A 57,671-nucleotide genomic window follows, 5' to 3' on the forward strand; every position below is an offset into this window, starting at 1 on the left:
GATCAGATCGCCGCCTTGCTCCGCCCGGCCATCAAGGCCCTCGCGGAACCGCCGGGGTGAACAGGGGGAACGGGTGAACGGTCCGGTCTCTCTCGCGCGGCGGCGGAGCGCCTGGGCGGGGCGGTGTCCAGCATCAAGCAGACCAGGCCGGGTGCATGCCGACCTCGTCACGGAGCGGCCGGACGCATCGAGGACCTGTCCGCCGCACTGCCGTCTCACTCCTTCTCACTCCTTCTCTCTCCTTCCGCTTGATCCGCAGCACTCTTGCTCACCGGGTGTGAGACGCTCCCTGAGCGCGACGAGGTGGGCAAGAGGCCGTAACGGGCCCGGAGTTGCACTGGCACGGACACGGCGGAGAGGTCGATGGAGCTGTTGGGGGAGTCGGACCGGCCGGTGGTCGGGCCGTATCGGCTGGTGGCCGAGCTGGGGCGGGGCGGCATGGGGCGGGTGCTGCTCGGTGTGGCGCCGGACGGGCGTCTGGTCGCGGTCAAGGTGGTGCGCTCGCAGTTCGTGGAGGACGACGGATTCCGTACGCGTTTTCGCCGTGAGGTTCAGGCATCGCGCAGGGTGTCGGGCGCGTATACGGCGGCCGTGGTCGATGCGGACGCGGACGCGCCGCTGCCGTGGCTGGCTTCGGTGTTCGTACCCGGCCCGCCGCTGAGCGAAGTGGTGGAAACCGTCGGCCCGTTGCCGCCGGAGGCAGCGGTGCGCCTGGCCGCGGGGCTGGCGGCGGCCCTGGCCGAGGTCCACCGGGCCGGGCTGATCCACCGTGACCTCAAGCCGTCCAATGTGCTGCTCGCCGCCGACGGGCCCCGGGTCATCGACTTCGGGATCGCTCGGGCCACCGACAGCGAGGGCGGCACTGAGATCACTCACACGGGCTGGCTGGTCGGTTCGCCCGCCTTCATGTCTCCGGAACAGGCGGAGAGCCGTGAACTCACCCCGGCCAGCGACGTGTTCTCGCTCGGCGTGGTGCTGGTCCAGGCATGCACGGGCAGGAGCCCGTTCGCCGGCCCCTCAGCGCCGCAGACGCTCTACAACGTCGTACACACCGAACCCGACCTCGCACCGCTCCCGGACGAACTGCGCGGACTCGTCGCGCGGTGCCTGGCGAAGGATCCGTCCCGTCGGCCCGCGCCGGCCGAGATCCTGGAGCATCTGGGGCGGCTCGCTCCGGCCACACGGCCCTGGCCGGCCGCCGTACACGCCCTCATCGATGGGCAGCAGGCCGAGATCATCGGCCTCCTGGGGCTGCCCGAGGACGGTGGCGTACGCGTGGACTCCGGAACCGTAACGGTCCTCGGCACCGCGCCGGGAGGAAGCAGCACCCCGCAGCCTCCCGAGGACCCGCCCCCGCCCCCTCAGGGGCCCGGACCCCGGCCGGACGCCGCTGCAGCGGACCTGCCGACCGAGACCGCTTCGCCGCCGGCCGAACCGCCCTCCGGCCCCGTTGTGCCGGACGGCACGCCAGAGCCTCGGCGCCCGAGCCGCCGCACCCTCCTGCTCGGCGCACTGGGTGCCGGTGCCGCAGTGGCGATCCCGCTCACCGTGAACCAGCTCTCGGGCTCCTCGGCCAAGAACGCCACCGGTGGTTCCCCCTCGCCGAAGCCATCGCCGTCGGGGACGGCGAGCCCGAGCACGTCGCCCACCCCCGAGCGGCCGTCGAGATTCACCATGTCCGACCGGTTGAGCACCATGATCACGGCTGTGGAGTTCAGCCGGGACGGCAGGCTGATCGCCGTCGGGGATCTGGACGGCGGCGTAGAGCTGCGGCACAGCACCACTCTGAAGACCGCGGTCGTCCTCGATCACCCCGGCGACACGGGAGTCGACAACAACACCGGTGACCTGGCGTTCAGCCCGGACGGCAGGCTCCTCGCCAGCGTCGACGACTTCGCGACGATCACGCTGTGGGACGTCCCCTCCGGCAAGAAGGCGGCCACGCTCCACGGCGACAAGAACCAGAAGGACGACGAGATGTCGTCCCTGGCGTTCAGCCCGGACGGGCGGACGCTGGCGTACGCCGGGAACTTCACGATCACGTTGTGGGATGTGAAGTCCCACGACAGGGTTGCCACCTTCGTCGAGCACCCGGACCACCAGGAGTACCCCATCGATGGGGCGGTGTCGGGTGTGGAGTTCATCCAGGGCGGCCGCACCCTCGTCGCCGCCACGACCGGTGGGAAGCTGCGTTTCTGGGACATCCGCCGACAAAGCCTTATCGCCACTGTCCAGGGCCCCAGGAGGGGCCTGTTGAACCTCACGGTCAGTCCCAACGGCAAGGTCCTCGCCGCCAGCGCGGACGCCGAGATCAACGAGGTCAGGCTGTGGCACTCCGACAGCCGCAAAGAAGTGGAAACCCTGACCTTCACCGACAAGCCGATCGGAGCCGTGGCCTTCAGCCCGGACGGCAAGTCGCTGGCCGCCAGCGAGAAGGGCGGCGCGGTCCAACTCTGGTCCACCAGCACCTGGAACCCCACCCGGGTGCTCGACAAACGGATCGAGGAGGCGGGGAAGGCCATGGCGGGCGCCGACGTGTGGCAGGCCAGCTGCAGTGCCCTCTCCTTCAGCCCCGATGGCAAGTTGCTGGTCGAAGCCCTGGACTACTACCTGGCCCTGTGGAAACTCAGCTGATTCCTTTTGACTCAACGGTCCCCAGTTCCTTGCGAGTTGCCCGGGTGAACGGATCCGATGGTGGCGGACATCGGTAGGACGGGGAGCCACGGTGCTGAGTGGGCGCGAACCGAATGATGGATCCAAGGTGCTGAGCGGGCGCGAACCGAGTGATGGCTTCACCGTGCTGCCGTCTGTGCACGTAGCCGAACGACGGGTCGCACATCTGGTTGAAGACGGGCATGTGCCGGAAGCAGTACGCACCGACCCTCTGCAATGTGCGCTCGCCTTTCAGGAGGAAGGCGCCGAATGGCTGCACCTGGTGATGACCGAAGAACACGGCGGGTTCGATATGGACAGCGCCAGCCGGATCATCGACGCACTCGACATCAACGTCCAGAGGTGCTGGCTGCCCTGGACGGCGCCGGCTGCGCCCGCTACGTCGTCACCGACGTCAGTCGGGAAGGCAGCCTGACCGGCGCCAACCTGTCATTGCTCCAGGAAGTGTGCGTACGCACGCCGGCCGCCGTCCTTGCCGCCGGAGGCATCACGACCCTGGCCGACCTCAAGACCATCGCCACTCTTCAGCCGATGGGCGTCGAAGGTGCACTGATCGGCCGCACTCTCCGCAGCGCTGACGGACCGGTCCGGCATCGGATCGTTCCACCAGCGCGATCGCGGCCAGGGTGGCCACCCCCCACAGGAGTCACCCCGGCCGTGATCACCTACGCGCGCGATCACGCGCCCGTATGCAGTTCTGCGCCGCAGGAGGCTCCCGTGTTACCCGACCAGGCCATACGTCCGATATGGGCGTCCATATGCGCCCTTTCAGCCCTGCCTGCCCTGCGGGTGTGACAACTGATCAACCGGTGACGCAGAAGGAGTAGCCGATTGGTCATCGGCGTACGCGGATCCGACGGTTCCCCCCGTGCCAGCGGATCCGCCCCTATGGCGCGGGCGGCGCTGCCTTCCCCCCGGCGGCCCGCCCGCGTCCGACCTCACCCCACCTCCGCTCGGCCACTCCGACCGCGCACCCCGAACCCCGGTGCTCCGACGCACGACGAGCGGTGCGCACGAGGAGCGGTCCGCGTCCGCACGAGGAGCGGTCCGTACGAAGAGCGGTCCGTACGAATACCACGCACGGACCGCTCGCGGCCGGATCGGTGTCGGTCAGCGGTCGCTGGTGACGGTGACCGGGGCGTCGTTCTTCAGCTCGTCCACGAGCTGCTTGACCTTCGGCCTGTCCCACTGGAGGTTGCCGCCGACGCTGCCGGAGACCGGCATGTTCATGGACTTGCCCTCGCCGCTGTTGACGTCCATCATGGCGAAGAACATCTTGGCGAGCAGGTAGGGGTTCATGTCCTTGTCGACGACGAGGGTGTCCAGGCCCGCGCTCATGACCGGGTAGAGCGTGAACGGGTTGAGGAGGGTACCGGGCGTGGCCACCTGGCTCGCGAGCGCGGAGAGGAACTTCTGCTGGTTCTTGGTGCGGTCCAGATCACTGCCGGCGAAGGCATGCCTGGTACGGACGTACGCGAGCGCCTGGGTGCCGTTGAGGGTCTGCTTGCCGGCCTTGAAGTCGGCACCGGACCACTTGTCGGTGAAGCCCTTGTCGAGGTCCATCTCGACGCCGCCCATGGCGTCGACGATGTCGGCGAAACCGGTGAAACCGATCTCGGCGTAGTGGTCGATGTGCAGCCCGGTGTTGTACTCGACCGTGCGGACCAGCAGTTGTGGGCCGTCGAAGGCGTAGGAGGCATTGAGCTTGTTCGCGCCCATCGCGGGCCTGATCCTGCCGGACTCGGAACCGCGGAACTCCGGGATCGTGACGTTCGAGTCGCGCGGCAGGGAGATCAGCGTCGGGCCGTTGGAACCGACGTGCAGGATCATCATCGAGTCGGTCCGCTGGCCCGCCTCCGCGCTGCCACCGGTGTGCAGGCTCTTGCGCCGGGCCGCCGACATGCCCTTGCGGCTGTCCGAGCCGACGATCAGGTAGTTGGTGCCCTCACCCGCGGCCGGCCGGTCGATGACCTTGCTGAGATCGACCTCCTTGCGCAGCTTGGAGTCCGCCCAGAAATAGGTGCTGGCCGCCACCACGAGCAGGAGGACGAGGACGGATATCAGAATCCGCTTGCCCTTGCCGCGCCGACGTGGGGCCGGCTCGAAGTCATACGGGCCGCGGTCTTCGGAACGGGGCGGCGCCGCGGGCCGCTGGGTGGGTATGAAAGGGGCAGAATTCGGGGGACGCGCCGCATGTGCGGGCTCATACGGTTCCTGGAAGTCGGCATACCTGCCGCGGGGCCTCTGATGCATGCTCAGCAGTGTGCTTTCTCCCGTTGTCTCGCACACAACTCAGGGAGCGATTCAGGGAAGACTGTTTCCGACCTGATGCACAGCGACCGAGGGATCCGGCCGCAATGTCCTGCCAAATACCCAAGGGAGCGACCGAACAGGCAGTCATGGCCGATTACGAGAATTCGGGCAAGTCGCACCCGATGCCTTCGATCCTCGGCTCAGCGCATCACTGGGCCCGCTCACCACGTTCACTGCACAACCACAGAACGACTATGCGGCATTGCCCGGCAGCCGGAACACGTATCACGATTTCCGGGAAATTCGCCACGTAGGGAGAGGGGGCGCCGGTCTGGAGAGGCATCCGCCTCGATGCTCAGGGGACACGGTCGTCCGCGACCCCTGAGCTCGGCGCAAGCGTAGTCAGAGGCGTCGCAGCCAGGCGGCTGCGCCATGGCCGACCGCGAGGTAAATCAGCGCGGGAAGGGCGTAGTTGAAGAAAACGCGCAGCCCTTCCGTCTCCATGACGAAGATGTCCTGCGACCAGCCGGCGAGCCAGTCGGCCATACCGTGCACGAATCCGACGAAGACATTCACCTGATTCGCGTCAAGCAGGTACAGCAGGATCCACAGCCCGAGAAATCCCGCGGCGACATCCGCGAGACTGTGAATGATCAAGGCGAGTCGATCCGCTCCGACACCTCGCCGGTTTCCTTGCCAACTTCTCCTGGTGTGGGAGGTTGTGTTCGGAACGGAGGGGTACGGGGCCGCGGGGGCGGGGTCGTACGGTGAGGGTGAATTTCTGGGGTGCGGGACGTGCGCCCCGGAAATCGGCAGCGGAGCCGTATCGCCGCCATCCAGCGAGTTTGATCCGCGGGGGTACGGGGAGTTTGACCTGGAGTCGTATGGGTGATTTTGCGGTACACCATCATTGGGGTAAGTCACGGTGCGCGCATTTCCCGTTGGGCGATTCCGAAACTCCCTTCACCGCTATTTCACATCGCTGTCCGCGGACCGGCCACTTCACCATCGACGGACCGATGACCATCGGCACCACCCTCTGCGGCGCGCCGGTCGAAAGTGTCACACCCGCCTGCGGCTGCCCCCGCTCCGCGTGCCTCGATGACTCCGATCCGCAAGACGGCGATGTGGTCCAAGGCGACATCGGCAACCGACGGATCTACGGGGTCGGCATCCCGAAGAAGAGGACGGTCACCAGTCGTTCGTCGATGCCCCGAGGCCCGCACGATGGCGAACACCTTGGGCAAATGCCCCCCTAGTGGGACTGCTCGTGCCGGGTGAACGCGGCGATCAGGTCGTGGGCCGTGTGGGTGGTCCGGGCCGTGCTGTTGTCGGAGTCGGGCCCGTGGGCCTCGCCGCCGTCAAAGGTGGCGGCCTCGGCGCTGCGGGGGAACATGGCCTGCTCGTATGCGGTGAGCGCGGTCTCGATGTCGTCGGGGTGCGCCGCGATGGCATTGCCGAGTTCGGCGCCGTCGAGCATGGCCAGGTTGGCGCCTTCGCCGTTCGGGGCCGAGAGGTGGGCGGCGTCGCCGAGCAGGGTCACTCCGGGCACCCGGTCCCACCGGTGCCCGGTCGGCAGAGCGTAGAGGGGTCGCAGGACCGGCGCGGTGTCGGCGTCGGTGATCAGGGCGGTGAGCTCCGGCGCCCAGCCGTTGAACTCCTCCGCGATCCGCGCGGTGGCCACGGCGGCATCGGTGAAATCGATGGCGGCGAACCAGTCCTGCGGCTCGGTGAGTCCCACGTAGGCGTGCAGAGTGTCGTCCTTTTCCCGGTGAGCGAAGATCTCCCTGCCCGGCGTGGGCACGATCATCGACCCGCCGCCGACCGCTTTTGCGGCGGCTGGGTGCCGGGTTTCGGCGTTGAACAGGTAGGTCTCGACGACCGACTTGCCCGTGTACTCGGGTGTGGCGGTGGAGAGCAGCGGCCGGACCCGTGACCACGCGCCGTCCGCGCCGATCAGCAGGCTGGTGACGACGGTGCTGCCGTCGGCGAACCTCACCTCGTGGCGACCTTCGCCGAGGGAGCGGGTGCTGCTGGCCTTCTGGCCCCACCGGACGGTGCCGGCCGGGAGCGAGTCGAGCAGGATCTGTCGCAGCTCGCCGCGCTGCACCTCGGGGCGCCCACCCGTGCCGTCGTCGGCTTTGTCGAACAGGACGGTCCCGTCCGGGTCGAGGACCCGCATTGCCTGGCGGCCCTCCAGGATGAGGCCGCGGAACTCGTCCATCAAGTCAGCTGCTTCGAGGGCGAGTTGGCCGTTGTAGTCGTGGATGTCGAGCATCCCGCCCTGCGAACGCGCAGTTGGCGAGGGCTCCGCCTCGTAGACCGTGGCCGGTATTCCGTGGACGTGCAGGACGCGGGCGAGCGTGAGGCCGCCGAGCCCGGCGCCGATGATGGTGATGTCAGTGGTCATGGGGCTTCCTTGCTGACCGTGGACCGCTGGGCGGACACCCGGCAGGTCATGCCGGGAGCGTCGTTCCAGAGAGTCGGGACGATGCGATGCTGGGGGCCGGCGCCGTTGATGCCGGCGCCAACCAGTTCCAATGTCCCGGCAGCCAACGACACATCACCGACAGACCACCGACCACCACCGACATCCGCTGAGATCCGCCGACAACCAACCGACGCCGGCCCCGGACCCGACGCCGGCCCCCTGCCCCAGACCCGGCCCCGGACCCGGCCCGGTCGTCCGAGGAGCCTTGCCAGGCACGCGACCCACTGTGCCGCTTTCGACGCCTGGACCTCAGTCGGGTTGCTTGGCCATGACGACCACACCCGGCCCGGTGTGCTCATCCGCAGGGAGTCGAAGCTCGGCGACCGGGCGCAGTCCCGCCTGCTCGATCAGGTCCACGAGTTGTTCCGGCCGCCATTTGTGTGTCGTCCAGCGAACGGGCACACCGCCGTAGGCCTCGGTGCGCACGAAGTCTTCGTCGCCGACGTGTGTTGCGGTGATGAAGTGTCCGCCTGGCTTCAACGCCCGCGCGAACATGGCGAGAACCTGAGGAAGGACCTCACGGGGGAGGTTGAACAGTGACCACCACCCGAGCACGCCGCCAAGGGTCGCTTCACCCAGGTCGAGATCGGTGGCGGAGGCGACGCTGAAGCGGCATTGCGGATGAAGACGGCGCGCGTTCTCGATCATGCGGGGAGAGAGATCGACCCCGGACACGTCGAGTCCACGTTCGGCAAGGTAGGCGGTCACCGTTCCGGGGCCGCAGCCGACGTCGAGGACAGGCCCGAGATCGCTCACGGTGTCAGCGAAGGCATCGATCGATGCCTTGAGCCATGGATGGCAACGGATGTCGCCGACTCCCGTCGTCACCACCATGTGGGCGTAGTTGTCGGCCACGCGGTCATAGGACTCACGTACCACGTCGAGATCGGCCGGTCGGTCGATGGGGCTGTCGATTGGGTTGTCAATGGGGTGGTCAACTGGGCGTTGAATATGGTGTGGGCGCACCCGCCAACCATAGGACTGTGCAACGGCGTTGGGACTGGTAGGGGTGGGACCAGGGTCCGCCGGACACCAGCCGTAGTGACCGGTAAGCAGTGGTCGGCCGGCGGCCGGCCCGGCATCGTCGTTGCCGACCGGATCACTCCGTTACGGGCAGGCACTCGGCAAGCAGCTCGACGACGTCGCGCCAGGCTCGCTGCGCGTGCTGCGGGTGGTAGCCGACGCCGGGGCGCACGGTGTGGTCGACCGGCGGGTGGTGGAAGGCGTGCAGGGCTCCGCCGTAGACCACGAGGCGCCAGTCGACGCCTGCGGCCTGCATCTCGGCGGTGAACGCGTCCCGTTGGGCGGGCGGCATGATCGGGTCTTCCGACCCGACCCCGGCCCACACCGGGCAGCGAATGCGCGCAGCCTCGCCCGGTCGGCCCGTGATGAGTCCGTTGACTGTCGCGATTGCGCGCAGGTCGACGCCGTCGCGCCCGAGTTCCAGCGCGATGGCGCCCCCGGTGCCGTAGCCGATGGCGGCGATCCGGTCGGGGTCGGTCCGCGGTTCGGCGCGCAACACGTCGAGCGCCGCGTGTCCGATGTCCCGCATCCGGTCGGGGTCGGCGAGCAGCGGGGTCGTGTGCGCCAGCATCTCCTCCGGGTCGGAGAACCAGCGCCCGCCGTTGATGTCGAAGGCCAACGCCACGTACCCCAGCTCGGCGAGGGCGTCGGCCCGACGGCGCTGGAAGTCGTTCAACCCCGGTCCCTCGGGCCCGACCAGGACCGCGGGCCGGCGGTCGGCGCCGGCCGGGAGCGCGAGGTGCCCGATCATCGTCAAGCCGTCGGCCGGGTACTCGACCGTGCGCGTGGTAATCGTCGTCATGAGACGGACTGTAATGATCGTCGAGCCAGGTCGGGCCGGTGTTCACCGCCGGCGGAACAGCGCGGGTGTGCCTCTGGAATGCGGTGATGGCTTGTACGAAATGCGGCGCGGCGACGCTTACACGAAATGCGGCGCGGCGATGGCTTATCCGGCTCGTCAGCGACTCTGCCGAAGCTGCGCACTGCTGCGCACCGGCTGCGGACGCGCTGGAGGACCGCTCAGCCCGCCATGGGAAAGTGCGAGGCCAGAGCATCGAAGCGGTGCTGGTTGTAGGAGAGCATCTGGAGGAGGCGGTCGGCGGCTCCTCCGGGTTCGTCCGGAGGCGCCTGCACGTCCAGGGGCATGCTGCCCCTGGACGCCCACCGGAGGGAGCCGTTGCTGCCGATCGAGGTTCGCGTGTGGTTTTTGTTGTCCTGGTGGAGGCAGTAAGGGACGTCGAGGAGGCCGAGGCGGAAGGCCTCGTGGAGGGAATCACCCACCGTGGTCTTGAGGGCGAGCGTGGTGTTGATGAGGGCCGAGGCCTCGTGAAGAACGTCGCTTCTTGGGAGGGGTGCGGAGCGGGGGACACCGTGCGCGGCGTTCGCGGCGATGCGGAGGGCTGCGACGTTCTCCGCGATGGTGGGGATCCGTTGGGACTCGACGGTTGTCTTGACGATGAGACGTTCGCAGCCGGAGGCCGCGGCAAGTTCGGCGCTCTCGCGCAGAAGCGCGGTGGCGCCGTCCGTGGACTTCGGGTAGACACCCATGAAGGTGTAGAGGACCACGTGCCAGTCGATATCGGGAAGGTGCTCTTCGGCTAAGGTGCGCAGAGCCAGGATCGCGTCGAGGTCTTGCTGCTGATTTGTCTGCTGGGCGTAGCTGAGGGAAACGCTGCGGATGCCGTTCTCGACGAAGAAGAGGCATTCGAGGACGCTGAGGGCGACCAGAAGACCTGGTGGACACAGCTGCCCCAGCATGCAGCCACCGAAGGTCTCCAGATGTGCGGCACCCTGCCCGCCTTCCGCAAGAATCTGGCATCCCTCTGCCCAGGCGTCGATGGATTCCCGCAGGGGCACCCTGCTGTAGGGCAGGCAATAGGAGACCGGGCCTCCCTCGGAAACAGTGAGACCGAACCTGAGCATGGTTCGGAAGATTTCCTGGGGTTTGGGCGATCCGTGCCTGACTTGAACGGGGAAGGCGTCGAGGTCCATGCCGCGCAGGAGCAGGGCATTGTTCGCGTCGCTGTGTGACACGAGCGGGTAGCCGTTGAGCGATTCACCTGAAGCGATGGCTCGGCCGGCCCGCAGAAACTGTCCGGTGCGCGTGAAACTGTCCAGGGTGATGGTGCCGACGGTGCGAGGGCCGGCGTCCCGGACGGCGTCAAGACCGGCCCGCATGAGTTCCGGGTTCGCGAAGCCCATGCGGGATTGAACAACCAGTTCATTCCGGTTCCTCGCCTCGGCGACGTACGCGCCGAGACTGGATATCTGCGACATGCCGATCGCCGATCCTTAAGCCGCGGTCGCCGTTGAACTTACCGAAAAGCCGGACAGGTACGAGCGGAAAGCATCGACGGCCGTCTCTCTGACGAACACCTCGGCAAAGCCCATATCGCGCAATCGCTGCACTTCATCATCGTGGATCTCTCCGTGGGTGTGGAGCTTGCCACCGAGGACGACGGGCGGACGGACTCGCTCCGGCACTCGAAGGACGGCGTCGAGCAGGGCGGGCACCTCCAGGAGGCCATGACCGTTGACGGTGCTGACCACGAGGAGATCGACATCCGACTCGGTGAGGGACTCGACCACGAGTCCGACCGGGGTGCAGGGGCCGAGGTTGATCACCTGCCACCCGCACTCTTCGAGAACGAGCTGCAGATAGACCAAATTCCACGTGTGGGCGTCAGAGCTGATGGTGGTGACAACCGCCACGGGGGGACGAGAACTCACGAGCGGGCTATCTCCTTATCGCAAGGGTTGGCCGATGACGCTCCGCCGGCGATGCGCAGCACCGGGGTCATCGCGATCCCGGCGAGCGCGAAGGTCGCACCGAGACAGACCCAGCCGATCGTTCCGTTCTCGATGACCAGGGTCGAAATGACGAAGGGGGCGACCATCTGGGAGAACGCGAATCCGGTGGTGAAGAGTCCCTGGTACTGGCCGTTCTGACCGGCCGGAGCGAGGTCGATGCTGATGACCCAGCCGGCTGCCGACTGGATGATTTCTCCATAGAGATGCAGGCCTGCCGCGACGAGCAGGAGGACACAGGCGCCGAGTGCGGAAGCGCCGTCCGCCAGGCCGGTGAGAACGCAGGTGCCGAGGAACAGGAAGCCGGCCAAGCGCCATGACCGCCGCGCCGAGTCGAGCGTTCCGATCCTGCGTGAGGCGGATATCTGAAACAGGACGCAGCCCGCAGTGTTGAAGAGAATCAGCACCGCCGTCATCCAGTGCGGGGCATTGGTGTGCTGGGCGATCCACAAGGGGAATCCGATGTCGAGCATGGCGAAATGGATCACCATGATCATGTTCACCATGGTGGCGGCCGTGTACCGGCGGTCCCGCAGGACCGGCAGCCTGGAGGCGCCGGGCTTCACGGGCACGGCCGCGATGCGAGGTAGCGCGAAGAAGACGAGGCCGCAGATGAGATAGGACGCCGCGTTGAAGCCGATCACGCCCAGGTAGGCCTCTTGGGTGTCGGCCCAGATCGCCAGGCCGGCGATACCGCTGCCGATCGCGACGCCCAGATTGCCGATCGTGCGGATCTGGGCCCTCGCCAGGGTCGCGTCTTCACCGGCGGTCAGGGTCGAGAGGACCGCCTGCCGCGCCGCGTAGGCGCCCCTCTCGATGAACGTGAACACGACGGCGACCGCCGTGAATTGGACGAATCCGTCGACCACCAGGAAGAACACGGCGGCCAGCGCGCTGAGGATCAGGAGCACGGCGGCCACGTCACGCTGGCCCCGCCGATCAGCGAGGTGCCCGAACGGGACACCGGAGACGAGGCCGGTGGCGCCGGCGACCGCGAGTCCCACGCCGAGCTGGCCGGGCGTCACCCCCGCGAACCTGGTGAAATACAGCGCCGAGGAGGCCATGAAGGCGCCCCGGCCCAGCAGGTTGAAGAAGACGGCTATGCCCAGTAATCGGACGTTGGTCGACATGGATCGCAGGATCACTGGCGGCGTCCCGGTTCGTCCTTGAGGTCAAAGGTGAGCGACTCCACTGCCGCCAAAGCTCGCTCGGCGGCCTCCTCCGGCGTCGCGCCGAGTGCCCAGGCGAACGCGAGTCGCGCGAGCGAACCGGTGAGTTCGCCGATGTGCTCACCGACACCGGCAACCGTGGCGACCTCCGCCACGCCGGGCATCCGCTCGGCGTCCTCGATGCCGTGGACTGCGGTGAGCACGCCCCGGCGGTCGGCGCACCGGTACCGGATGGCTGCGAATTCCGCGCGCTCACCGCTCACGTGACGCCTCATCGCCCCCTCGACCTCCGCGGTGATCGAGTGGCCGACCGCCTGACGGGCCCAGGCCTTCTGGATATCGATCCCCGTCGCGGCCGCGAGCATGTTGGGGATCCGGTCGCCGCCGTAGCGTAGGTGGGTCTCGATGATCCGGACACCGTTCTCGGTGAGGATCACCTCGGTGTGGGTCGCGCCGTCCCGGATCTCCAGCGCGTCCAGCATCCGGCGAACGGTGTCGGAGATCGCCGCCGCCTCCGCTTCGGGAAGCGGAGCCGGCACCAGGTGCCCGACTTCGACGAAGCTGTCCTGATCGATGGACTTCTGGGTGATCCCGGCCACGAAGTGCCGGCCCCCCTCGCTGATGCACTCGACGCTGAACTCCCGGCCCTGGTGGAAGGGCTCGGCAATGAGCTCTACCGCGTCCAGGCCTGAGGTTCCCTCCGCACTCCATGTGAAGGCCCGAGGGACGTCCGCGGGGGACGCCAGTCTGCTGATGCCCCGGCTTCCGATACCTCCGGCGGGCTTGCAAATGACGGGGTAGCCGAGCTCCCCGGCGGCCTTGGCCAGCCCGTCCGGACCGACGACTATTTTCGCGAGAGTGTCATCGACGCCCGTCTCGTTCAGGCGGGCGCGCATGAGGTACTTGTCGGTGACCCACTGAGCGGTGTGCCCGGAGTAGCACCTCAGCCCCAGCTTCTCTGCGAGGTAAGCGGTCTTGTCCGCATCCGACTCGGTGAAATTGACGATCGCGTCGATGCGGTCGTGCTCATGGATGGCCTGGGCGATGCTCAGCCATTCCTCCCGGCCGGTCTCACGATCGAGGATCAGCAGCCGGTGCAGGTCCTTCCTGTCCCAGACCTTGCTTTCGACCTCCTGCCGGCAGATCACGCTGATCCGGAGTCCGGGAGCGGCCTGGAAGCAGTTCCTCGGGATCTCGCGTGCTCCGCCGATCATGAGGAGGTGTTCGGCAAGCGCCGCGCGCTCCTCACTCATCCGACCACTCCGTATTCGCGTAGAACCAGTCAACACATGCGCGCAGGCGCTCTTCGACCTGGTCACTGGTCTCGCCGGAAACGAGGAAGGTCGCGATCTCGCCGTTGGTGTGCCGCATGGCCTGGTAGCGGCGTCCGGCAGGGGCGTACGTGTAGTCCAGCACCCAGTCGAACGGAGCCGCCTGCGGAACCTTGGTCATGACCCCGGCTCGGGGAGAGATCGTCGTCTGGCCCGCGATTTGCTCCTGCAGGGCTTCCGTTTGCGGCCAGTCATGCGGTTCGAACCCGCAGAACGCGCGGACCGCGGCCATCTTGAAATCGACCCCGAAACTGGCGCGGTTCTCCTCGAAGATCGAGCCGCCTCCGAGCCGCTGCGCGGCCTCGCCGAGGACGAGCTCGCCGTCCGGACGCTGCCAGAGCTCCACATGGAAGAGCCCGTCGGGTCCGAAGGGAAGCACCTTCTCCAAGAGATTCCTGGTGAATCCGATGACTTCCCGGGAAAGGTCACTGCGGGCGTCGAGCATGGTGCTGCCCATGAATCCGCCGTGCAGGAAATCGATATGACTGCCGATATACCGGGCTGCGCTCATGAAGCGGCAGACGCCCTGGGAGTAGTAGCCATCGACGCGTAGCTGCGTCCCGTCGACGAAGGCCTCGGCGAGCATGTCCGGCTCGCGGTCGATGCCGGCGAAGATTCCCGCACTCAGCAGGGAGTCCAGCTCCGCCTCCGAGTCCAGGATGAAGGTCTCGGCCGATCCCTTGCCCGAGATCGGCTTCAGCACGACCGGGAAGCCGACCGCGTCCGCGAAGTCGAGCAGCTCGAAGGCGTTGCGGACCTTCCTGAACTCGGCCACCGGAATGCCTGCCGCAGAGGCGCACTGCTTCATGAGGAACTTGTCGCGCAGGTAGACCGCGTCCTCAGAGCGGATACCGGTCAACCCGTGGCGTTCGCGCAGCCATGCCGCTCGCAGGACGTCGGCCTCCGCCATGGGGATGATCCGCTTGAACCCGCCGTTCGCGAGCAGGCGGTCGGCCCGCTTTCCGACCAGGTCGTTCATCGCGTAATTCTGGAAGCATTCAATTTCCGGGAATGCCTCCCCGTAGTGATCCTTGATCCATTCCGGCGGATGATCGTGGTCTGTTCCCGTCAACAGGTGGGCGGTGTTCTGGGTGGCCTCGGACCATTCCTGTGGTGTATTGCGGAGCAACACCTTGAGCGGCGTCATGATTAAGTTTTCCACGGTGCCTCATCCTGCTCGACTGAGTATATGCTTGGCTATTTCGTCCGCATCATTGAAGAACTCGTTCCAGGGGCCGGGCCGGCCGCTTCCGACGAAGGTGAACCAGCGGGTGTTCTCCGTCGGAATGCCGATCACGTACAGGCCCTCGGGCGATGAGCCGTCTCGCCCTACGGGATGGAAAGGCGCGCCTGTCGTCGCCACACCGCCGGTTCTGAAGACGTCTTCTCCGTTGCGGTTGACGTATTCCGTCAACGTCCCCCGGTCGCGAAGGTTGGCCATGAGGCGAGAGGTTTCCAAGGACAGATCCACGCCGGGAATCCTGGCGTCGATGAGGGCGTCGAGTTCCGTGTCGGAGCCGGCGACTTCCGGCGATCCGACGGTGAACCGGCCGGTGGATTCACGCACACCGAAACGGGTCCCCGGGCCGGCGATGCGCACGATTCCGGCTTCGAGCAGCGCGAGCAAGTGGTACACGCGTTTTCTCGGCGGTCCCGAAGACAACATGGAACTGCGAGGGCTGAACCATCCGAGGAAATCGTTCGCGTGCGACTGCGCGGTGAGCCCCGAAAAGTCCACCAATTTACGTATCTCGCTGCGTGTATCTCTCAGGGCGTCCAGCGCGGCCTTGAGCGGATCGAGCCGGTTCCCGGCCTCGGCGTGCCGGAGGTCCCTGCGTAAGAACGCCATCACCTGTTGCGTGAAGTTCTGCGGCGATGCATAGGAGAGCCCGTCGAACGGACGCGCCAGGGCAAAGAAGTCGACGGGTTCGGCGTGGACCCCGAAGGCCTCGGCGACGTCCCTGATCACCAGGGGATCACTGGTGCCGCGTTCCCTGACCTTCTTGACGAACGCAGACTCCGAGGATGCGCCGGCCAGACCGCGCACAAGCGTCGAGAAGTACACCAGGTGCATTTCGGCCAAGACCCACGGGGCGACATCCGACCGGAAATCCAGGGGGCGACCGGAAGACCTTGCAAGGATCTCATCGGCCTTGAACAGAGTGGGCCGGTAGGAATGGTCGGGGGCCTTCTGATTCCTCCCCCGGGCGAGCAGCGGCAACCCGCTACGGGAGCCCGCGATGATCAGAGGCTCGTGACCGCTCGGCTGGTAGCTGTACTCGTTCTCCGCGACCTCGAGGAACTTTCCTTGGCGCCCCTCGGTCAAGGAAAAGACCACGTCATAGAACGAAAGACCGAGTCCGATGACCCCGGTCGGTGCGCCCGCGGAAATTCCTTCGTGGTTCATCTCCGCGGGAGAGTCGCTCCGGATGTACTGGATTCCGGGTGTGCGGGCGGCGAAGTCCGCAAAAGCGAGCTCGTTGTCCTTGAGGCGAGGAAGGCCATGCCCGGTTGCCAGGACGACGCTGTCGGCTTGGAGTGTGCGTCCGCCATCGAGGCACACGTGGAAGACTTCGGCTTCCCGGCGTACGTCGATGACCCGGTCATGAATCCCCGCTAAGGAAACCGCCGGCGGCAGGGTCTTCTTCGTTATGTCCAGGACGAACCGCATGTACCGGCCGTAAAGGTTTCTGGGAGCGTATTCATTGCTGCCCACTCGTGCATCGCAAGACCGCCACCATTCGGCGAGCGACGGACCCGCGCCGGGACGGATCGGCCCGTCGTCCGCGGGACCGGAGAACATGGTCACCTCGTCGGCGACGGTGTTCATCCGGTAGAAATCGTCCTGGTCGGTGCGCCAGATGCGACCGCACCCGACTTCGGTCGAGTCAATCAGGTGGATGTCGATCCTGGAACGATGGGAGAGGCCCTGGAGTCGCGCCGCGATGCGCTCAAGAACCGCGAGCCCTCTTGGTCCTGATCCGACGATAGCGATCCGGTAGACGTGGGGGGAGCCGTTGACGTCGCTCACAGGGTCCCTCGCTGGGGGTGGGGGAAAGTGTGGAACGTCAGGCGTTCCGTCCGAGCCGTACCGGACTTTATGCCGGAGTGATCATCCGGTAAATGGATTTACGAAGGCACTGAATACCGGAGTGATCCACGGAGCGTGACCAAAACAAGGGCATTCCGGCGGGGCGGACGGCGCGGAACATGCCATAAGGGACCGGGGAATGCGGACATTCGGCCCTATGCATGCACACTGCGTGCGAACATCGCCCTGGCGTGATCTACGTCTCACCGGTCCCATGCCGCTACTCGGAAGAAATTGCTCGGAGCGCGTTCGGCGCCGAGGCCTACAGGCAACGGAACGCCGCCGAACGGTGCATCAACCGCTGCGAACGGTAGCGCGGCCTGGCCAGGCGCACCGGCAAACTCGCCTCGCCTACCAGGCCGCACTCCACCTCGCCGCATCCTCATCTGGGCGCGGCGTTGACCAATGAGGCAGGAGCTAGCGACGCAAGGCTTCCGCGCCTGCGTACTGGGCACTGCCGCCCAACTGCTCCTCGATGCGGATGAGTTGGTTGTACTTGGCGGTGCGGTCGGAGCGGGACAGTGATCCGGTCTTGATCTGGCCGCAGCCCGTGGCCACCGCCAGGTCCGCGATCGTGGTGTCCTCCGTCTCTCCCGAGCGGTGCGACATGACGACGGTGTAGCCCGCCCGGTGGGCGGCGTTGACGGTGGCCAGGGACTCCGTCAGGGTGCCGATCTGATTGACCTTCACCAGGACCGAGTTGGCGACGCCGGAGCCGATGCCCTCGCGCAGGAGGGTCTCGTTCGTGCAGAACACGTCGTCACCGGTGAGCTGGCAGCGCGCACCGACCCGTGCGGTGAGGTCCCGCCACCCCGTCAAGTCATCCTCGGCCATCGGGTCCTCGATCGACACGATGGGGTAGGCGTCGATCAACTTGACCAGGTAGTCGGCGTGTTCGGCGGGGGTGCGCCGTACTCCTTCGCCGGTGTAGTCGTAGACGCCTTCACGGAAGAACTCGGACGACGCCGGGTCCATGACCAGGCCGATGTCCGTGCCCGGCCGGTAACCCGTGCGCTCGACGGCGGTCACCACGAAGTCGAGGGCCTCTTCGGCGGTGCGCAGGGCGGGCGCGAAGCCGCCCTCGTCGCCGACGCCGGTGGAGTGCCCGGCGGCGAGGAGGTCGCGGCGCAGGGTGTGGAAGATCTCGGACCCCATCCGCACGGCCTCGGCGAAGGTCTCCGCGCCGATCGGGGCAATCATGAACTCCTGGAAGTCCAGGGGATTGTCGGCGTGCGCGCCCCCGTTGACGATGTTCATCATCGGTACGGGCAGCAGCCGGGCGTCGGAGCCGCCGAGGTAGCGGTAGAGCGGCAGGCGGTGGGCGGCGGCCGCGGCCTTGGCGGTGGCCAGGGAGACCCCGAGGATCGCGTTGGCGCCGAGCCTGGACTTGGTGGGGGTGCCGTCCGTGGCGACGAGGACGGCGTCGAGGCCGGCCTGGTCCTCGGCCTCGCGACCGGTGACGGCGGCTGCGAGCTCGGTGTTGACGTGGCGTACGGCTTGGTCGACGCCCTTGCCGTGCCAGCGGGCCGGGTCGCCGTCGCGGAGTTCGACGGCCTCGCGGGCGCCGGTCGAAGCGCCGGAGGGGACCGCGGCCCGGCCGATGGATCCGTCCGCCAGTTCCACGTCCACTTCGACGGTGGGGTTGCCCCTGCTGTCGAGGACGCGGCGGCCGGTGACGGAGGTGATGGCGGTCATGGGAGCCCTTCCCGTTGTCGCATGCGTGCCGGGTTCGGCCGCGGCGACGGTGGCGCTGGACCCGGCGCAGAAGACTCTACAGCAATGCTGTGCAGTTGTGCTGTTTAGTTTGGCTGTGCAGTTCTGCTGTTCAGGCCTGCTGCGCAGTTCGGCTGTGCAGCAGTGCTGCGTTAAAATTCGATATGCCCATTCCGGAATCCGCCGCCGTCGCGGCCGAACTGCGCACCGCGATGGGAAAGCTCACGCGGCGCGTGAAGCTCGAAGATCAGATGCCGCACGGTCAGGTGGCCGTCCTCGGTGCGCTGGACCGCAGCGGCGCGATGACGACCAGCGAACTGGCGGCGGATCAGCGGGTGCGCCCGCAGTCCATGGCCCGAGCCGTGGGACTGCTCATGGAGCAGGGGCTGATCACGCGCCGGGCGCATCCGACCGACGGTCGCAAGAGCCTGGTCGAGCTCTCGTCTGCAGGGCAGGCGCTGCTGGAGGAGGAGCGGGGGCGCCGGGCGGATTGGCTCGCGCGGGCGATCGAGGCGGAATTGACGGGGGAGGAGCGGGAGTTGCTGGCGCGGGGGATCGGGCTGGTGGAGCGACTCGCGGCGCACTAGGTGTGCTGCGCCGGGACGTTGGTGACAGGCGACGACGCGCCTTGAGCGGTCCTTGAATCTTGAATGAGATGAGGGCCTTCTGGTGTCGGGTTGTTCCGCCGTCACCCAAGGGCTTGCGCTGGGAGGGGGAAGTCCGCATCGCCCGCAGGGCGGTACTCCAGCAGAAGGCTCTCCCCGTCGCTGGACACGCGGCGAAAGCCCGCCTTCTCCCAGGCGCGTACAGCCCGGACGTTCGTCGCGGCGGGATCGACCGTCACCCGCTCCCACCTGAGAGTTCCGCACACATGGCTCACGAGGGCACGAGCCGCGTCCGGTCCCCAACCGCGGCCCCGCGCCCAGGAGACCAGCACCATGTCGAGACCGCCTTCCACAGCGCCCGCGTACCAGTACTGCGCATAGCCCACCGGCACTCCCTGGGCGAGCACCAGGAATGACTCGACCTCCGGCCGGCGGCGCCCCACATACTTGGCGGCCACTTCCTCACGCGATAACGGAACCCGGCCCCAGTGCTCCACGAAGTCGGGATCGGCGAACCAACCCGCCAGCAGGTCCACGTCCCCCTCGGACGTGGGAACGAGGCGCGTCATCGTCCCTCTGATGGCAGGTCCCATAGGCATCAGCTTTCCCTCGGTGGATGCCGTCCAACTCCTCACGCCCGTGTTAGCCGGGCGTTAGCGGAGCGGCAGCCCGGCGATAGTGGCCCCGATCAGAGTGGGTGACGTACCGAGGAGACCACGACACCGACCGCCCGGGGGACCCCACATGAGCTCCACCACCACTGTCCGCACCGCTCGCCGCCGCACCCTGCGCATTGCCGCCGCGGCCCTGACCGCGGCCGCCGGCCTCACCCTGACCGCCTGCTCCGGCTCGGACGCCGACGGCGCGAAGGCCGCGAGCCGCTCGGACTCGGGCATGGCGGCCGCCGAGTCCAGCGGCGCGGGCTCCTCCGCCGGAGCGCAGGGTTCCGACGCGCAGACGGGCCCTGGCGCCAAGGCCGACGGCAAGGCGGGAGCCGCGGCGGGCAAGCAGTCGGACAAGCAGTCGGGCCGCGCGCACGCCTCCGGCGGCGGCGGGGCGGCGGGCTCGGGCGTTCAGCGCTGCCACACCTCCGGCCTCAAGGCGGTCTTCGCAACGGGCGAGGACGCGACCCCGGACCCGAACGCGGGCGGCGCGACGACCACCAGCATCGTGCTGACCAACAAGGGCAGCCGCACCTGCGTGATCGGCGGCTTCCCGGGCGTGGACCTCAAGTCTCAGAAGGGCGGCCAGAGTTGGTCGTTGGCCCGTTCCTCGGCCAAGCACGGCTCGATCACCCTGAAGCCCGGAGACAGCACCGACTTCACGATCAACCTCGGCATGGCCGGCAAGAACGAGGAGCACCCCTGGATGCCCGCCTTCGCGTCCGTCACCCCGCCGAACGAGACCACCTCGCTGACCCTGAAGTGGCCCTGGGGCCCGCTCGTCGACCAGACCGGCGCCACCCACCCGGCCACCTTCGTCAACCCCATCGGCTGACCGCCCTCGGCGCTGCCCTGCCTGGACGTTCTGGACGTTCGGACAGGGCAGCGGAAGGGGACGATCCCTCAGTGCGTGACTCCCCAGCAACCCGGCACCGTGCGATGCGCTGCCGGGCAGGCGGCTGACGGAGGCCCGGCGGGCCGCTGCGAGCCGGGCCGGAGTAGGGGCTGCGGGTTGCTGCTCGTTCGGTCAGGGTGGGGTCCGGTCATCGATGTGCCGTGCGATGCCCCCGGTTCCGAAGCGGAACCGGGGGCATCGTTCGTCACCTGCGGAGAGTTCAGCGCGCTCCCGGGGCGCTTTGACCGGACGTCGCCGCGAGGTGGCGTCCCTGGTCGCTCATTGGTTGCCGTATGCCCGCAGGAAGGTGTCCACGGCCGCGTCCGCCAGTTCGCGCAGCTCGGCCGGGGGGACTCGGCGGGTAAATGCACGCACGCCTGCGCGTAGCCGCGCCGCGCGGCAAGCTCATGGCGCTGCACGAGCAGAAGACCACGAAGTACCCGGAATGGGCCGCTCAGCTCGAACCGCTCGTGCACATGCAGGTCGCGTAGAGCGGCTACCTGCGGCACTCCACGCAGTCACCCAAGCAGGCACCCACGCAGGCACCCCGGGACGGCAGCCGGCGGGTTTTCTCGCTCGCTGGAGGGGCACACGCCATGTCAGTCCCCGGCTGGCCACCCCCGTCCAGCCGGGGACTTCGCTCCTTCGACGGCTCTTCTACCGAGCGCCGGGGCGGGGTCGAGGGACCGGCCGGTGAGCCAACCGGAAGCGTTGGCCGACGGAGGTCTCGGGACCCTCGACGCCTGCGGATCAGGCCGTGGCGATGCGCCGGCTTCCGGCTGGGCGGGGGCCGGCGAGGATACGGGCCAGCATGCGTGGGTCGGCCAGGGCCAGGGGTCCCGCGGTCATGTGGAACAGGCTGGAGAAGCTTGTGTACACCTTCGGATCGTGGGGGACTGTGTCGATCAGGCGGTTCATGAACCAGTTGCCGGCCTTGACCGGCCAGGTGGGCCGCGACTGTTCCCAGGCACGGTCAGGGATGGTTGCCATCAGCCATGACCAGGCAGTGAGGCGGGCCAGCCGTCTGGAAGTCCCGCCCGTCGAGCGGCATGCGGCTGCCCCGGCTGCGGAGCATCTGCGCCAGGAGGCGGGCTTCGAGGGCAGCGACGGTCATGCCCTGACCGTAGGCGGGGTTGAAGGCGCACACCGCGTCCCCCAGGGCGATCAACCCGTCGGGCCAGCGGGCCATGCGGTGGTAGGCGATCTGTCGGTTGACCGTACGGGCGTAGCGGCGCACGGCGGAGGTGGGGGTGAGGGAGGCGATGGTGTCGGCGATGGGGCCGCGCAGGCTGTTGGCGAAGGTGAGGAAGTCATCGTCGTCGTACGGGAGTTGGGTCCCGCCGGCTCCGTGCAGGGTGACGTGGAGTGTGTCGTTCTCGATCTGGATCGCGTAGCAGCCCTTGTGGAAGTCGGGGGCCCGCAGGGGTTGCAGCACGCCCATCCAAGAGGGCCGGGACTGTCCGTCCGGGCAGGCGTAGGTACGTGAGGCGTAGCCGACCTGTGCATCGACGGTCAGCGTACGGGGAGTGGGCAGGCCCAAGGCGGCCAGCCATTGCGGCAGGTGGGAGGAACGGCCCGAGGCGTCCACCACGAGGTCCGCGACGATCGCGTCCTCGCCGTCGCTGTCCTTGACGTGCACCCCGCTGACCTTGCCCGGACCGGCCGTGCGCAGGCCGGTCACGGTCAGCCCGTCCCGTAAGGTGACGGGCTCCAACGCCCTCACACGCCGGCGCAGAACGTGTTCCAGGAGAGGGCGGGAGAAGGTCTGGATCGGCATGCCCATCGGAGTGGGCGGCGGGGTGCCATGGGGCAATACGGCACACAGCCCTTCGCCCCAGTCCCACACCGGCGCACCGGCCTGTCCCAACTCGGCGCGCAGGCCTGGGAAATATCCCTCGAACACCTCGGCACCCATGGCCAGGAGGCCGTGGACATGCCGCCCCTGCGGAACCCCGGCCCTGGGCGTGGACGCACTCGGGAGCGTGTCGCGTTCGATGACGGTGACAGCCTCGAAGCTGTCGGCCAGGACACGGGCGGCTGCAAGCCCCGCCAGGCCTGCCCCAATTACCACCGCGTGCCGGAAATCCGTACTCATAGGCCTGCTGCTCCCTCCCTGCCGCGGGCCGAGCCCACCGCTCCGGGGCCCTACCTGCCCCGATCGACACATGGGTATGCCACGGGGAGCTAGATGTTGAACACGTTGCGTAACAGGGCGCGATGAACGACCTCGGGTGGCGGCAACGGCGCGATCAAACGCCCACGCGGCGTCAGAAGTCTTCCCGTCCCTCACAAGCAGACCGACGATCCGGCGATCGGAAAGCGACCTGACCGCCGCCGTCCGGGGCGGACGCCCGGGCCCTGCGGCGGAAGGCGGCCCGGTAGACGCTCGGGCGGTGGCCGGTGTGGCGGGCGAAGAGGGCGGCGAAGGTGCCGGGGTCCTGGTAGCCGACGGCCGCGGCGACGGCGGCGACGGTGCGGTCGGTGGTCTCCAGAAGGTGGCGGGCGCGACGGACCCGGGAGGCCTGCAGGTGGGCCAGCGGGCTGCGTCCGGTCTCTTCGGCGAAGCGGCGCAGCAGCGTACGGGTGCTGACCCGGAAGGCGTCCGCGAGCGCGGCGAGGTCGTACCGTTCCGCGAGGTTCTGGTCGAGCCGCCGCATGACCTGCTGGGAGAACTCCCGGCCGGGCTGGGGGAGGAGCCGCGGGTCGACGTACGGGGTCTGGGAGTTCCGCGCGTCGTCGACGAGCGCCAACCGTGCGGTGGTGCGGGCCACCCGGGCACCGTTGTGCCGGCGGATCAGATCCAGCGCGAAGTCGTACATGGCGCTGAAGGCGGCCGTGGTCGTCACTCCCGTGTCGGTGACGACCAGGTGCTCGGGCCGCACGTCGGCGTCCGGGCAGCGCCTGGCCAGTTCGCCGGCGTGCAGCCAGGAGGTGGTGGCCCGGCGCCGGTCGAGGAGCCCGGCCTCGGCGAGCAGGAACGCGCCGACGCAGAGGGAGATGACGGCGGTGCCGGCAGCTGCCTGCGCGCGGATCGCCGCGATCTCGGGGGCGAGCCGGGCGAGCCGCGCGTCGAGGTCCGTGTCCGGGCGCAGTTCGCAGCCCGGCACCACGAGGACGTCGACCTCGCGCAAGGGGCACACGTCCAGGCTCGCGCCGCCCGAGGCGGTGACCCGGCGGCGGGGCGAGACGACCGACACCCGGTAGCCGGGCGCGTCCGGTCCGGCGACATGCCCGGCCATGGTCAACAGGTCGGGGACACCGAACACTTCGGACGCGAAGCAGTCCGGGTACGCCAGGATTCCGACCCGCAGCGCACCCGCTCCCGCGCCCGGCCCCGCACCGTCCTCCACCTGCCGCGCCGCCTCCGCCATCGCTCCCGCACCCCCTGGCGTCCCCGATCCCGTGCCCGTTCCCGTCCCCGTGTCTCCGCGTCCCCGTGCCCGGATCGCCGACACGCGTACCGCCGGCCTCCCTCGCGTGTGGCGAGATTACCCCTGGCCTTGGCGATCTGGCCCCTCACCCGGCGACCGGCCCTCGGACGAGGCTGGCCCCATGAGCGACGACGACGATCCGATCACCGACTTCACCCGCCGGAGCGTGGCCGTGGAGGGGGTGGAGAAGACGGTGTACGTGGCCGGGGCCGGGCCCGCGGTCGTGGTGCTGCCCGAGATGCCGGGCATCAGCCCCGACGTCCTGCGGCTCGCGCGCTGGGTGCGGGACGCCGGCTTCACCGTCCATGTGCCCTCCCTGTTCGGGACGGACGGCGCCTTCCCCACGGTCGAGGGCGGCCGGGAGGTCGTCCGCCGCGCCTGTGTCAGCGCGGAGTTCCGCGCCTTCGCCGGGGGCGGCACCAGCCCGGTGACCCTCTGGCTGCGCGGCCTGGCACGCCAGGCCCACGCCGCGTGCGGTGGGCCGGGAGTGGGCGCGATCGGCCTGTGCTTCACCGGCAACTTCGCCCTCACCATGGCCCTGGAGCCGGCGGTGATCGCCCCGGTGGTCAACCACCCGTCGCTGCCGCTCGACGACCCCGGCGGACTCGAACTCGACCCGGCGGACGCGCGCGCGGTGCGCGACCGGCTCGACCGCGACGGACTCACCGTCCTCGCCTACCGCTTCGAGGGCGACCGGTGGTGCACGGGGCAGCGCTTCGCCGCCTACCGCGCGCTGCTCGGCGACGCCTTCGACGGGCGCGTCCTCCCGGACAGCGCCGCCAACCCGGCCCCGCCGCCCTTCTTCGCCGACCTGGTCGGCACCCCGCACAGCGTCGTCACCGCCCATCTCGTCGACGAGGCCGGCCACCCCACGGTCCGGGCCCGCGACGAGATCCTCGCCTTCCTCACCGACCGCCTGCACCCGCACGGGAACCGACCGCTCCCCGCCACCTGACCGGGCAACTGGTCCGCCGGCCACCACCACCTCGCCGCCCTCACCCTCGCCGGCACGCCCATCGGCGCGGCCAATGGTCGACAAGGTGGCCCCTCGGGCGTGTCCGATGGGTGGTCGCATGACGTTCCGGCCGGTTGGTGCTCCATGATTGCGCGGGTGGGCCCGTCCGGATCCCGCAGGGGATCCGGACGGGCCAGCCGTTACCCAGGCGGTATCAATTCCACGGGTCGGTGAACGACCGGCCGGGCACCGGCTTGGCGATGAGTGCGACGGCGATGAAGAAATTGACCTGGCCGATCGCGAACATCAGGGTGGCGAGCGCCTTGGCCTCGTAGTGTTCCGCTGCCTGGGCATACAGCTCGTCGGAGACCCGCTCACCGTGCGCGGACGGCTGAAGCACGGCTTCCACAAGGGCCAGTGCGGCACGCTCGGCACCGGTGAAGTACGGCGAGTCCTGCCAGGAGGCCACCGACGTGATGCGCTCCTCCGACTCTCCGGCCTTGCGCAGGAAGCCCGTGTGCAGAACCGTCAGGTAAGTGCTGCCGACGATCTGGCCTGCCCGCAGCTGGACCAGACTGATCGTGGAGCGCGGTACCGAACCGTTGCCCGTGAGCTTGAACAGCGCCGCCGACACCGTTGCCAGCTCGGGTACGAGCTCCGCAGGGTCCTCGGTCATCCGCGGAACCATCGGGATCTCCGCCGTGATCGAACGCGTTTCCATCACCGTCTCCTAAGGGCTTTCGTGTTGCTGTCACTGCCCTGACGGATCGCGGCAGAGAAATGTGACCGAGGGAGACCTCCTGCTTCTATTTCACTGAGTGCCAGCTGTGCGCGATGTCGTCGGCGCTGCGGCGTGGTGTCGTGCCCAGGACGGAAGCCAGGCCGGCTCGGGGACCGGTGTCAGGGTTGCGAAGTGGTTGATGATCGCCCGGAGCCCCGGGTGCGGATTCGTTCTGGGGAACATCAGGGAGAGCGGATAGGCGAGCGTCGGGTTCGCGATCGGGATGCGGCGCAGGTCGTAATTGGTCGGCCAGATGTACCGGTCGCGCGCGCTGACGAGGGTGGCCACGTCGGCGGAGTCCGCGAGGGCGTCGAGGAGTACCTCGTTACCGAAGTTCGGGCCTGCCGCGTCGATGCGGAGGTCGAATGCGGTGGCGAGCTGGTCGTAGAACTCGCCCCATTCGCTTCGGGGTGCGATGCCCGGCACCCAGATCCGGAGCTTGCGCAGCTGGGCCGGTGCCAGTGTGCGTGCGGAGGCGAGCGGATGTCTGGGGCCGACCAGGAGTTCCAGTGGGCAGTCGAAGGCGCGGATCATTTGCACCTCGCGCGGCAGCGTGGCCGGATCGGTGACGGTGCGGAACGAGGCGTCGAGATCGCCTGCCTGGACGGCGGCGGCCACCTCGTGCGGGTCGTTGACCCTGACGGTCACCACGTCGAGGTCGGTTTCGGGATGCGACCGCCAGTAATCGTGCAGCAGGACGGCCTGCGCGGTCCGAAAGCCGAGAACGTCGATCCGAAGGGCCCGCGAGCCCGGTCTGACCGCGGTGACGGCGCGATCGACACCCGCGACGATACTCCGTGCGTGCGAGAGGAACGCCTGGCCGTCCAGGGTCAGTTGGACCCCTCGGGCGGTACGGGTGAACAGCCGGACCTCCAGCTCGCGCTCCAGGGTGGCGATCCGCTTCGAGATCGCTTGTTGGGTCACGCCCAGCTCGTCGGCCGCGTGCTGCAGCTGTCCGAGCTCGGCCGCCCGGACGAACGATCGCACTGCCTCGGTATCCATGGATCCAGCCTATGCCCACCCAACCGATCGTTGTGGCTCGACGGAAGGTGGTTGTTTGATCCTGCTCCTCCATAGCAGATGTGATGCAGGGGCCCAAACATCGGTTGTAGCGGAGGAGTGATGTGCGCGTGAAATGGGGGTCCGGTTTCGGCTGGCTGTGGTCGGCGTACGCGGTCAGCACGTACGGCACATGGATAGCCTTCGGAGCGTTCCCGCTCATCGCGGTTCGAGTGCTGCACTCGCCGGCATTCGCGGTGTCGCTCCTGGAGGCGGCCGGGCTTGCCGTCGCGGCGGTCGTCGCGTTCCCGCTCGGGCCGTGGGTCGAGCACCGGGCCAAGCGTCCGGTGATGATCGCGATGGACCTGGCCCGGTTCCTCGCGATGGCAAGTGTCCCGATCGCGTACTTCCTCGGATTGCTGTCCTACGTCCACTTGCTGGTCGTCTCGGTCATCTCGGGCACCGCAAGCATCGCCTTCACCGCCGCATCCGGCGCGTACCTGAAGTACCTCGTCCGCAGCGAGCACCTCCTTGCCGCGAACGGGAGATTCGAGGGCACGAGCTGGGTGGCGACCGCGGCCGGCCCGCCCCTCGGCGGCGCGCTCGTCGGGCTGCTCGGCCCGGTCGTCACGGTCCTGGCCGACGCCCTCAGCTATCTGCTGTCCGCGCTCGCGGTCCTGCGCATCCGCGGCGGCGACGTCGCGGCACCCCGCGACCCGGCCGCCGGGTTGCGCGCAGCCGACCTTCTCGGCGGCTGGCGGATCATCCTCCGCGACCGCGCACTATGCCGCCTGTTCATCAATTCGATCCTGGTCAGCGGCCTCATCATGGCCACCGTTCCGCTCCTGGCCGTGCTCCTGCTGGGCGAATACCACTTCCCGGCCTGGCAGTACGGTCTTGCCTTCGGCATCCCGGCACTCGGCGGCTTCGTCGGCGCCCGCCTCTCCGCACGCCTCGTGAAGCGTTACGGCCGGCACCGGGTCCTGACCGCCTCCGGCTGGCTGCGATCGCTCTTCCCGCTCGGTCTCGCGTTCATCCGTCCCGGCCTCCCCGGCCTCCTCACCGTGATCATCGTCGAGGGCCTGCTGATCACCTGCATGGGCATCTTCAACCCGATCTACGCCACGGAACGTCTGCAACGGACTCCAGCGGACCACGCCGCCCGAGTCCTCAGCACATGGAGTGTCAGCAGCAAACTCGTACAGGCCGCTCTCATGGCGATCTGGGGCATCCTCGCCACACTCACCAGCCCCCTCGCCGCGATCACCCTCTCCGGCGTGCTCCTGCTCGCCACCCCGCTCTTGCTCCCCAAACGGACACACTTCTCCGCCCCCGAACCCGCTGTGTCGGCCGAAGAGGTCCCGGCCGCATGACTCCCCACAAATCACCCAAATTCACCGGAACTCGCCGCAACTCACCACATCTCACTGCAACTCATCGCAAGGCCCCGCTCGCCCCGCGGCGGGTCGAGTGCGGCCCAGCAGGGGCCGCGTCCCGCCCTTCTATCTCTTACCTGCGTTGTTCCTAGAATGGCCGGGTGGAGGACATCGACGCGATCGCGGCGCTGCAGGATCCGGTTCGGCGCCGTCTGTACGAGTACGTGGTGGCACAGGGGCGTGAGGTCGGCCGCAACGAGGCCGCCGAGGCAGCCGGGGTGGCGCGCACGCTCGCCGCGCACCACCTGGACAGGCTGACCGAGGCCGGACTGCTGGAGAGCGGCAGCCGCCGGCTGACGGGCCGCTCGGGGCCGGGAGCGGGCCGCCCCGCCAAGGTGTACACCCGGGCGCGGGCCGAACGGGCGGTGTCACTGCCCGCCCGCGACTACCGCACCGCCGCCGAACTGCTCGCCGAGGCCGCCGAGCAGGCCGGGCTCGACGCCGGGCTCTGCGCGGCCGCGCGCCGCCGGGGCGAGGCGCTGCGCGGCTCGGCGGCGCCCTGCAGCGACCTCGAAGAGGCCATGGCGATGCTGGCCGCCCGCGGCTACGAACCGCACCTGGAAAGCGTTGCCGGCATCCCGGACGCCGAAGGCGCCAAGGAGGCGACCGGAGAAGCCGCGGCGGTCGTGCGGATGCGCAACTGCCCCTTCCATGCCGTCGCGGAGCGCTTTCCGCCACTCGTCTGCGGCATGAATCTCGCGCTGCTGGAGGGGCTGCTCGGCGCGGACGGTCCGGTCCGCGCCCGCATGGACGCCCGGCCGGGGGAGTGCTGCGTGGTGGTCAAGAGCTCTAAAAACAATATTGATTGACATAGAAAGGGGCCAGTGCTGGGATGTGGCCATGACTGCATCCGTGCATGCCGCCCGCCTTGCCCAACTCAACGTCGCCACGCTGCTGTACCCCCTCGACGACCCGCGCATGGCCCCGTTCGTCGAGATGCTCGACCCGGTCCACACCGCCGCCGACGGCGCGCCCGGCTTCGTGTGGCGGCTCGTGGAGGAAGGCGCGGCCGACGCCACCGCCCTGCGCCCGGCGGGCGAGAACGTCATCATCAACCTGACGGTCTGGGAGACCCCGGAGGCGCTCTGGGAGTTCACCTACCGCAGCGGGCACCTGGAGGCGATGCGGCGGCGCCGCGAGTGGTTCGAACGGCACGTCGAGGCCCACCTGGTGCTCTGGTGGGTGCCCGCCGGCCACCTCCCGACCGTCGACGAGGCCCTGGAACGGCTGGCGGACCTGCGGGCCAACGGGCCGTCCCCGAACGCGTTCACCTTCACCTCCTCCTACACCGCCGTCGAGGCCGCCCAGCACCTTCGGGCCGTGCCGCAGGGACGGCCCTAGGCACTGCCTGGCAGGACCTCCCAGGTGCGCCCGGTGAAGTCCCCATGCCTGTGAGCGGCCCCGGAGTTGCCCGGGGCCGCCCTGGGGTGTCTTCCCCCCTGTCAGCGGATCAGGTGCACGGTGAGGTGCGTTTCCGTGTCACTGACGTTGTCGCCGTGGACGGTGCCGTGCGCTGTGCGGTAGCGCCCCGTACCGCCGGTGATGGCGAGGTCGATGTTGCCGGGACCGGCAGCGGTGACGGTGAACCGGCCCTGAATGGTGAGCTGTCCCAAGGGGAGGGCGAGATCGCCCGCGCACTGCAGGTCGAACTCGTCGGCGGGGGCGGTGCGGGTCAGCGTGCAGATCTCGCTGTAGGTGCCGACCGTGGCGCTGCCGCGCAGGAGATTCCCGCTGATGACGAATTCATCTCCCTGGCTGGGCCCGGACGACCCGTCCACATCGATGAAACTGCCCTGCGTTTGCTGCGCGGTCAACTGGAACACTTCCTCTCTCGGAGGATAGTGGCCGCCGCTGGTCCCGCTCGCGGCCGACGCCGGGTGCGGGCAGAGAAGAAGGGCCGCGAATCCGGTGGCCGCAACCAGGGTGATGCGCTTGAAGCTGAAGTGACGCACGATTTCTCCTGTGGGACTGGAAGGAAAATGCATCTGGCTAGGTGCTTGAAGGTGTCCTGAGGGTTTTTCATGCCGGAACCGGTACGGGGCGCGGTCGGTATGGCTTAGCGGTCAAGGGCCCATGTCGGGCCGTCCAGCGCCCGGCCGACCGGGATCTCGCCGTTCGGGTCCGGCTGCGTGTCCGCCCGGACGGCGGGCGCGGGTGGGTCAGATGCCGGGGCCGGAAACGTAGGTGAACGCGCCGGCGGGAGTACCGCCGGGAGTGGTGACGGTGACGTCGAAGGTGCCCTCGGTGGCGCTGGGCGGGGACGTGGCGGTCACGGTGGTGTCGGAGATGACCGCGAAGGGCGCCGGACTGCCGTGAAAGGTGACCTGTTCGGTGTGGCTGAGGCCGGTGCCGGTGATCGTCACCTCGGTGCCGCCGCTGGTCGGTCCCGTGCTGGGGCTGACGTTTGTGACGGTGGACTGGTCGACGTAGGTGTAGGTCAGGCCGTCGGCGCTCCCGCCGCTGGTGAGCACGGTGACGGCGACGCCACCCGGGGCCGGGGCGCGGGCGGCCCTGACGGTGACCTGGGTGTCGGAGACGCGTTGGATGACGGCTCGGGTGGTGCCGAAGTACACGTCGATCGCTCCGGCGAGGTTGCGGCCGGTGAGGACGATCTCCTGGTCGCTGCCCGAGACCGGGCCGGCGTCGGGGCTGATGCCGGTGAGGGCAGGTACCGGCGTGTAGTAGAAGGAGCCGAGGGTGCCGGTGCCGCCCGGGGTGGTGACCGTCACGGGTACGGCACCGGAGCCGGCGGGGGCGGTGACGGTCACCGATGTCGCCGTGTTGGCGGTGATGACGGCCTTGGCGGTGCCGAAGCGTACGGCGGTGGCGTTGGCCAGGTGATGACCGGTCAGGGTCACGCTGGTTCCGCCCGACGTGGGCCCCTGGTCGGGGATCACGGTCGTCATCATGACCCCGACGGTGCTGCTATTGGCGTTGCCCACATAGGCGCGTGTCCCGTCGGGGAAGACGGCGATGCCGGTGGGGCCGTCGCCCGCGCTGATGTTCTCGACGACGGTGCGGGTGGCGGTGTCGATCACACTCACCGTGTCCGGTTCGGAATTGCCCACGTACAGATGGGCGCCGTCGGGGCTCAGCGCCGGGAAACGCGGCTGGGCGCTGACGCCGATGGTGTCGGTGACGGTGTTCGTGGCGGTGTCGATCACACTCACCGAGGAGCTGCCGGCGTTCGTGACGTAGACGCGGGCCCCGTCGGAGCTGACCGTCAGCAGGATGGGGACGTCGCCGGCGATGATCGTGTCGGTGACGGTGTTCGTGGTGGTATCGATCGCGCTGACGGAACCCGAGAAGCTCGCCACATAGGCGCGGGTCCCGTTCGGAGTGATCGCCACACCGGTCGCCCCGGCCCCGACCGTGATGGTGTCGGTCACGGTGTTGGTGGCGGTGTCGATCACACTCACCGTGTCAGTGGTCTGCCGCGTCACATAGACGCGCGTCCCGTCCGGGGTGACCGCCGCCATGGTCGCTCCGGCGCCTACGGGGATGTCCGTGACGAGGGTGTCCGAGGCGAGGTCGAACACGCTGACCAGACCGTCGTCGAAGACGGTCACGTAGCCCCGGGTGCCGTCGGGACTGATCGCCATGTCGGCGGGACCCGCCCCCGTGGCGATGGTGTCGATCACGGTGTTGGTGGCGGTGTCGATCACACTCACCGTGTTCGAGCCCCGGTTGGCCACGTACACGCGGGCCGCGTCCGGGGCGAGGGTAATTCCCTGCGGGGTGTTTCCCACGGGAATGACAGCACCTGCAGCAAATGCGGCATTCAACGTCGAGCCGGGTGTCCGGGAAGGCTCCGGAGATCGTAAAGCCAAGGCGAACATGACACTCCCCAAAACAGACGGGATGATCTTTATCCCGCACCTGGAAATGTCTGCTCCGCCGCATGGGCAAACAGCGAGCAGTCAACCGGCCATGAATCGGGCCGGCGAATACACACGCAAACGGAGAATAGCGTCCCCGGGAAAGCATTTAAAGGTCGCGGGATATTTCTGATAATCGTCCTAAGGCGCGGGGTGGGAGATCCGGCCGTGATCGACGTGGCCTGACGGGCGACGTGCGGCCGGAGAGGCGGGCGGCGCGGTCGGCTGGGGTGTGGTCGCTGATCCCGAAGAGAACTTGCCTGCCAGGCCGTTGCGTTCGGGGCCGTCGTCTGTCGAGGATGGCCCCGATCACCCGGGTGACGGTAGGAGTGCTGTGGCTGGCGCAGGAGCGGCCGAGCTACTGCTCGGCGGCACAGTCGTGTTGGCTGCTTCGGTGCAGTGGCTCACCGGCATGGGCTTCGCGCTCATCGCGGTCCCCGTGCTTGTTCTGTTGCTCGGGCCGACGCAGGGAGTGGTGCTCGCGAATTGCGCGGCCGGAGTCATCAGCACCGGCGGACTCGCCACGGGGTGGCGACGGGTACGGATCGGCGCCATGGTTCCCTTGGTCATCGCTGCCGCGTGCACGGTGCCTGCGGGCTCATGGGCGGCCGCCCGGCTTCCCGAACCGGTACTGCTGGCCGGCATCGGAACGCTGGTGACGCTTGCCGTGGCTCTCGTGATGGGAGGCGCGCGCATACCGGCTCTGACCGGAACGCGGGGCGCCGTGACCGCGGGAGCCATAGGTGGCTTCATGAACTCCGCCGCCGGCGTCGGCGGGCCACCGTACTCGCTGTACGCCGTGAATGCGGGATGGTCGATCCGTGAATTCGTGCCGAATGCACAGTTCTACGGAATCGCGGTGAACGTCTTCTCGGTGGCCGTCAACGGTGTCCCACGGCTGAGTGGGTCGGCCTGGTCGGTGGCCGTGGCCGCCATGGTGGCGGGCGCCCTCATCGGCCGGGCGCTTGCCCCGAGGGTCCGGGAGCGGGGGGTGCGTCGGCTCATCTTTGCCTTGGCCCTGGCCGGTGGGTTCTCCGTGCTGATCAAAGGGCTCTGGGAGATGGCATGACGCTCACTGATGTCGGCCTTCGCGGCGGTTGGGGTGACGGACCGGGTCCGGCAGGCTTGGTGTGCCGGACCCGGCAGTGTCAGCCATTCATGGCCGCCCAGAACTCCTCGAAGGACATCTGGCGGTCGCCGTTGGTGTCGAGCGAGTCGATCAGCTCCTGCGCCTGCGCCTCGGTGATCTCCGAGCCCTCCAACTCCGCGACGACCTTGCGGTATTCGTCGGCGGTGACCTGGCCGTCCCCGTCGACGTCGTAGCGCTCGAAGACCTTGCGCGCCGCCGTCTCCACGATGTCTGCCATGTGCTCCGCCCTCCTGTGATCTTCACTGACGGGGCCACACTATCCGTCCACCCGGAGCAACACGGAGGCGCCCGACCTGCCCAGCTGTCGCGGGTCGGAAACTTGTCGCCGTTCATGACGAACCACCCACGGCGCCGGATGTGTCCGGCCGATCACGGGCCGGCGGGTTCCCGACTCGTCAGGAATCAGGAAAGGCGTTCAGCCGGAGAGGGGCGCTCTCTCAGTGCGTTCGTTCGTCGTCGGTCGCGGCGTCGAGCCTGCGGCGGATGTGCGCAGTCGTGGGGTTCGTGGGGCCGAGGGCCGTCTCGGCCGTCTCCAGGGCCTGCCGCTGCAGGTTCAGGCCTTCTTGCCGTTGGTGCAGGGAGAGCAGGGTCTGGGCGAGGTTGTGCAGGCGTACCGCCAGCTCCGCGTGGTTGACGCTCTGGGCCTTCGTGGTGAGGGCCACCGCTCGTCGAGCGTGCGGAAGCGCCTCTTCGTATCTGCCGAGTCGGTGCAGCGAGTACACGAGATTGCTGGCGTAATTGGCGCAGGCGGGATGATCCGGGCCGTGGGCCTTTTCGGCTGCTCTCAGTGCTTGCGTCTTCAGGCGGTAGGCGTCTTCGTGTCGGCCGAGTTCGTCGTAGGTCGTGGCCAGGTTGTTGGCGAAGACGGGGAGTTCGGGGTGCTCGGGTTCCATGGTGGCCGTGGCGATGTCCATCGCCCGCTGTCCGTCTTCCAGAGCCTTCTGAAGTTGTCCGGTACGCCGCAGGCTCTGGGAGAGGTTGCACAGCCGTAGCGCGGTGTCGGGGTTGTCCTCGCCCAGCACGGCAAGGGTGATGTCCAGCGCTTCCCTGTCCAGGGCCAGCGCCTGTTCGTATTCGCCCTTGGCCGTGCGCAGGAGGGACAGATTGCCCAGGCGGACGGCGGTGTCGAGGTGACTGGACCCGTATGCCTTCTGCGTGATGCGCAAGGCGTCCTCCGCGTAGCCCAGGGCCTCGTCGTAATGCCCGATGGCTCGGAGGGTCGTGGCGAGGTTGCTCATCCGCAGTGCGGTGTCGGGGTGGTCGTCGCCGAGGGTGGTTCGGGTGATCTCCAGGGCCCGCCGTTCGAGTTCCAGGGCCTGTGGGTAGTGCCCGAGGGAGGTGTGGACGGCGGCGAGGTTGCCGAGGCGGATGGCGGTGTCGGGGTGGTCGTCGCCGAGGGTGGTCCGGGTGATCTCCAGGGCCCGTTGTCCGAGTTCGAGGGCCTGTGGGTAGTGCCCGAGGGAGGTGTGGACGACGGCGAGGTTGTCCAGGCGGGAGGCGGTCTCGGGGTGGTCCTCGCCCAGCGCGTCACGGACGATGTGCAAGGCCGTCTCGGAGGGGGCGAGAGCCTCTTTGTGGCGGCCCAGATGAGTCAGCACGTGTCCCAGATTGCCGAGTGGGGCCGCCGTGCTCAGCTGCCGCTCTCCGTGGATCTCCTGATTGACCTGCAACGTCTCCCGGAGCATGGGCTCGGCCTCTGCATACTTGCCGGCCTCGCTCAGAGTCACCGCGAGGTTGTTCATGTGGGTCAGGGTGCCGGGGTGCCTGGTGCCGTGGAGACGCTGGGAGAGTTCCAGGGCACGCCGGCGCAGATCCAGCGCGAGGGTGAGGTGACCGCGGGCGTGCAGGTACGTTCCCGTTCGTCCCATCAGATTGGCCAGTTCGGGGAGCGGTTCGAGACCGTCCCGGTGGGCGACGACGGCTTCCACGTGAGGCAGAAACCGCTTCCAGAGCGGCCAGTCGGTGACGTCACCCGAGGTCGTCTCGGCGGGCGCCGCGTCGTCCAGCAGAGCGACCGCAAGCGCGCTGGCGTCACCTGCCTTGGCCGGGTCAGGAGAAGGCCGGCGGCCGCCCGCTTCGGCGCGCAGGACCGCCTGGAGCAGCCGGTGCACGGTGACCTCGTCAGCGGTCAGGGTGACCAGGCTGTAGGCGGCGAGCACGCCCAGAGCCTCCGCCACATCCAGGCGTGAGGGCAGGGCACCGTCGAGCACGGTCCGGGGCAGCGGGGTGGGCGCGCAGTACGCGAGAACGCGCAGCAGCAGCACCGCGTCGGGGTGGCTGAGCCGGAGCGTGAGGAGTGTCACCGACCACAGGAGGGCGATGGTCTTCTGCTGCGCGTCGTCCACGGGCGGCTTGGGCAGCACCCCGGCCAGGCCCGTGCGCAACTCGGTGAGGTACTCGCCGGGATCCACCGCGGTCTGCGCCATGTAGGCACCGGCCTGCCTGAGTGCCAGCGGAAGGTCACCCAGTTCCACGGCCAACTCGGTCAGCGCAGCGACCGCTGCCTCGTCGGTGCGGCCGGTGAGCTCCTTGAGCAGGGCCACCGACTGCTCGGGGTCAAAAGGACCGAGGTCCAGGAATTGGCTGCCCCGCTCCCAGGCCAGGGTGTGCCGGGTGGTGACCAGCACCTGACCTGACGTCAATCTGCCGAGCCACGGCCGGATATGAGCGCTGTCCGCTACGTTGTCGAAGACCAGCACCCAGCCGGTCCGGGCCTCCAGCCAGTGCGCCGCCCACGCGGCCGCCTCGGAGACCGGCAAGGTCTGCCCGATGCCCCGGTCCAGCTCACCGGCCAGCCCGGCCAGGCCGGCCTCGATCGCGTCGGGGCCGATCGCGTCGATCCACCACACGGGGTTCTGGCCGGCCACCTTTCGCTGCCACGCGTGGTGGAGGGCCAGCGTGGTCTTTCCGGCCCCGCCCATCCCGCGCACGGTGATCGGCGGCAGTCCCGTGCCGGTCGAGGGAAACGCCTTCAGGCGGCCCAGCTCCGTCTCACGCCCGACGAACGGCTCCGGCCTGAGGGCACGCAAGTTGCTGACGGGGACGGTGAGATCGGGCTTCCGTGCGGTGGTGGCTCTGGCGGAGGCCGTGCTCGACCACAGCACGTACAGGTCGTCCTCGATGAATTCACCACTGAAGCCCAGCGCCCCCGCGATGGCCGCGACCGTGTCCCAGGACGGCGGCGGATGGCCCTCGTTGAGCGCGTTGCTGACCGTGGTCCTGCCCAGCTTCGCCTTCCTTGCCAGGGTGCTGGTGGTCAAGCCCTCGCGGCGGGTACCCATGCGGGCCTTCAGAATCTGTCGCAGACGGCCCAGCGCCTGCGCACCGTCGTCGGCCGCCGCCCCAACATCCGCCATTCCGCGTCGCCCCCCAGCCACCGTACGGATCTGTTCATCTTCGTACGGCTGCACCCTGCTGCACACGCGATTGGGCAAAGTCGCCGCATCGGCCCCCGGTACAAGCAGTCGAAGAGGAGCCTGCCGTGCCCATTTCCGTCGTGGTGGCGGTCACTGTTCTCGCCGTCTCCGTCGCCGTGATCATCGCCGTGCTCGCGGCCGTGACCGCCGGCTTCCTCGCCCGCAGGGAGGGCGCATCCCCGGCAGCGGCCGTGAGCCGGGCGGGGATGGCCTTCGCGGCGACCCTGTCGCTGCTGGCGCTCCTGACGACCACCGTCAGCGACCTCCTCGGATGACCGCCGTCGTCATCGGCACGCAGCACCGGGACCGGTCATCCCCGCGCCGCCGCGCGTCCGGACGGTGCTGGACCGTCCAGCGCGCGGGGCGTCGCTACGGATTGACCCGGCCGGCTTTTTCGCTATGACCGGTAGCGGTAGCGGATCCGGCCGCGGGTGAGGTCATAGGGACTGAGCTCCACGAGCACCCGGTCGTAGGGGAGTATCTTGATGTAGTTCTTGCGGATCTTTCCGCTGATGTGGGCGAGCACCGTGTGCCCGTTCTGGAGCTCCACCTTGAAGGTGGCATTGCGCAGGCACTCGACGACGGTGCCTTCGACTTCTACGCCCCCTGCTGTTTTCGTCATGGTCTCTCACTTCTCTCTTCTGTGGCGTTGTGAAACAAGTGCGGTGCGGTGTGGCGGGTTAATGTCGTACGAGCTCCAGAGTGCCGGCCGCGCGCCGGGCACCGATGCTCTCGAACAGGGCGGTGGCCGCCGCGTTGGACTCGTCCACCTCGGCCCATGCCGAAGTGGTCCCGGTGCGGTGCATGGAACCCAACGTGTGGGCCAGCAACGCCCGGGCGATCCCGCGACGGTGGCTGTCGGTGCGGACGGCGATCAGGCCGATCCGTGGCTGCCGGGGCAGCGGCGCCACCCGGACCAGTCCCACGTACCGGTCCAAGTGCCGCGCCACCGCGTACTTCGACGGGTCGACCACTGTGGTCCCCGCCGGGCGGGGGAGCACCTCGGCCGGCATGGTCTGCCATCCGACGGCGGCCTCGATCTCGTCGCGGACGATGCGGTCCAGGGCACGCAGCGGGCCCTCCTCCGCCTTGCCGGCGGGCACGATCGTCACGCCGGACGGGGGCTGCACCGACCCGAGCCCGGTGACCTCCGGGGCGGTGGGCACGCGGTAGCCCCACTCGCGACGTGCGGCGGCGAAGCCGGCCCGCTCCCAGGCGGACCGCGAGTCGTGATCGGCCTCGTCGACGACGGCGTACAGCGGTGACGGCAGGTCCGCCAGCATTGCGTCGGCGATGCGGTCGAAGACCGCGCCGTGCCATGCGTCGATGCTGATGAAGAGCCGGCCGTCGGGTCGGCGGGAAGCGTCGCCGCGGCCGACCTCCCGGTCGTCCTCCACGGCCAGCCACTGCATGTCCGAAGCCCGCGTGACCACGACAGCGTGGTTGCCCGGGCCCGAAGGGGAATGCGCAAGGTTCATAGGTGTTGCCTCTCAGGAGTGCCTTGTCTGAGGCGCTCCCGGCGACACCTACGTCAATCGCCCACCGTGACGAAAAGGGGGAGCACCCACACGGATACAGCCTTCATGGGTCTCACCTCCTCGCGTTCTTCCACGGCTGCCCAGACGGTACCAGCGGGGCTCGGTGGGCCCAACCCATTTATGGGGCACGGTCGACCGCCAGGACCGGACGATCGATCTGGGTTTCCCGGTCAGGTGCGGCTCTGGGGTGCGGTGGCGGCTGTACCGCAGGCCGTGTGCACGGTGGCCAGGGTGGTGACCACGCTCTGGGTCCACGACAGCATGGTGCCTTCGCGGACTGCCGGATCGTCGCAGGCCGGGCGGCCGAAGGCACCGCAGGAGCTCTGCTGGGCGAGAAGGAAGGCGAGCGCGTCGCGGGTGACGCGGTGCTCTGCCCGCCCGGCACGGACCGAGTCCCGGACGATGCCGGCGATGTGCCCCAGGTGGTAGTTCTTGCAGGCGTCGAGCAAGTCAGCGGCGGACGTCTCCGGCACGGAGGGCGGCCCGTCGGCTCCGGCGTCGATCAGTTCGGCGGCACGTTGAGGAGCGATCAGGCCCAGGCCGACGAGGCGTTGGACGTTGTACGCCGCCTGTGGCGGGACCTTGTCGAGGAGTTCGACGGCGGCGGCGGTGGACTTGAAGAACCTGTCGAGTGACGGGCAGGTGATGCCGTGCGCGCGCAGGCCGAACGCGAATTCACCCACGACCTCCATCCCGTGGCCCTGCCACACATCCGCTTCCGCGTCCGCGAGACGTTCGGAGAATTCGAGGAGCAGGGGACGAGCGAGCTCGGGTTCGCCAAGAGCCTCGGCCGCATGCGCGACAGCCGCCGCGACCGGCAGACATCCGGCCGGGTCGTGGCGCCGACCGGTCTCCGCCAGCCACACCACTGCCCGCCGCAGCGGCTGCTCCACGCTGAGGCGGGGCATCGGTGCGGACGGTCGTTGTCTGCGCAGCACCTTGGGGCTGCGGTCCAGCAGCGCGGCCAGGGCCACGACGATGGTGGTGTGGTAGCCGGTCGCCCAGTGCTGGTACGCCTCGTCGCCGTCGGCAAGTCCCGGGTGGACCACGCCGGGTGGCCCATTGACCCGCCCCTCGGCCTCTTGTGCCGCCGCGAGGAACTCCCATGCCCGGCGGGCTTCCGTGGAGTCTCTCACCCCGAGGCACAACAGGCAGCACAGAAGTTCTCCCACCAGGTCGGCATTCCCTTGGTCAAGGGTGAGAACGAGGAGTGCTTCGAGCAGTTCCACCGCCGCGCCCGGCGCGAAGCCCGAGGGCCAATGCGGCTCGCGCAGACCGAAATCCGTGGCGTAGAAGATGGTGTGGGTGATGGCGTAGATGTCGCGGTCGGAAAGTTTGACGACATTCGGCTTGTTGCAGAGCAAGGTGAAAGGCAGGACCTCGTCCATGGCCGGCAGCGAGTGCGGGACACCGCACAGCTCCAGGGTATGCAGCAGATCGAGCTGCCGGTAGGGGATTCGCTCGAAGACCGTCGCGTATCCTCCGGCAGCGGCCTGAGTGAGGAGTTGCCGGAACTCCGGGTCGTCGCGTCCGCAGAGCCGCAGTGCCGCATAGGTCCCCGCGTACAGCAGAAGGGCAGTTTCGTCCCGGGCGATCAGCTCGCGATAGGAGGGACGAGCCGCGATCTCCTCGACCTGATCCAGGAGGGCCGTGTAGTGACCGTCCAAGGGTTCCGGGTCGAGGCGCGCCCGAAGCCCCACAAGGAACGCGGTCTCGATAAGGGCTTTACGGGCGAAGAGAACCCGGCCGGTGGCGGCTTCGGCCGGATCGATGAGACCCCGGCGCGCAGCGAGCCAGGCGACTGCCCGGGTCTCCACCGCGCGCCTTTGTGACGAGCCGGCACCGGGGTGCGTCGTGTCCATCGGATGCCTCCCGGCGGTCGGCGCAGTCAATGGCTCAGTTGCCCGCAGCGCCGTCGTCGCACTCCGCGACCTGGTTGGCGACCACAAGGACATATCGCTCCCAGGCGAGTACATAGCCGGCCACGTCGTCGAGTTGGCTGACCTGGTCGACGACTTGCTCCAGCGGAATGCGGAGGTCGACCAGTCCGCTCGTCCGCAGGAAATCTAACGCCTTTCGGGCATCGACCGGAGGGGGAGGACAGGACATGGGTTACTCCTTCGAGTGGTTCGGATGGATATAACGAGTGTCGCGTTTACGCGATGGACTTGTCACGACTTTCGGCTGTTCCGGAAAAGGGACGATTCGATAGGTCCAGGTAAGTCACGTGTAACCCATGGAGAATTCACCCGGTTGGCCCAAGGTTCCCGAAGGGTGACCGGCCGGTCGGTGTTTTCAGCGGATCCGAGGTGGTCCCAACTGCCGGGCGAGGACGGGCGTCCGACGGTGTGGTCGTCCGCGCTGACCGCCTTTGACCGGCTGTCGCAGGCCGGAATTGCCTACGCCCCCTCCGCCTTCTCCCACAAGGTAGCGATCAGCTCCAGCGTGGGATTGCCCGCCCCGCTGCCGATGAAGCCCTGGCCGTACCGCGCGCCGGCCTTGGTGATGGTCAGTTTGGCCACTCGGTCGTCCGTGGTGATCAGGCACCAGACCGTCCCGGCGGCGAGGTCCTTGGAGAAGACGGGCAGGGGGACGGCGCGTTCGTTGGCCGCGGCGCGGCAGGCAGTTGCCGTGGAGGTGCCGGGGTCGGCCTGGCCGAGCCGGGTCACCGTGGACGCGTCGTTGAGCTTGATGCCACCGGCGGTGCTGCCACCCGCGCCGAGACAACCGCCGTAGATCAGATCGACGTTGCCGTTCGCACCGCCGTAGAGGTCTCCCTTCGCCACCGTGGCGTTGTCCAGGTCGAGGAGTTGATCGGCGCCGAGGCCGCACGACGGGCCCGGGACCACCAGGCGCTTGTTGCGGTACACCGCCTTCGGCTCGGACGGTGTGCGGTGGGACGGCTGGGTGCTGGGCGACGCCGCGATCGGCGTTCTGTCGCCCTGCGGGGACGGTGCCTTGTCGTGCTGGGTGGTCGGAGTGCCCTGCGGCCCCGCCTTGCCTCCGGCCCCGCGGTCATCGTCGCCGAAGGTGCCCGGCAGCCACTTGACCAGCGACACCGCCAGGAGCACCGTCGCCGCACCGGCCAGCGCGGCCGCGACCACCGCGCCGCGGCGGCGGGGGCGTACGGGAGCGGGTGCCGGCGGGCCGAGGTGGAACACCCCGGCCTCCGGGGCGTGCCGCGGGGGAGGGGGTGGTGGCGGCGCCGACGGCCGGGGCGGGGCCTCGGGCCGCGGTGGCCCCGCCGCCCGCTCCGACCAACCCCGTACCAGCGCCAGCGACCCCGCGTTCCCCGCCGCCCGGCGCTGCGGCCGCGGCAGCCCCCGGCCGTGCAGTTCGCGGTCGACATGGGAGTGGATCTCGTCGAGGGCCAACGGGGCCGGACGGGCCAGGGCGGTCAGCAGGGACCCGGTGAACGCGGTGTGGGCGGCGCCCAGGGGGGCGTGGGCCGGTGTCGTCTTCGTGGACGCGGTCAGCAGATACGTACCGGCCATCTCCAGCTGCCCGAGGGCCAGTCCGGCCGGCGAGGACATCGCGGAGATCGCCCGCCCGGAGAAGCAGCAGTCCAGCAGGAGCACCCGGTAGGCGGCGCGCGCGTCGCTCACATTGCGTTTGACCAGCTCGATCGGTACGGCGGAGAAGCCGGCCTGGTCGATGTCGGTGTGCCGCAGGCCCAGGTGCAGCAGCCCGTCGTCGTCCAGCACCCCGTGTCCGGCGTAGTAGACCAGCAGGAGGTCGTCCGCCTCCCGTACCGCCCAGCTCAGCGCCGCGCCGACAGTCGCCTGGTCCGCGGGGTCGGACACCACTCGGCAGTGTTCGGGGGACAGGAGACCGTGCGCGGGGTGCGTCAGTGCGGCCTTGAGCGCCCGGAGGTTCGCCTCCACGGCGGGCATGTCGGGCAGTTCGGCGCTGCTGAAGCGGCTGGTTCCGATGAGCACGGCCCGGCTGGTGGGGCCGTGCGGAAGTCTCGGACCGGCCGGGTGCCCGCTCATTCCCCCCGCCCCGCGGGGTGCGCGCCGGATCCCTGCCCGTCAGGGTGCGCTTCGGGCCGTTCGGCGAGCGAACGGAACACCTCCTGCGCCTCGCGGATCACCGCCCGTTCGTCGGTGGCGCGTTTGACGTCGAGGATGACCTTACGGCCGTCGTCCGCCTCCAGCGTGACGGCGACGTCGCTGCGGCGGCTGGTGAGCCAGGCGCACAGCGGGGCGACCAGTCCCACGATGCCGCCCGAGCCCAGGATGACGGTCAGCGCGTCCGCGCTGCCGCCCATGTGGCCGGGCGACGGCGGAGTGTGCCGCCGGCGCACCCGGCCGCGCAGGCCGTGCTCGGCCGACAGCCACTGGTGCAGCGTCCGTAAGCACGCCTCGGTATCCGGCGCGTGGACGGTCAGTGTCAGTTCCCCCATGGCGGCATCTCCCCACAGCCCCATCCGTCTCCCGCACAGCGGTGGCCACGGCAGGTGGCCGCTGCCATCCTGGCACGATCAGGGGGAGCCGAGGTCCCGTTTCCGCGTCCCGGCCGACGCTCGCCGGCGGGTCCCTCTGCCCGGCCCGGGCCCTCCGCCTCGCCGCCCGCCACCGGCACGGTGAACCCGCTCCACGTTGCACTGATACGAGGGCGTGTCCGGGTGATCCGGCAGGGACGGTCCAGGGCGCCGGTCAGTCGCGATCACGCGTGTGGTAGCACTGCGTGCATGAAGGGCAAGTCCACTGAACGCGCTGGTTATCACCATGGCGATCTCCCCGCTGCGCTCACCGCCGCGGCCATCGAGCTCCTGGACGAGCGCGGGACGGAGCAGGTGACCGTACGTGAAGTCGCGCGCCGGGCAGGGGTGTCGCCGGGTGCGCCGTTTCGGCATTTCGCGGACCGTCAGGCGCTGCTGACCGCGGTCGCCGACCGCATCCTGGCCGACTTCGAGAGGTGGCAGCTCGCCATGGTCGCAGACGTCGAGGGTTCTGGGATGCGCGCGTTCGGCCTGGGATTCGTCCGTTACGCGATCCGCTACCCGCGCCGCTTCGAGCTGCTCAAGACCAGGGTGTTCGGCGCCAGTCGGCCCGCCGAACTCCAGCAGCGTCTGTCCGACATCGAGCGGGCCTTCGCCGACATCATCGTCGCCGACCAGAAGGCCGGTGTGTTGCGTCCCGGCGATCCCGCGCTTGTGGGTCTGGCGGGTCAGGCGATCGTCTACGGCCTCTCCCAGATGATCGTTGACGGGTATCTGCCGCCGGATCAGGCGGAACAGCTGGCCGTGCAGGTGCTGGACACCTTGGGCTTCGGCATCGCCAACTGACCACATTCCGCGGGGCCTTGACCGCCTCTCCGCGCGCTGATGTAATCAATGATTACATCAGTCGAGGAGGCTCCGATGTCCGTACTGCGCCTGTCGCGCATTCCGCGATTCCCGGACCCCGCGGCCACGGGCACGGTGGCCGTCAGGGCGACCCCGGCTGATGCGTACCGCGTCGTCAGTGATCCGCCCGTCGTGATCCGTCTCGCCGAAGAGGCCCATCGTGCCCACTGGTTGGGCGGAGCCACCGCACCGGCGGTGGGCGCCCGCTTCCGCGGCCACAACCGCAATGGCCTGCGTCGCTGGGTCACCACCTGCCGTATCACGGATGCCGATCCGGGCCGGCGCTTCGCCTACGAGGTGACGGCACCGCTCGGAGTCCCCATCTCCCGCTGGCAGTACGACATCGCACCCACAGTCAAGGGCTGCACCGTCACCGGGACCACCTGGATGCGGGTGCCCCTGTGGTTCATTCCCCTCGCCGTCCTGATCACCGGGGTCTCCGACCGCATCGGCGTCAACCACACCCACATCGGCACCACGCTGCAGCGCCTCAAACACCATCTGGAGTCACCCGGCCCCGGCGTGGCGGACAGCCCGCAGCGCAGTGATCGGCCGGTGGGCTGACCCAGGAGGCGACTCCCGCCGCGGCCGGATCAATCCTGGCAGGTCGAACGGCCGAGGCGGGCGCCGGAGGAAACACACCAGGAAGGAAGACACGACATGCACGACGTACGTGACGTACTCGCTCCCGACGCGTTCAGGGGAGTCGTCGCAACGGTCATGGACAACAACCCCGGCATGGACGAGCCTACGGCCGGGCGCGTCGTGGAAGAAGCCCTCAAGTTCGTCGTGGCCGCCACGAAGTTCCCGACGACGTCCATCCGGCCTTCGCGCCTGGTCGACGAGGGGTGGCACGCCCTCATCCTGCACACGGCGCTGTACGCCAAGTTGTGCGCCCGGCTCGGGCACTTCGTACACCACCACCCCGACGGGCCGGACGCCCCCGATCACGACCCGGGCGCACACCTGCGGACCGTGGCCCTGATCGAAGAGGCGGGGTTCAGCGCGGACAAGGAGCTGTGGACGGAGTCGCCGAGCGCACTGGTCCCGACGGGGGCGAGGTGCAGGCGGCGGCCCCATCCGGGCGGCGGCTGTACCACTCCGTCGTGCGGCTCGTCGTGCGGCTCCTCGTGCGGCTCCTCGTGCGGCTCTTCCTGTGGCGGGGGAGGGGGTGACTAGCTTGTCGCTCCCCCTCAGACCTCGAACCTGCCACCGGATGTGAACGGCAAGGTGCGGCCTTGCCGTGGGCAGGGCATCGAACTCGCAGTTGTTTTGGGCAACGGATTCCGCACGGGCGGAAGGACGGGGGCACGAGTGAATCGCAAACGGAGCGTGGTGGTGTCGGTTGCCGCAGCCGGATTGGCGACGGCTGTGCTGGCAGGGTGCGGCGTCGATGGAAAGATCGGAAACTACGACAAGGTCTCCGTCTGGCCGGACGCCGACCCCCGGGGCCAGAGTCCGATCGCCGATCTGACCACGCTCACGCCGGTAACGGTCGAGTGCTACACGCCAGGCAAAACGGATGCGACCGGCTTCGGGTACGGCGCGACGTACAAGATCTCCTACGACGGCGGATCCGGCTACATCGACGCAAGCACGTCCATCATGAGCGACGGCGGCGCGGTCTCCCCCGACCGGGTACCCAACTGCTGACGGGGGCGGTGCGAGGCTCGGTGCAACACCGCGTCACCGGTGCTGCGGGCGCCATTCGAAGAGCAGGATGGTCGCGTCGTCCCGCAGTTGATGGCGCTGGTAATCGAGGATGGCGTGGATGAGCAGCCGCAGCACCTCGGCCGGGAGCTGACCGGCGGCGGAGGAGCGGATGATGAAGTCGGTGAACCGGTCGAGGCCGAACTCCGCACCGTCTGCGTCGCGGGCCTCCACGACACCGTCGGTGTAGAGCAGGACGCAGTCGCCCGGTTCCAGCGTGGTCTCGTACACCTTCCGGGCTGCCGGGGCGAGTTGGCCGACCAGACCGATCGGAGGCTGCGGGGGGCTGTCCAGTACGCCGTCGAGCACCCGCTTGGCACGGATCAGCAGCGGCGGCGGGTGACCGCAGTTGACCCATTGCAGCACCCCGGTGACCGCGTCGAGCCGGCACAGCACGCCGGTGCAGAAGTGGTCGGGCAGCCACTGGGCGAGCGCCTGGTCGACGGAGCCGACGACGTCGGCCAGGTCGCCACCGCCGCGGCGGGCGTTCCGTGCCGCCGCCATGGCGACCGAGGTGGTCAGGCCGGAGACCAGATCGTGCCCCATGGAGTCGACGATCATGGTGTGCAGCACGTCCTTGACCACCGAGTGGTCGTAGGCGTCACCGGCGACGTCGTATGCCGGCTCCAGGACCGCGGTCGAGACGCACCGGCTGCTGCCGACGGTGTGGGGTGGCAGGAAGGCCCGCAGCATCTCGGTGGGCAACCGCATGGTGCCGGTGCGGGTGAGACCGGCGAGCCAGTCGCTGTAGGCGCGCTTGGAGGTGATCAGCATGGCGAGCAGATGGGCCAGCATCCGGCTGCGGCGCATCCGCGCCGCGTTGAGCGAGGCAGTCCGCACCGCCAGCGCGCCCAGCCGCTCCGCACCGTCGACCAGGGGCAGCCAGACGATCACGCCGCCGTCGGCCTCGGCCACCCGCGGGGAGACCGTACGGTACGCCCAGCCGGCCGACGAGCGGTCCACCGGCAGCGGCTCCGCGGCCTCGTCGAGCGGGATGAGCAGCCGTTGTTGCAGGTCGACGAGGTAGATCAGCGCAGCGTCCAGGCCGAGGGCCGAGGCGCACCGGTTCGCCAGACCGGGCAGTTCGAACGGCAGGGCGGTCTGTGCCTCGACGATCAGCTCTTCCAGCCGGTTCTCGTCGACGGCCGTGTCGGGACCGGCGGACGCGTGCGGTAGGTCCGACACGGGGATCACCCCTTCTGTGCCCGCTCTCACCCCGATCCCAATCTCTCACGTCAGGCATGATCGCGCCGGGTACGGGCCGCGGCGAGGGGGAGAGCGGTGGCCAGGGGCGGTGAGCCGAGCTCGACCGGGCCCACCTCGCGCGCCGGCCCCCCTTGGCCGGTCCTCTTCAGGCACTGGGGAGGACCGGCCGGGCCGGCCGCGCGACTTGGCGTCCGCCATTCCAGTGAGGCGGGCGCTTGGGTGACCGTGCGACCGTGCGACCGTGCGTCCGGGGTGGCCGGGGCAGGTCAGAGGCCGCCGGTGTTGAGCAGCCGGTTGGGAGTGTCGGAGCGGACGCCGCGCACGACACCGCGGGTGGCCGTGTGGTCGAGCCAGACGTGGACCTCGTGGGCCGTGGCGTGCGGGTGTGCCGACAGGTACAGCGCGATCACACCGGTCGCATGCGGCGCGGCCCAGGACGTCGCGCCGTCGGTCTCCGTGGTCGTACCGCCGCCGGCGAGGGCGGCGGTCACCTTCTGGCCGGGGGCGTAGAGGTCCACGCACCGTCCGTAACCGGATCCGTAGGAGCCGCCGTCGCTCCACACGCGGTCGTTCGAGGTCGCGGCCGCCACGACGATCGTGCCGGGGACGCCGGCCGGGGAGTGCTTGCAGGCGTCGTCATGGAAGTTGCCGGCCGACACCACCGTCGGGATCCCGGCATCGACCAGCTGCTTCACCGCGGACTCCAGGGCCGCCGACCGGTGGTCGAGATTGAGTGACATGTTCACCACCGCGGGCTTCTGCGCGTGCGCGGTGACCCACTTGACCGACTTCACCAAGGCCGCCTCGGCCGCCGCCGGGGAGCCGCCGCCCTCGCTCTCGCACTGGATCCCCTGGACCCGTACGAGCTCCGCCTTGGGCGCCACCCCGTACCGCGCCCCGCCGATGATGCCCGCGACGAACGTGCCGTGGCCCGTCCCCGCCTCGCTGAAGCAGTCACCGGAGTCCTTCGGGCCCACGAAGTCGGCGCCGAGGCGGGCGCGTCCGCCGAACTCCTTGTGGGCGACGTCCATCCCGGTGTCGATCACATAGACGTGAACGCCCTTGCCGGTGGCGGTGGTGGTGAACTTCCCGTTCAGCGGCCGCGACCGCTGATCCAGAATGTCCAGGTTCCACGGGACGTGCCGGGTGAGGGGAGGCGCCGTGGTCCGCGCGATCCCGGACAACTTCCCCAGGGTGCTGGGCGACACCGGCGCCGAGCTGGACGACGCCCCGTGCTCGCTGGACGACGCCCCGTCCCCGGAAGGCGCCATGGACTTCGCCTTCCCGTGCGCGGGGCGCGTCCCGCCGCTCCCTCCGGCCGCCGCGCCGGCTTCCCCGCCGCAGGCCGAGGCCCCGAGCACCGTCACCACGGCCACCACCATGAGACCGGCCTTCGTCACGTTCCGCGTCACAACGTCCCCCATATCCCTGCTTCGTACACAGTCAGCGCACAAGACGACCGCAGCCGGCGGGCGGTTCCGACGGGGCGTGCGGGCGGGTCGGGTCGTTGTTTTCCGAGGAGTTCGAGCCGAAGCTGCGGGCCGTTGCGGGCACTTACCCGTGGGCGCTGATCACGCCCCCGTTGCTGAGCACGATGTATACGCCGTTGGCGTTGACCCCGGTGTCGTGCTGGTTCGTCTCCAGCGTGCCGTACACCGCGCCGTCGTGGCCGAGGATCTGGGCGCGGTACCGGAGTTCGCCGAGCTTGGTGACCTTGGCCGTCCAACCGCCCGCGAGCTTGAACGTGCCTGGTCCCTGGTGGCCGCCGCCCATCCAGGAATGGACCTGGCCGTCCAGCGTGAGCACGATGAACATGTCGTTGGCGTCGAGCCCGGCATCGTGCTCCTTCGCCTCCAACGTGCCCAGGACAGAACCACCATGGACGATCTTGGCGCGGTAGTGCTGGGCTCCGAGCCGGTAGATCTCGGCCTTGCTGCCGTCCGGCAGGGGCTGGGTACGGACCGGGGACGCCCCCTTGGCCGCGCCGCTGTGCGCGCCGCCCGACTGCTTGCCCGCAGCGCCCGCTGCGGCGTCGGTCTTGGCAGCGGAACCCGCCTGGGCGTCGGTCCTGGCGCCCGAGCCCGCCTGGGCATCGGAGCCCTGGGCTGCGGCAGAGGAGCCCGTGCCGCTGGACTCGGCAGCGGTCTTGCTCATGTCCGAGTGGCTCGCGGGCTTCTTCTCGGCGGCGTCGGAGCCGGAGCAGGCGGTCAGGGTAAGGGCCGCGGCGGCGGTCAGGGCCGCGGCGGCGATGCGCAGAGTGCGGCGGCGGGCGGTGCGGGCAGTGGTGGTGGAGCTCATTGTCGGGTCCCCCCAGGACAGTCGGTCGTGGTTTCCTCGGTACGTCACCCACTCTGATCGGGGCCACTATCGCCAGGCTGTCGCTCCGCTGACGTCCGGCTAACGCCGCCTGGAGCCCTGACGGCCAGGAAGTCCAGCGCGCATGCATCTGACCGCTATCGGTTGCTCGTCGTCCGGGGTGCGCGCCCGAAGTCGGTGGTGAGCCAGTGCTCGATGGAGGTGTCGGGGAACTCGTGGGGCTGGTAAGTGCCGGGGACCGGAGCGAGTTCGGTCATTCGGTCGATGCAGAACGTTCGCCAGTCATCTCTGTCGAGGTCGAAAGCGATGAGGTACCAGCGGCCGGTGCGCAGGATGTGCCGGTACGGCTCGACCAGGCGGGTCGAGGACCGGTTGTGCTGATCGGTGTAGTGGAATTCGATCCTGCGGTTGTCGGCAACTGCGTCAGCGATCACGCCGATGGAGGTTGCGGTGATGGCGGTGGTCGGTTGCTGGAGGACCTCGGTGGCCAGGTCGGTGGCAGCGGCCCGTTGCCGGAGCCGACGCGGAAGGACTTGGTCCAGCTTGAGCAGCGCGCTGGAGGTGACGGGATCTTCCGGGAGCCAGGTCTGCAGCACGCGCAGACCGGCGATGACGGCGGAGATCTCATCGGCGCTGAACAGCAGCGGGGGGATCTTCACGCCCGGGCGAAGCCGGTAGCTGCTGCCCGGGCCCGGACGCGCCTGCACCTCATAGCCCATTTCCCGCAGTCGTTGGGCATCACGTCGGACGGTGCGCACGCTCACCCCCAAGCGTTGGGCGAGGGTCGCGGCGGGCCAGTCAGCCCCGCTGTGCAGCAGCATGAGGAGGTTCAACGTCCGTGCCGTCGGATCCGCGTCCATACGGCCAGCCTGCCAGGAAAGGAGGCCGGAATCAGGCCGCCTCTGCTCCTACCGTGGTGGGCGATCCCCACGATCCGAGAGGAGCACCGCAGGTGCAGATCGCCGTCACCACTCCCAACGGCAACGTCGGCCAACACGTCGTACGCATCTTGGTGCGGGCCGGAGTACGGCCCAGGCTGCTGATGCGGCATCCGGACCGGTTGGCCCCGGAGCTGCGCGGTCTCGTCGACGTCGCCAAAGTCGACCAGTACGACGCCGCGCAGGTCGTCGGCGCCACCAGCGACCTGGACGCACTCTTCTGGGTGGACCCCACTCCGGCCGGTGCCGATCCGCTCGCCGACTACGCGCGCGCCACCGACAGCGTCGTAGCCGCCGTCACCGAGAACCACATCGGACGTGTGGTGTTCCAGAGCAGTGTCGGCGCGGAGAAGCGTCACGGCGCGGGCGAGATCGACGGTCTGGCCCACACCGAGACCGCTCTGGACGCCACCGGCGTCGACGTCACGCACCTGCGCTGCGGATACTTCTTCACCAACCTGCTGCTCCAACTCGACGCGCTACGCGCCGGGACCTTGCCGGTCGTGCTGCCCCTCGACGCCCCTATGGCCTGGGTCGCCCCGAGAGACATCGCCGAAGTCGCCGTGACCCGGCTGCTCAACCCTGCCTGGTCCGGCCGGCACGTTCAGGCCGTTCACGGCCCTGCCGACCTCACCTGGTCCGAGGTGGCCCGGATCCTCAGCACCGTGCTGGAGCGTCCGGTCACAGCCGAGCGGATCACTGACGAGGCCATGTATGCACAGCTCACCGCTTCCGGTATGCCGCCCCGGCTCGCCGACGCTGTGCTCGGCATGTCGACCGGACTGCGCGGAGACTTCACTCCCGAACAACCACGCACACCGACCACCACGACCCCGACGACGCTGATGTCCTGGGCCTACGAAACCCTCACCCTCGCGCTGGACTGAGACGGCGTGAACGCTCGCGGTCAGCTGGAGACCGTCTGGGTGGTGGATCCGCTGGAGGGGGCGAAGCTGACGTCGCCGTTGTAGTTGCCGGTGACCAGGTGCGTCCCCTTCGGCAGGGGGTTGAACTGCGCGCTGGCCCGGCCGTTGACCAGGGAAACGGTCTGCGGGGTGCGCCCGGTGATGGCGAGGGTGACGGTGCCGGTGGGGGTGCCCGTACCGGGGGCCACCGCGGTGACCGTCGCGGTGACGGTCACCGTGTCGCCCGTCGACGAGGGGTTCGGCGTGGAGACCACGACCGTGGAGGTGGTGGCCCGGTTGACGGTCTGGGGGTCGGTGCCGGTCGACGCGGCGAAGCTGGCGTCCCCGCCGTAGGCGGCCGATATGGTGAACGGGCTGCCCGTGGTGCCGCTGTAGGTGTGGGTGATCGTTGCGGTCCCGCCGGACACCGGTGCGGTGGCGGAGCCGGTGCCGTCGCCGAAGGTGAAGGTAACGGTGCCCGTGGGGGTGCCGGACGTGGCGGACACCGTCGCCCTGATCGTGACCGACTGGCCGGACACGGACGGGTCGGGCGTCGAGGTCACCGTGGTGGTGGTCGGGAGCCTGCTGAGGGTCTGGGTGTCGGTGCCGGTGGAGGTCGTGAAGTTGGTGTCGCCGTTGTAGAGGGCGGTGACGGTGAACGGGCTGCCGGTGCGGGTGGTCCAGGTGTGGGTGACGGTGGCGACGCCGCCGGAGAGGGTGGCGGTGGCGGAGCCGGTGGCGTCGCCGAAGGTGAAGGTGACGGTGCCGGTGGGGGTGCCCGCACCGGGGGCGACCGGCGCCACCGTGGCGGTGAGGGTGACGCTCTGGCCGGCGGCCGACGGATCGGGAGCGGAGGTCACGGTGGTCGTGGTCGCGGCCTTGTGGACCGTCTGGGCGTCGGTGCCGCTCGACGTCGCGTAGTTGGTGTCGCCGTTGTAGGTGGCGGTGGCGGTGAACGGGCTGCCGGAGGCCCCGGTGTAGGTGTGGGTGAGGGTGGCGACGCCGCCGGAGAGAGTGGCGGTGGCCGTGCCCGTGCCGTCCCCGAAGGAGAAGGTCACCGTGCCGGTCGGGGTGCCCGCCCCGGGGGCCTGCGCGTCGACCGTGGCCGTCAGCGTGACGCTCTGCCCGGCGACGGAGGGGTCGGGGGAGGAGGTCACGGTGGTCGTGGTCGCGGCCTTGTTGACCGTCTGGGTGTCGGTGCCGGTGGAGGTCGTGAAGTTGGTGTCGCCGTTGTAGGCGGCGGTGACGGTGAACGGGCTGCCGGTGCGGGTGGTCCAGGTGTGGGTGACGGTGGCGACGCCGCCGGAGAGGGTGGCGGTGGCGGAGCCGGTGGCGTCGCCGAAGGTGAAGGTGACGGTGCCGGTGGGAGTGCCCGCCCCGGGAGCGACCGGCGCCACCGTCGCGGTGAGGGTGACGGGTTGGCCCACCACACCGGGGTCGGGCACGGAGACCAGCGACGTCGTGGTGGCGGTCCTGCCGACGGTCTGGGTGTCGGCGCCGTGGGACGTCGTGTAGTTGGTGTCGCCGTTGTAGGTGCCGGTGAGGGTGTAGGGGCTGCCGGAGGTGCCGGTGTAGGTGTGGGTGAGGGTGGCGACGCCGCCGGAGAGGGTGGCCGTGGCGGGGCTCGTTCCGTCGCCGAAGTCGAAGGTGACCGTGCCCGTCGGGGTGCCGGTGCCGGGGGCGATCGGGGTCACCGTGGCGGTGAGGGTGGTGGGTTGGCCGACCACGGTGGGGTCGGGGGAGGAGACCACGGCGGTGGTGGTGGCGGCCTTGCCGACGGTCTGGGTGTCGGTGCCGGTCGACGTCGTGTAGTCGGTGTCGCCGTTGTAGGTGCCGGTGAACCTGTAGGGGCTTCCGGACGTGGCGGTGTAGGTGTGCGTGGTGGTGGCCAGGCCGTTGCTGAGGGGTGCGGTCACCGTGGGGCTGCCGTCGCCGAAGTCGAAGGTGACCGTGCCCGTCGGGGTGCCGGTGCCGGGGGTGATCGGGGTCACCGTGGCGGTGAGGGTGGTGGGTTGGCCGACCACGGTGGGGTCGGGGGAGGAGACCACGGCGGTGGTGGTGGCGGCCTTGCCGACGGTCTGGCTGTCGGTGCCGGTCGACACGGTGAAACTGGTGTCCCCGTTGTAGCTCGCGGTCGCGGGGTACGGCCCGCCCGCGCTGGAGTAGGAGTGGCTGATCCGGGCCACCCCGCCGGACAGCTGCGCCGACGCGGTCGGGGTGCCGTCGCCGAAGTCGAAGGTGACGGTGCCGGTCGGCACGCCGGCCCCCGGACCGACCGGCGCCACCGTCGCGGTGAGGGCCACCGGCTGACCGGTCACCGAGGGGTCCGGGGTGGTGACCAGCGTGGTGGTGGTCGCCGCCGGCAGCACGGTCTGGGTGTCGGTGCCCGACGAGGAGCTGAAGTTGGCGTCACCGCTGTACCGGGCGGTGACGCCGTACGGGCTGCCGGTGGCCCGGGTGTAGGGGTGCGCGACGGTCACCATGCCGCCGGACAGCGATGCCGTGAGGGGCGCCGTGCCGTCGCCGAAGTCGAAGGTCACGGTGCCGGTGGGCACCCCGCCGCCGTTCGGCGAGGGGGCCACGGTGGCGGTGAAGGTCACCGGCTGGCCGGTCACCGAGGGGTCGGGCGAGGACGTCACCGTCGTCGAGGTGGTGGCGGCGCCGGCCGTCACGGTGTGCGGCGCGGTGGTGGTGGCGGTGGTGAAGTCGGGGTCCCCGCTGTAGGACGCGGTGACCTGGTACGGGCTGCCCGCCGTGGTGGCGTAGGCGTGGTCGGTGGTCGCGACCCCGCCCAGGACCGGCGCGGTGACCGGTGCGGTGCCGTCGCCGAAGTCGAAGGTGACGGTACCGGTCGGGGTGCCGGCGCCCGGAGGAACCGCGGAGATGCGCGCGGTGAAGGTGACGTTCTGCCCCGCGGTGGACGGGGCCGGGGAGGAGAACAGCGTCATCGCCGCGGTCACCGGGCCCACGGTCTGGGTGTCGATGCCGGTGGACGCGTCGAAGTCGCCGTCGTCGTTGAAGGTGGCGGTCAGCGCATAGGGGCTGCCGGCGGTGGTGGTCCAGGTGTGCGGGACGGAGGCGGTGCCGCCGGCCAGCGGCACGGTGACCGAGGGGGTGTCGTCGCCGAAGGTGAAGGTGACCGTGCCCGTGGGGGTGCCCGCGCCCGGGGCGACCGGCGCCACGGTGGCGGTGAGGTCGACGGACCGGCCGGGCACCGAGGGGTCGGGGGAGGAGGTCAGGGTGGTGACGGTGGCCGCCGCGGTGACGGTCTGGGTGCCGGTGCCGCTCGACGCGGTGAACCCGGCGTCCCCGCCGTAGGTGGCGGTGACGGCGTAGGGGCTGCCGGCCGTGGTGGTCCAGGTGTGCGGGACGGAGGCGGTGCCGCCGGTCAGCGCCACCGCCACCGGTGCGCTGCCGTCGCCGAAGGCGAACGTCACGGTCCCGGTCGGCGTCCCGGCGCCCGGTGCCACCGGCGTGACGGTGGCGGTCACCGTCACCGGCTGCCCGGACACCGACGGGTCGGGCGAGGAGTCGACCACCGTCGTCGTCAACGCCGGCTGCACGGTGTGGATTTCGACCCCCGCCGAGGCGGTGAAGTCGTCGTCGCCGCTGTAGTGGGCGGTGACCGTGTACGGGCCGGCCGCCCCCGTGAAGGTGTGCGTGCTCGTCGCCAGCCCCTGGGACAGGAGCGCGACGACCGGTGCGGTGCCGTCGCCGAAGTCGAAGGTGACCGTCCCGGTCGGTACCCCGGCGCCCGGCGCATCCGGCGTCACCCGGGCGAAGAACGACACCTGACCGCCGGTCACCGACGGCTCCGGGAGGTCGGTGACGGTGGTGGTGCTCGCGCCCGGGCCGACGGTCAGGGTGCCGGTGCCGCCGGACGCGGTGAAGTCGGCGTCGCCGTTGTAGGTGGCGGTCAGGGTGTACGGGCTGCCGGCGGTGGTGGTCCAGGCGTGGGTGGTGGTCGCCGTGCCGTCCGTCAGGGGGGCGGTGACCGACGGGGAGCCGTCGCCGAAGTCGAAGGTGACGGTGCCGGTCGGGGTGCCGCTGCCGGGGGCGACCGCGGCGACCGTCGCGGTGACGGCGACCGGCTGGCCGGGCACCGCCGGGTTCGGGACGGAGACGATCGAGGTGCTGCTCGCGGCCGGGGCCACGGTGTGCCCGGCGGTCGCCGTGGTGGGCCCGAAGTCGGCGTCCCCGCCGTAGGAGGCGGTGACGACGTACGGGCTGCCGGCGGCACCGGCCCAGGCGTGGGTGACGGTCGCCGCCCCGCCGACGAGCGGCACCGCGACCGGTGCGGTGCCGTCGCCGAAGTCCACGGTGACGGTGCCGGTCGGGGTGCCGTCGCCCGGCGCGGTCGGGGTGACCGTCGCGGTCACGGTGACCGGCTGGCCGGAGACCGAGGTGTCCGGCCCCATGGTGATCACCACCCCGGACGCCGCCCGGCCGACGGCGTGGCCGGTGGTGCCGGCGGAGGCGGTGAAGTCCAGGGCGCCGCCGTAGGTCCCGGTGACGGTGTAGGGGCTGCCGGCGGTGCCGGCGAAGGCGTGCTGGGCGGTGGCCACCCCGGCCACCACGGGCACCGCGACCGGTGTGGTGCCGTCGCCGAAGTCGAACGCCAGGGTGCCGGTCGGGGTGCCGGCGCCCGGCGCCACCGGTGCGACCGTCGCGGTGAAGGTGACCGGCTGACCGGCGACGGACGGCTCCGGCCCGGCGGCGACCGTGGTCGTGGTGGCGGCCGGCAGGACCGTCTGGGTGGCGCCGGCCACCGCGGTGGTGAAGTCGCCGCTGCCGTGGTAGACGGCGCTGATCGCGTAGGGGTTGCCGAGGGCGCTGGTCCAGGCGTGGGTGAACAGCGCGGAGCCGCCGGTCAGTGCCGCCGTGGCGGGGGGCGTGCCGTCGCCGAAGTCGACGGTGACGGTGCCGGTCGGCACCCCCGCTCCCGGCGGCACCGCCGCGGCCGTCACCGCGACGGTCACCGGCTCGCCCACCACCGACGGGCCCGCGCCGGCGGAGACCGTGAGGGTGGCCGCGGTCTGCACCACGACCTGTGTGGTGGTGACCGTGGAGGACTGGAAGTCGCCGGTGCCGTTGTAGGTGGCCGTGACGGTGTAGGGGCTGCCTCCGGCGGTGGTGTACGCGTGCACCACGGTCGCCAGTCCGCCCACCGTGGCGGTGGTCTCGGTCGGGGAGCCGTCGCCGAAGTCGAAGGTGACCGTGCCGGTCGGCTCCCCCGTCGCCGGGGCGATCGTGGAGACCGCCGCGGTCAGGGTGACCGGCTGGCCCACCGACGACGGGTGGGGCGAGGCGACCACCGTGGTGGCGGTGGCCGCGGCGCTCACCGTCTGGGTGTCGGTGCCGGAGGAATCGGTGAAGTTCGCGTCGCCGTTGTAGGTGGCGGTGACGGTGTAGGGGCTGCCGGCGGTGCTGGTGTACGGGTGGACGGCGATCGCGGTGCCGTCGGCGAGCGGGGCGCGGACCGCCGGTGAGCCGTCGCCGAAGTCGAAGGTGACGTACCCGGTGGGGGTGCCGGCGCCGGCCGTGGCGGACGCGACGGTCGCCGTGAAGGTGACCGGTTCGCCGGTCGTCGAGGGATCCGGCGCGGACACCAGCGTCGTCGAACCGGCCCGGTCGACGGTCTGGGTGTCCAGCCCGGACGACCCCGCGAAGTCGGCGTCGCCACTGTAGACCGCGGTCACCGAGTAGGAACCGGCGGCGGCGTAGGCGTGGTTGGCCGTCGCCGTACCGCCGGCCAGCGGGACCACGACCGTCGGGGAGCCGTCGCCGAACTCGAAGGTGACGCTGCCGGTCGGGGTGCCCGAGGCCGGCGGGACCACCGCGACCGTTGCGGTGAAGGTCACCGTCCCGCCGACGTCCGACGGGTCGGGCGACGAGCTGACCGTCGTGGAGGTGGTCGAGACGCTCGTCGCCACGCTCTGCAGGGCCGTGCCGACCGAGGCCGCGAAGTCCCCGTCCCCGGCGTAGGACGCGGTGACCGTGTAGGGGCTGCCCGCGGTGCTGGTCCAGGCGTGGGTCACGGTGGCCAGATTGCCGGAGACCGGCGCGCTGACGGTCGGGGAGCCGTCCCCGAAGTCGAAGGTGACCGACCCGGTGGGGGTACCGGCGCCCGGCGGCACCGGCGTCACCCGCGCGATCAGCGTCACGGTCTGGCCCACCGCCGAGGGCGAGGCCGACGAGGTCACCGTGGTGGTGGTCGCGGCCGGGGCCACGGTGTGCACGACGGTGTCGTCCGACGGGGCGAAGTCGCCGTCGCCGCTGTAGTGGGCGGTGATGGTGTAGGGGCTGTCGGCGGCGCTGGTGTAGACGTGGGTGACGGTGGCCGAGCCGTTGACCAGCCGGGCGGTGAGGACCGGACTGCCGTCGCCGAAGTCCAAGGTGGCCTCGCCGGTCGGAATGCCGGCACCGGGCGCGACGGGTGAGACGGTGACCGTCACCGCTTCACCGGTCACCGAGGGGTCGGGCGCGGCGGTGACGGTGGTGACGGTGGCCGACTGCTCCACGCTGTGCAGCGAACTCCCGCGGGAGTCGGTGAAGTTGGTGTCGCCGCTGTAGCTGGCGGTCACCGCGTACGGGCTCTGCGAGGCGTTGGTGTAGGCGTGGGCGGTGTCGGCGGTGCCGCCGGCCAGGGGCACCGTGACGGGTGCGCTGCCGTCGCCGAAGTCGAAGGTGACGGTGCCGGTGGGGATGACCGAGGACGCCGGGACGCCCTGCACGATGGCACTGAAGGTGACGGTCTGTCCGGTCACCGACGGGGCCGGTGTCGCATTGACCGTCGTCATCGAGACGGCCTTGGTGACCACCTGACTGTCCGCTCCCGCCGAAGGGTTGAAGTTGTCGTCGCCGCTGTACGTCGCCGCGACCGTGTACGGACTGTCCGACACCTCGGGGTTGGTGTGGCTGACGGTCGCCGTGCCGCCCGCGACCGGC

50 protein-coding genes and 1 pseudogene (2 of these 51 running past the window's edge) are annotated in these 57,671 nt (G+C 69.6%); 18 read left to right on the top strand and 33 right to left on the bottom strand.

What is annotated here, in order from left to right:
* From AB0E02_RS02660 to AB0E02_RS02675, 4 genes are all read left to right on the top strand, one after another.
* Nucleotides 1-60, top strand: partial view of a TetR family transcriptional regulator gene (locus tag AB0E02_RS02660; RefSeq protein WP_362135163.1) — the end only. Its footprint begins 507 nt before the window's first position; 60 of the gene's 567 nt are visible here — the last part of the coding sequence; its start codon lies beyond the left edge, outside the window; its stop codon occupies nt 58-60.
* Between the two features lie 303 nt (nt 61-363).
* Nucleotides 364-2,634 carry a serine/threonine-protein kinase gene (locus AB0E02_RS02665; protein WP_362135165.1) on the top strand — a complete coding sequence of 757 codons (2,271 nt, stop codon included), beginning with the start codon at nt 364-366 and terminating at the stop codon, nt 2,632-2,634.
* 91 nt (nt 2,635-2,725) lie between these two features.
* On the top strand, nt 2,726-3,088 hold the full coding sequence (locus tag AB0E02_RS02670) for a hypothetical protein (RefSeq protein ID WP_362135167.1): 363 nt from the start codon (nt 2,726-2,728) through the stop codon (nt 3,086-3,088).
* The gene (locus AB0E02_RS02675; protein ID WP_362135169.1) at nt 3,016-3,468 is read left to right on the top strand and encodes a HisA/HisF-related TIM barrel protein; all 453 of its coding nucleotides are present in this window, start codon (nt 3,016-3,018) and stop codon (nt 3,466-3,468) included. Before AB0E02_RS02670 ends, AB0E02_RS02675 begins: the two co-directional genes overlap by 73 nt.
* A gap of 315 nt (nt 3,469-3,783) precedes the next feature.
* Here AB0E02_RS02675 and AB0E02_RS02680 read toward each other — a convergent pair whose 3' ends face one another.
* From AB0E02_RS02680 to eno, 12 genes and pseudogenes are all read right to left on the bottom strand, one after another.
* Entirely contained in the window at nt 3,784-4,926 is a 1,143-nt protein-coding gene (locus AB0E02_RS02680; protein ID WP_362135171.1) for an LCP family protein, read from the bottom strand.
* 402 nt (nt 4,927-5,328) lie between these two features.
* A pseudogene (locus AB0E02_RS02685) lies at nt 5,329-5,607 on the bottom strand (hypothetical protein); the annotation flags it as partial.
* A gap of 574 nt (nt 5,608-6,181) precedes the next feature.
* A complete protein-coding gene (locus AB0E02_RS02690) occupies nt 6,182-7,336 on the bottom strand; it encodes an NAD(P)/FAD-dependent oxidoreductase (RefSeq protein ID WP_362135174.1) in 1,155 nt (384 codons plus the stop codon).
* Between the two features lie 330 nt (nt 7,337-7,666).
* Nucleotides 7,667-8,296 carry a class I SAM-dependent methyltransferase gene (locus AB0E02_RS02695; RefSeq protein WP_362135563.1) on the bottom strand — a complete coding sequence of 210 codons (630 nt, stop codon included), beginning with the start codon at nt 8,294-8,296 and terminating at the stop codon, nt 7,667-7,669.
* 220 nt (nt 8,297-8,516) lie between these two features.
* Nucleotides 8,517-9,242, bottom strand: coding sequence for a dienelactone hydrolase family protein (locus AB0E02_RS02700; protein ID WP_362135176.1), 726 nt, complete (start codon nt 9,240-9,242; stop codon nt 8,517-8,519).
* Between the two features lie 218 nt (nt 9,243-9,460).
* On the bottom strand, nt 9,461-10,717 hold the full coding sequence (locus AB0E02_RS02705) for a methylaspartate mutase (protein WP_362135178.1): 1,257 nt from the start codon (nt 10,715-10,717) through the stop codon (nt 9,461-9,463).
* 15 nt (nt 10,718-10,732) lie between these two features.
* Nucleotides 10,733-11,152 (bottom strand): cobalamin-dependent protein, encoded by a 420-nt coding sequence (locus AB0E02_RS02710; protein WP_362135180.1) that lies wholly within the window; start codon nt 11,150-11,152, stop codon nt 10,733-10,735.
* Nucleotides 11,153-11,166: 14 nt separating this feature from the next.
* Nucleotides 11,167-12,378: an MFS transporter gene (locus AB0E02_RS02715; protein ID WP_362135183.1), complete on the bottom strand. Its 1,212-nt coding sequence runs from the start codon at nt 12,376-12,378 to the stop codon at nt 11,167-11,169.
* Nucleotides 12,379-12,389: 11 nt separating this feature from the next.
* Nucleotides 12,390-13,670: an ATP-grasp domain-containing protein gene (locus AB0E02_RS02720; protein WP_362135185.1), complete on the bottom strand. Its 1,281-nt coding sequence runs from the start codon at nt 13,668-13,670 to the stop codon at nt 12,390-12,392.
* A complete protein-coding gene (locus AB0E02_RS02725; RefSeq protein WP_362135187.1) occupies nt 13,663-14,910 on the bottom strand; it encodes a hypothetical protein in 1,248 nt (415 codons plus the stop codon). Before AB0E02_RS02725 ends, AB0E02_RS02720 begins: the two co-directional genes overlap by 8 nt.
* 6 nt (nt 14,911-14,916) lie before the next feature.
* Complete coding sequence (locus tag AB0E02_RS02730) at nt 14,917-16,779, bottom strand: FAD/NAD(P)-binding protein (RefSeq protein ID WP_362135189.1); 1,863 nt, start codon at nt 16,777-16,779, stop codon at nt 14,917-14,919.
* 477 nt (nt 16,780-17,256) lie between these two features.
* Nucleotides 17,257-18,534: a phosphopyruvate hydratase gene (gene eno / locus AB0E02_RS02735; RefSeq protein ID WP_362135191.1), complete on the bottom strand. Its 1,278-nt coding sequence runs from the start codon at nt 18,532-18,534 to the stop codon at nt 17,257-17,259.
* Nucleotides 18,535-18,716: 182 nt separating this feature from the next.
* Between eno and AB0E02_RS02740 the strand changes: the two genes are divergently transcribed.
* Nucleotides 18,717-19,139: a MarR family transcriptional regulator gene (locus tag AB0E02_RS02740; RefSeq protein ID WP_030410160.1), complete on the top strand. Its 423-nt coding sequence runs from the start codon at nt 18,717-18,719 to the stop codon at nt 19,137-19,139.
* A 101-nt stretch (nt 19,140-19,240) separates the two neighbouring features.
* Here the strand turns inward: AB0E02_RS02740 and AB0E02_RS02745 are convergent, their stop codons facing one another.
* Nucleotides 19,241-19,756 carry a GNAT family N-acetyltransferase gene (locus AB0E02_RS02745; protein WP_362135194.1) on the bottom strand — a complete coding sequence of 172 codons (516 nt, stop codon included), beginning with the start codon at nt 19,754-19,756 and terminating at the stop codon, nt 19,241-19,243.
* 145 nt (nt 19,757-19,901) lie between these two features.
* On the opposite strand from AB0E02_RS02745, the gene AB0E02_RS02750 reads away from it, so the two are divergent.
* Together AB0E02_RS02750 and AB0E02_RS02755 are read left to right on the top strand one after the other, a co-directional pair.
* A complete protein-coding gene (locus AB0E02_RS02750) occupies nt 19,902-20,654 on the top strand; it encodes a DUF4232 domain-containing protein (protein ID WP_362135196.1) in 753 nt (250 codons plus the stop codon).
* 425 nt (nt 20,655-21,079) lie between these two features.
* Complete coding sequence (locus AB0E02_RS02755) at nt 21,080-21,205, top strand: hypothetical protein (RefSeq protein ID WP_362135198.1); 126 nt, start codon at nt 21,080-21,082, stop codon at nt 21,203-21,205.
* A 259-nt stretch (nt 21,206-21,464) separates the two neighbouring features.
* Here AB0E02_RS02755 and AB0E02_RS02760 read toward each other — a convergent pair whose 3' ends face one another.
* The 3 genes from AB0E02_RS02760 to AB0E02_RS02770 form a co-directional block, all read right to left on the bottom strand.
* Entirely contained in the window at nt 21,465-21,704 is a 240-nt protein-coding gene (locus AB0E02_RS02760; RefSeq protein WP_362135200.1) for a hypothetical protein, read from the bottom strand.
* On the bottom strand, nt 21,688-22,809 hold the full coding sequence (locus AB0E02_RS02765; protein ID WP_362135203.1) for an FAD-dependent oxidoreductase: 1,122 nt from the start codon (nt 22,807-22,809) through the stop codon (nt 21,688-21,690). Before AB0E02_RS02765 ends, AB0E02_RS02760 begins: the two co-directional genes overlap by 17 nt.
* A gap of 172 nt (nt 22,810-22,981) precedes the next feature.
* Nucleotides 22,982-24,085, bottom strand: a complete 1,104-nt coding sequence (locus AB0E02_RS02770; protein ID WP_362135205.1) for a helix-turn-helix domain-containing protein — start codon at nt 24,083-24,085, stop codon at nt 22,982-22,984.
* Between the two features lie 181 nt (nt 24,086-24,266).
* On the opposite strand from AB0E02_RS02770, the gene AB0E02_RS02775 reads away from it, so the two are divergent.
* Nucleotides 24,267-25,100, top strand: a complete 834-nt coding sequence (locus tag AB0E02_RS02775) for a dienelactone hydrolase family protein (RefSeq protein ID WP_362135207.1) — start codon at nt 24,267-24,269, stop codon at nt 25,098-25,100.
* 214 nt (nt 25,101-25,314) lie between these two features.
* Here AB0E02_RS02775 and AB0E02_RS02780 read toward each other — a convergent pair whose 3' ends face one another.
* The gene (locus tag AB0E02_RS02780) at nt 25,315-25,821 is read right to left on the bottom strand and encodes a carboxymuconolactone decarboxylase family protein (RefSeq protein ID WP_362135209.1); all 507 of its coding nucleotides are present in this window, start codon (nt 25,819-25,821) and stop codon (nt 25,315-25,317) included.
* 90 nt (nt 25,822-25,911) lie between these two features.
* The gene (locus AB0E02_RS02785; RefSeq protein ID WP_362135211.1) at nt 25,912-26,883 is read right to left on the bottom strand and encodes a LysR family transcriptional regulator; all 972 of its coding nucleotides are present in this window, start codon (nt 26,881-26,883) and stop codon (nt 25,912-25,914) included.
* A gap of 122 nt (nt 26,884-27,005) precedes the next feature.
* Here AB0E02_RS02785 and AB0E02_RS02790 point away from each other — a divergent pair, with 122 nt between their 5' ends.
* The 3 genes from AB0E02_RS02790 (at nt 27,006) to AB0E02_RS02800 (ending at nt 29,657) form a co-directional block, all read left to right on the top strand.
* On the top strand, nt 27,006-28,253 hold the full coding sequence (locus tag AB0E02_RS02790; protein WP_362135212.1) for an MFS transporter: 1,248 nt from the start codon (nt 27,006-27,008) through the stop codon (nt 28,251-28,253).
* 164 nt (nt 28,254-28,417) lie between these two features.
* A complete protein-coding gene (locus tag AB0E02_RS02795) occupies nt 28,418-29,125 on the top strand; it encodes a helix-turn-helix domain-containing protein (protein ID WP_362135214.1) in 708 nt (235 codons plus the stop codon).
* Nucleotides 29,126-29,156: 31 nt separating this feature from the next.
* Nucleotides 29,157-29,657, top strand: coding sequence for a DUF3291 domain-containing protein (locus AB0E02_RS02800; RefSeq protein ID WP_362135216.1), 501 nt, complete (start codon nt 29,157-29,159; stop codon nt 29,655-29,657).
* A 101-nt stretch (nt 29,658-29,758) separates the two neighbouring features.
* Here the strand turns inward: AB0E02_RS02800 and AB0E02_RS02805 are convergent, their stop codons facing one another.
* Nucleotides 29,759-30,301, bottom strand: a complete 543-nt coding sequence (locus AB0E02_RS02805; RefSeq protein WP_362135218.1) for a hypothetical protein — start codon at nt 30,299-30,301, stop codon at nt 29,759-29,761.
* 174 nt (nt 30,302-30,475) lie between these two features.
* Nucleotides 30,476-32,065 (bottom strand): IPT/TIG domain-containing protein, encoded by a 1,590-nt coding sequence (locus AB0E02_RS02810; protein ID WP_362135220.1) that lies wholly within the window; start codon nt 32,063-32,065, stop codon nt 30,476-30,478.
* A gap of 463 nt (nt 32,066-32,528) precedes the next feature.
* Between AB0E02_RS02810 and AB0E02_RS02815 the strand changes: the two genes are divergently transcribed.
* Nucleotides 32,529-33,263, top strand: a complete 735-nt coding sequence (locus AB0E02_RS02815; RefSeq protein WP_362135222.1) for a sulfite exporter TauE/SafE family protein — start codon at nt 32,529-32,531, stop codon at nt 33,261-33,263.
* 79 nt (nt 33,264-33,342) lie between these two features.
* On the opposite strand, the gene AB0E02_RS02820 is transcribed toward AB0E02_RS02815, so the two are convergent.
* Nucleotides 33,343-33,561 carry an EF-hand domain-containing protein gene (locus tag AB0E02_RS02820; RefSeq protein WP_201808806.1) on the bottom strand — a complete coding sequence of 73 codons (219 nt, stop codon included), beginning with the start codon at nt 33,559-33,561 and terminating at the stop codon, nt 33,343-33,345.
* Nucleotides 33,562-33,781: 220 nt separating this feature from the next.
* Nucleotides 33,782-36,700 (bottom strand): tetratricopeptide repeat protein, encoded by a 2,919-nt coding sequence (locus AB0E02_RS02825; RefSeq protein ID WP_362135224.1) that lies wholly within the window; start codon nt 36,698-36,700, stop codon nt 33,782-33,784.
* A 125-nt stretch (nt 36,701-36,825) separates the two neighbouring features.
* Here AB0E02_RS02825 and AB0E02_RS02830 point away from each other — a divergent pair, with 125 nt between their 5' ends.
* The gene (locus AB0E02_RS02830; RefSeq protein ID WP_030796604.1) at nt 36,826-37,035 is read left to right on the top strand and encodes a hypothetical protein; all 210 of its coding nucleotides are present in this window, start codon (nt 36,826-36,828) and stop codon (nt 37,033-37,035) included.
* 122 nt (nt 37,036-37,157) lie between these two features.
* On the opposite strand, the gene infA is transcribed toward AB0E02_RS02830, so the two are convergent.
* The 6 genes from infA to AB0E02_RS02860 all read right to left on the bottom strand — a co-directional run bounded on the left by infA (nt 37,158) and on the right by AB0E02_RS02860 (nt 42,703).
* Complete coding sequence (gene infA / locus AB0E02_RS02835) at nt 37,158-37,382, bottom strand: translation initiation factor IF-1 (RefSeq protein ID WP_030410176.1); 225 nt, start codon at nt 37,380-37,382, stop codon at nt 37,158-37,160.
* A 58-nt stretch (nt 37,383-37,440) separates the two neighbouring features.
* Complete coding sequence (locus tag AB0E02_RS02840; protein ID WP_362135227.1) at nt 37,441-38,238, bottom strand: GNAT family N-acetyltransferase; 798 nt, start codon at nt 38,236-38,238, stop codon at nt 37,441-37,443.
* Between the two features lie 230 nt (nt 38,239-38,468).
* Nucleotides 38,469-40,160, bottom strand: a complete 1,692-nt coding sequence (locus AB0E02_RS02845; RefSeq protein WP_362135228.1) for a hypothetical protein — start codon at nt 40,158-40,160, stop codon at nt 38,469-38,471.
* 34 nt (nt 40,161-40,194) lie between these two features.
* On the bottom strand, nt 40,195-40,407 hold the full coding sequence (locus AB0E02_RS02850) for a hypothetical protein (RefSeq protein ID WP_030410179.1): 213 nt from the start codon (nt 40,405-40,407) through the stop codon (nt 40,195-40,197).
* A gap of 290 nt (nt 40,408-40,697) precedes the next feature.
* Nucleotides 40,698-42,236: a caspase family protein gene (locus AB0E02_RS02855; RefSeq protein ID WP_362135230.1), complete on the bottom strand. Its 1,539-nt coding sequence runs from the start codon at nt 42,234-42,236 to the stop codon at nt 40,698-40,700.
* Between the two features lie 50 nt (nt 42,237-42,286).
* Nucleotides 42,287-42,703, bottom strand: coding sequence for a hypothetical protein (locus tag AB0E02_RS02860; protein ID WP_362135232.1), 417 nt, complete (start codon nt 42,701-42,703; stop codon nt 42,287-42,289).
* A 288-nt stretch (nt 42,704-42,991) separates the two neighbouring features.
* Here AB0E02_RS02860 and AB0E02_RS02865 point away from each other — a divergent pair, with 288 nt between their 5' ends.
* From AB0E02_RS02865 to AB0E02_RS02880, 4 genes are all read left to right on the top strand, one after another.
* Nucleotides 42,992-43,588 carry a TetR/AcrR family transcriptional regulator gene (locus tag AB0E02_RS02865; RefSeq protein WP_362135235.1) on the top strand — a complete coding sequence of 199 codons (597 nt, stop codon included), beginning with the start codon at nt 42,992-42,994 and terminating at the stop codon, nt 43,586-43,588.
* Between the two features lie 75 nt (nt 43,589-43,663).
* Nucleotides 43,664-44,212, top strand: a complete 549-nt coding sequence (locus AB0E02_RS02870) for an SRPBCC family protein (protein ID WP_362135237.1) — start codon at nt 43,664-43,666, stop codon at nt 44,210-44,212.
* A 96-nt stretch (nt 44,213-44,308) separates the two neighbouring features.
* Complete coding sequence (locus tag AB0E02_RS02875; protein WP_362135239.1) at nt 44,309-44,827, top strand: hypothetical protein; 519 nt, start codon at nt 44,309-44,311, stop codon at nt 44,825-44,827.
* 135 nt (nt 44,828-44,962) lie between these two features.
* Entirely contained in the window at nt 44,963-45,301 is a 339-nt protein-coding gene (locus tag AB0E02_RS02880; protein ID WP_362135241.1) for a hypothetical protein, read from the top strand.
* 33 nt (nt 45,302-45,334) lie between these two features.
* On the opposite strand, the gene AB0E02_RS02885 is transcribed toward AB0E02_RS02880, so the two are convergent.
* The 4 genes from AB0E02_RS02885 to AB0E02_RS02900 form a co-directional block, all read right to left on the bottom strand.
* Nucleotides 45,335-46,543, bottom strand: a complete 1,209-nt coding sequence (locus AB0E02_RS02885) for a PP2C family protein-serine/threonine phosphatase (RefSeq protein ID WP_362135242.1) — start codon at nt 46,541-46,543, stop codon at nt 45,335-45,337.
* 287 nt (nt 46,544-46,830) lie between these two features.
* The gene (locus AB0E02_RS02890) at nt 46,831-47,976 is read right to left on the bottom strand and encodes a S8 family peptidase (protein WP_362135244.1); all 1,146 of its coding nucleotides are present in this window, start codon (nt 47,974-47,976) and stop codon (nt 46,831-46,833) included.
* A gap of 142 nt (nt 47,977-48,118) precedes the next feature.
* Entirely contained in the window at nt 48,119-48,862 is a 744-nt protein-coding gene (locus tag AB0E02_RS02895) for a hypothetical protein (protein WP_362135246.1), read from the bottom strand.
* Between the two features lie 155 nt (nt 48,863-49,017).
* A complete protein-coding gene (locus AB0E02_RS02900) occupies nt 49,018-49,740 on the bottom strand; it encodes a WYL domain-containing protein (RefSeq protein WP_362135248.1) in 723 nt (240 codons plus the stop codon).
* A 92-nt stretch (nt 49,741-49,832) separates the two neighbouring features.
* On the opposite strand from AB0E02_RS02900, the gene AB0E02_RS02905 reads away from it, so the two are divergent.
* A complete protein-coding gene (locus AB0E02_RS02905) occupies nt 49,833-50,705 on the top strand; it encodes an NAD(P)H-binding protein (protein ID WP_362135250.1) in 873 nt (290 codons plus the stop codon).
* 20 nt (nt 50,706-50,725) lie between these two features.
* Here AB0E02_RS02905 and AB0E02_RS02910 read toward each other — a convergent pair whose 3' ends face one another.
* Nucleotides 50,726-57,671 carry the 3' portion of an Ig-like domain repeat protein gene (locus tag AB0E02_RS02910; protein WP_362135252.1) on the bottom strand. Its footprint extends 2,690 nt past the window's final position, so 6,946 of the gene's 9,636 nt are visible here — the last part of the coding sequence; its start codon lies off the right edge, out of view — the gene reads right to left on this strand; its stop codon occupies nt 50,726-50,728.

The sequence above is a fragment of the Streptomyces sp. NPDC048196 genome (assembly GCF_040652715.1).
GTDB lineage: Bacteria > Actinomycetota > Actinomycetes > Streptomycetales > Streptomycetaceae > Streptomyces > Streptomyces siderophoricus.

Coding starts and splice junctions, on each gene's coding strand:
- AB0E02_RS02765 (WP_362135203.1), bottom strand. CDS start 22,809: ATGAGTACGGATTTCCGGCACGCGGTGGTAATTGGGGCAGGCCTGGCG.
- AB0E02_RS02850 (WP_030410179.1), bottom strand. CDS start 40,407: ATGTCCTGTCCTCCCCCTCCGGTCGATGCCCGAAAGGCGTTAGATTTC.
- AB0E02_RS02865 (WP_362135235.1), top strand. CDS start 42,992: ATGAAGGGCAAGTCCACTGAACGCGCTGGTTATCACCATGGCGATCTC.
- eno (WP_362135191.1), bottom strand. CDS start 18,534: ATGACCGCCATCACCTCCGTCACCGGCCGCCGCGTCCTCGACAGCAGG.
- AB0E02_RS02715 (WP_362135183.1), bottom strand. CDS start 12,378: ATGTCGACCAACGTCCGATTACTGGGCATAGCCGTCTTCTTCAACCTG.
- AB0E02_RS02785 (WP_362135211.1), bottom strand. CDS start 26,883: ATGGATACCGAGGCAGTGCGATCGTTCGTCCGGGCGGCCGAGCTCGGA.
- AB0E02_RS02875 (WP_362135239.1), top strand. CDS start 44,309: ATGCACGACGTACGTGACGTACTCGCTCCCGACGCGTTCAGGGGAGTC.
- AB0E02_RS02800 (WP_362135216.1), top strand. CDS start 29,157: ATGACTGCATCCGTGCATGCCGCCCGCCTTGCCCAACTCAACGTCGCC.
- AB0E02_RS02805 (WP_362135218.1), bottom strand. CDS start 30,301: ATGCATTTTCCTTCCAGTCCCACAGGAGAAATCGTGCGTCACTTCAGC.
- AB0E02_RS02700 (WP_362135176.1), bottom strand. CDS start 9,242: ATGACGACGATTACCACGCGCACGGTCGAGTACCCGGCCGACGGCTTG.
- AB0E02_RS02690 (WP_362135174.1), bottom strand. CDS start 7,336: ATGACCACTGACATCACCATCATCGGCGCCGGGCTCGGCGGCCTCACG.
- infA (WP_030410176.1), bottom strand. CDS start 37,382: ATGACGAAAACAGCAGGGGGCGTAGAAGTCGAAGGCACCGTCGTCGAG.
- AB0E02_RS02780 (WP_362135209.1), bottom strand. CDS start 25,821: ATGGAAACGCGTTCGATCACGGCGGAGATCCCGATGGTTCCGCGGATG.
- AB0E02_RS02680 (WP_362135171.1), bottom strand. CDS start 4,926: ATGCATCAGAGGCCCCGCGGCAGGTATGCCGACTTCCAGGAACCGTAT.
- AB0E02_RS02665 (WP_362135165.1), top strand. CDS start 364: ATGGAGCTGTTGGGGGAGTCGGACCGGCCGGTGGTCGGGCCGTATCGG.
- AB0E02_RS02860 (WP_362135232.1), bottom strand. CDS start 42,703: ATGGGGGAACTGACACTGACCGTCCACGCGCCGGATACCGAGGCGTGC.
- AB0E02_RS02895 (WP_362135246.1), bottom strand. CDS start 48,862: ATGAGCTCCACCACCACTGCCCGCACCGCCCGCCGCCGCACTCTGCGC.
- AB0E02_RS02820 (WP_201808806.1), bottom strand. CDS start 33,561: ATGGCAGACATCGTGGAGACGGCGGCGCGCAAGGTCTTCGAGCGCTAC.
- AB0E02_RS02705 (WP_362135178.1), bottom strand. CDS start 10,717: ATGTCGCAGATATCCAGTCTCGGCGCGTACGTCGCCGAGGCGAGGAAC.
- AB0E02_RS02770 (WP_362135205.1), bottom strand. CDS start 24,085: ATGGCGGAGGCGGCGCGGCAGGTGGAGGACGGTGCGGGGCCGGGCGCG.
- AB0E02_RS02900 (WP_362135248.1), bottom strand. CDS start 49,740: ATGGACGCGGATCCGACGGCACGGACGTTGAACCTCCTCATGCTGCTG.
- AB0E02_RS02745 (WP_362135194.1), bottom strand. CDS start 19,756: ATGCCTATGGGACCTGCCATCAGAGGGACGATGACGCGCCTCGTTCCC.
- AB0E02_RS02825 (WP_362135224.1), bottom strand. CDS start 36,700: ATGGCGGATGTTGGGGCGGCGGCCGACGACGGTGCGCAGGCGCTGGGC.
- AB0E02_RS02845 (WP_362135228.1), bottom strand. CDS start 40,160: ATGGACACGACGCACCCCGGTGCCGGCTCGTCACAAAGGCGCGCGGTG.
- AB0E02_RS02840 (WP_362135227.1), bottom strand. CDS start 38,238: ATGAACCTTGCGCATTCCCCTTCGGGCCCGGGCAACCACGCTGTCGTG.
- AB0E02_RS02760 (WP_362135200.1), bottom strand. CDS start 21,704: ATGGCAACCATCCCTGACCGTGCCTGGGAACAGTCGCGGCCCACCTGG.
- AB0E02_RS02720 (WP_362135185.1), bottom strand. CDS start 13,670: ATGAGTGAGGAGCGCGCGGCGCTTGCCGAACACCTCCTCATGATCGGC.
- AB0E02_RS02750 (WP_362135196.1), top strand. CDS start 19,902: ATGAGCTCCACCACCACTGTCCGCACCGCTCGCCGCCGCACCCTGCGC.
- AB0E02_RS02870 (WP_362135237.1), top strand. CDS start 43,664: ATGTCCGTACTGCGCCTGTCGCGCATTCCGCGATTCCCGGACCCCGCG.
- AB0E02_RS02775 (WP_362135207.1), top strand. CDS start 24,267: ATGAGCGACGACGACGATCCGATCACCGACTTCACCCGCCGGAGCGTG.
- AB0E02_RS02755 (WP_362135198.1), top strand. CDS start 21,080: ATGCACGCACGCCTGCGCGTAGCCGCGCCGCGCGGCAAGCTCATGGCG.
- AB0E02_RS02740 (WP_030410160.1), top strand. CDS start 18,717: ATGCCCATTCCGGAATCCGCCGCCGTCGCGGCCGAACTGCGCACCGCG.